Origin of the sequence: Lentzea sp. NPDC003310, from assembly GCF_040610935.1 — a bacterium.
Lineage (GTDB): Bacteria > Actinomycetota > Actinomycetes > Mycobacteriales > Pseudonocardiaceae > Lentzea.
Window position 1 is genome coordinate 170,115 of sequence record NZ_JBEXNC010000019.1, and the last position, 56,248, is coordinate 226,362.

At 70.9% G+C, this 56,248-nt stretch carries 53 protein-coding genes, 1 tRNA gene and 1 other RNA gene (2 of these 55 only partly in view); 33 read left to right on the plus strand and 22 right to left on the minus strand.

Going from position 1 to position 56,248, the window contains the following annotated elements; all coding sequences use genetic code 11:
- The 4 genes from nudC to ABZX02_RS34630 all read left to right on the plus strand — a co-directional run.
- Positions 1-719, plus strand: the 3' portion of a protein-coding gene (gene nudC / locus ABZX02_RS34615) for an NAD(+) diphosphatase (RefSeq protein WP_355304695.1). 238 nt of this gene lie to the left of the window's left edge; the window shows 719 of its 957 coding nt (coding positions 239-957); its start codon lies off the left edge, out of view; its stop codon occupies positions 717-719.
- Between the two features lie 95 nt (positions 720-814).
- Positions 815-1,318, plus strand: coding sequence for a YbaB/EbfC family nucleoid-associated protein (locus ABZX02_RS34620; RefSeq protein ID WP_355304697.1), 504 nt, complete (start codon positions 815-817; stop codon positions 1,316-1,318).
- Positions 1,315-1,623 carry a WXG100 family type VII secretion target gene (locus ABZX02_RS34625; RefSeq protein ID WP_355304699.1) on the plus strand — a complete coding sequence of 103 codons (309 nt, stop codon included), beginning with the start codon at positions 1,315-1,317 and terminating at the stop codon, positions 1,621-1,623. The genes ABZX02_RS34620 and ABZX02_RS34625 overlap by 4 nt, the downstream gene beginning before the upstream one ends.
- 3 nt (positions 1,624-1,626) lie before the next feature.
- Positions 1,627-2,772: a hypothetical protein gene (locus ABZX02_RS34630; RefSeq protein WP_355304701.1), complete on the plus strand. Its 1,146-nt coding sequence runs from the start codon at positions 1,627-1,629 to the stop codon at positions 2,770-2,772.
- On the opposite strand, the gene ABZX02_RS34635 is transcribed toward ABZX02_RS34630, so the two are convergent.
- Entirely contained in the window at positions 2,763-4,364 is a 1,602-nt protein-coding gene (locus ABZX02_RS34635; RefSeq protein WP_355304703.1) for a hypothetical protein, read from the minus strand. The genes ABZX02_RS34630 and ABZX02_RS34635 overlap by 10 nt on opposite strands.
- A 49-nt stretch (positions 4,365-4,413) precedes the next feature.
- On the minus strand, positions 4,414-5,613 hold the full coding sequence (locus ABZX02_RS34640) for an FAD-dependent monooxygenase (protein ID WP_355304705.1): 1,200 nt from the start codon (positions 5,611-5,613) through the stop codon (positions 4,414-4,416).
- Positions 5,614-5,669: 56 nt separating this feature from the next.
- Here ABZX02_RS34640 and ABZX02_RS34645 point away from each other — a divergent pair, with 56 nt between their 5' ends.
- A complete protein-coding gene (locus tag ABZX02_RS34645; protein WP_355304707.1) occupies positions 5,670-6,137 on the plus strand; it encodes a MarR family transcriptional regulator in 468 nt (155 codons plus the stop codon).
- On the opposite strand, the gene ABZX02_RS34650 is transcribed toward ABZX02_RS34645, so the two are convergent.
- Positions 6,126-7,145, minus strand: coding sequence for a DUF2399 domain-containing protein (locus ABZX02_RS34650; protein ID WP_355304709.1), 1,020 nt, complete (start codon positions 7,143-7,145; stop codon positions 6,126-6,128). The genes ABZX02_RS34645 and ABZX02_RS34650 overlap by 12 nt on opposite strands.
- 53 nt (positions 7,146-7,198) lie before the next feature.
- On the opposite strand from ABZX02_RS34650, the gene ABZX02_RS34655 reads away from it, so the two are divergent.
- Both ABZX02_RS34655 and ABZX02_RS34660 read left to right on the plus strand, forming a co-directional pair.
- Complete coding sequence (locus tag ABZX02_RS34655; RefSeq protein ID WP_355304711.1) at positions 7,199-7,810, plus strand: TetR/AcrR family transcriptional regulator; 612 nt, start codon at positions 7,199-7,201, stop codon at positions 7,808-7,810.
- On the plus strand, positions 7,807-8,547 hold the full coding sequence (locus ABZX02_RS34660; RefSeq protein ID WP_355304713.1) for a maleylpyruvate isomerase family mycothiol-dependent enzyme: 741 nt from the start codon (positions 7,807-7,809) through the stop codon (positions 8,545-8,547). The genes ABZX02_RS34655 and ABZX02_RS34660 overlap by 4 nt, the downstream gene beginning before the upstream one ends.
- On the opposite strand, the gene ABZX02_RS34665 is transcribed toward ABZX02_RS34660, so the two are convergent.
- The 3 genes from ABZX02_RS34665 to ABZX02_RS34675 are packed head-to-tail and all read right to left on the minus strand — an operon-like array spanning position 8,544 to position 15,240.
- Positions 8,544-12,581 carry a TIGR02680 family protein gene (locus ABZX02_RS34665; protein ID WP_355304715.1) on the minus strand — a complete coding sequence of 1,346 codons (4,038 nt, stop codon included), beginning with the start codon at positions 12,579-12,581 and terminating at the stop codon, positions 8,544-8,546. The genes ABZX02_RS34660 and ABZX02_RS34665 overlap by 4 nt on opposite strands.
- On the minus strand, positions 12,578-13,771 hold the full coding sequence (locus ABZX02_RS34670) for a TIGR02678 family protein (protein ID WP_355304717.1): 1,194 nt from the start codon (positions 13,769-13,771) through the stop codon (positions 12,578-12,580). Before ABZX02_RS34670 ends, ABZX02_RS34665 begins: the two co-directional genes overlap by 4 nt.
- Complete coding sequence (locus ABZX02_RS34675) at positions 13,768-15,240, minus strand: DUF2397 domain-containing protein (protein ID WP_355304719.1); 1,473 nt, start codon at positions 15,238-15,240, stop codon at positions 13,768-13,770. The genes ABZX02_RS34670 and ABZX02_RS34675 overlap by 4 nt, the downstream gene beginning before the upstream one ends.
- A 72-nt stretch (positions 15,241-15,312) precedes the next feature.
- Between ABZX02_RS34675 and ABZX02_RS34680 the strand changes: the two genes are divergently transcribed.
- Complete coding sequence (locus ABZX02_RS34680) at positions 15,313-16,245, plus strand: cobalamin biosynthesis protein (protein WP_355304721.1); 933 nt, start codon at positions 15,313-15,315, stop codon at positions 16,243-16,245.
- Here ABZX02_RS34680 and ABZX02_RS34685 read toward each other — a convergent pair.
- Genes ABZX02_RS34685 through ABZX02_RS34695 form a run of 3 tightly spaced genes read right to left on the minus strand, consistent with a single transcriptional unit; the run spans position 16,153 to position 18,182 of the window.
- Positions 16,153-16,971, minus strand: coding sequence for an SURF1 family cytochrome oxidase biogenesis protein (locus ABZX02_RS34685; RefSeq protein ID WP_355304723.1), 819 nt, complete (start codon positions 16,969-16,971; stop codon positions 16,153-16,155). The two genes, ABZX02_RS34680 and ABZX02_RS34685, sit on opposite strands and share 93 nt — an antisense overlap.
- Positions 16,972-17,013: 42 nt before the next feature.
- The gene (locus ABZX02_RS34690; RefSeq protein WP_355304725.1) at positions 17,014-17,751 is read right to left on the minus strand and encodes a fructosamine kinase family protein; all 738 of its coding nucleotides are present in this window, start codon (positions 17,749-17,751) and stop codon (positions 17,014-17,016) included.
- On the minus strand, positions 17,730-18,182 hold the full coding sequence (locus tag ABZX02_RS34695) for a low molecular weight protein-tyrosine-phosphatase (RefSeq protein ID WP_355304727.1): 453 nt from the start codon (positions 18,180-18,182) through the stop codon (positions 17,730-17,732). Before ABZX02_RS34695 ends, ABZX02_RS34690 begins: the two co-directional genes overlap by 22 nt.
- 84 nt (positions 18,183-18,266) lie before the next feature.
- Between ABZX02_RS34695 and ABZX02_RS34700 the strand changes: the two genes are divergently transcribed.
- From ABZX02_RS34700 to ABZX02_RS34715, 4 genes are read left to right on the plus strand one after another with little or no spacing between them, the layout of a single operon-like run.
- On the plus strand, positions 18,267-18,473 hold the full coding sequence (locus ABZX02_RS34700) for a hypothetical protein (protein ID WP_090104856.1): 207 nt from the start codon (positions 18,267-18,269) through the stop codon (positions 18,471-18,473).
- Between the two features lie 37 nt (positions 18,474-18,510).
- Positions 18,511-19,506 carry an Rv2231c family pyridoxal phosphate-dependent protein CobC gene (cobC, locus tag ABZX02_RS34705; RefSeq protein ID WP_355304729.1) on the plus strand — a complete coding sequence of 332 codons (996 nt, stop codon included), beginning with the start codon at positions 18,511-18,513 and terminating at the stop codon, positions 19,504-19,506.
- Entirely contained in the window at positions 19,503-20,330 is an 828-nt protein-coding gene (locus tag ABZX02_RS34710; protein ID WP_355304731.1) for a Nif3-like dinuclear metal center hexameric protein, read from the plus strand. The genes cobC and ABZX02_RS34710 overlap by 4 nt, the downstream gene beginning before the upstream one ends.
- Positions 20,327-21,064, plus strand: a complete 738-nt coding sequence (locus tag ABZX02_RS34715; RefSeq protein WP_355304733.1) for a C4-type zinc ribbon domain-containing protein — start codon at positions 20,327-20,329, stop codon at positions 21,062-21,064. Before ABZX02_RS34710 ends, ABZX02_RS34715 begins: the two co-directional genes overlap by 4 nt.
- A 52-nt stretch (positions 21,065-21,116) precedes the next feature.
- Here the strand turns inward: ABZX02_RS34715 and ABZX02_RS34720 are convergent, their stop codons facing one another.
- Entirely contained in the window at positions 21,117-21,650 is a 534-nt protein-coding gene (locus ABZX02_RS34720) for a hypothetical protein (protein WP_355304735.1), read from the minus strand.
- Between the two features lie 101 nt (positions 21,651-21,751).
- On the opposite strand from ABZX02_RS34720, the gene ABZX02_RS34725 reads away from it, so the two are divergent.
- Positions 21,752-22,327 carry a helix-turn-helix domain-containing protein gene (locus ABZX02_RS34725; protein WP_355304737.1) on the plus strand — a complete coding sequence of 192 codons (576 nt, stop codon included), beginning with the start codon at positions 21,752-21,754 and terminating at the stop codon, positions 22,325-22,327.
- Here the strand turns inward: ABZX02_RS34725 and ABZX02_RS34730 are convergent.
- From ABZX02_RS34730 to ABZX02_RS34740, 3 genes are all read right to left on the minus strand, one after another.
- The gene (locus ABZX02_RS34730; protein WP_355304739.1) at positions 22,318-23,148 is read right to left on the minus strand and encodes an aminoglycoside phosphotransferase family protein; all 831 of its coding nucleotides are present in this window, start codon (positions 23,146-23,148) and stop codon (positions 22,318-22,320) included. The two genes, ABZX02_RS34725 and ABZX02_RS34730, sit on opposite strands and share 10 nt — an antisense overlap.
- A 94-nt stretch (positions 23,149-23,242) precedes the next feature.
- Positions 23,243-23,986 carry an MBL fold metallo-hydrolase gene (locus ABZX02_RS34735; RefSeq protein ID WP_355304741.1) on the minus strand — a complete coding sequence of 248 codons (744 nt, stop codon included), beginning with the start codon at positions 23,984-23,986 and terminating at the stop codon, positions 23,243-23,245.
- Between the two features lie 126 nt (positions 23,987-24,112).
- Positions 24,113-24,195, minus strand: a tRNA-Leu gene (locus ABZX02_RS34740).
- Between the two features lie 65 nt (positions 24,196-24,260).
- Between ABZX02_RS34740 and ABZX02_RS34745 the strand changes: the two genes are divergently transcribed.
- Entirely contained in the window at positions 24,261-25,322 is a 1,062-nt protein-coding gene (locus ABZX02_RS34745; RefSeq protein WP_355304804.1) for a bifunctional RNase H/acid phosphatase, read from the plus strand.
- Here ABZX02_RS34745 and ABZX02_RS34750 read toward each other — a convergent pair.
- Positions 25,315-25,839 carry an NAD(P)H-dependent oxidoreductase gene (locus ABZX02_RS34750; RefSeq protein ID WP_355304743.1) on the minus strand — a complete coding sequence of 175 codons (525 nt, stop codon included), beginning with the start codon at positions 25,837-25,839 and terminating at the stop codon, positions 25,315-25,317. The genes ABZX02_RS34745 and ABZX02_RS34750 overlap by 8 nt on opposite strands.
- Positions 25,840-26,014: 175 nt before the next feature.
- On the opposite strand from ABZX02_RS34750, the gene rnpB reads away from it, so the two are divergent.
- The 3 genes from rnpB (at position 26,015) to ABZX02_RS34765 (ending at position 29,272) form a co-directional block, all read left to right on the plus strand.
- Positions 26,015-26,397: RNase P RNA component class A (gene rnpB / locus ABZX02_RS34755), an RNA gene on the plus strand.
- 17 nt (positions 26,398-26,414) lie between these two features.
- Positions 26,415-27,542 carry a threonine synthase gene (locus ABZX02_RS34760; RefSeq protein ID WP_355304745.1) on the plus strand — a complete coding sequence of 376 codons (1,128 nt, stop codon included), beginning with the start codon at positions 26,415-26,417 and terminating at the stop codon, positions 27,540-27,542.
- Between the two features lie 155 nt (positions 27,543-27,697).
- On the plus strand, positions 27,698-29,272 hold the full coding sequence (locus ABZX02_RS34765) for a DUF6345 domain-containing protein (RefSeq protein WP_355304747.1): 1,575 nt from the start codon (positions 27,698-27,700) through the stop codon (positions 29,270-29,272).
- A 46-nt stretch (positions 29,273-29,318) separates the two neighbouring features.
- On the opposite strand, the gene ABZX02_RS34770 is transcribed toward ABZX02_RS34765, so the two are convergent.
- A complete protein-coding gene (locus tag ABZX02_RS34770) occupies positions 29,319-29,582 on the minus strand; it encodes a hypothetical protein (RefSeq protein WP_355304749.1) in 264 nt (87 codons plus the stop codon).
- A 415-nt stretch (positions 29,583-29,997) separates the two neighbouring features.
- Between ABZX02_RS34770 and ABZX02_RS34775 the strand changes: the two genes are divergently transcribed.
- The 12 genes from ABZX02_RS34775 (at position 29,998) to ABZX02_RS34830 (ending at position 41,615) form a co-directional block, all read left to right on the plus strand.
- A complete protein-coding gene (locus tag ABZX02_RS34775; RefSeq protein WP_166055575.1) occupies positions 29,998-30,276 on the plus strand; it encodes a hypothetical protein in 279 nt (92 codons plus the stop codon).
- A gap of 3 nt (positions 30,277-30,279) precedes the next feature.
- A complete protein-coding gene (locus ABZX02_RS34780) occupies positions 30,280-30,756 on the plus strand; it encodes a hypothetical protein (protein ID WP_355304751.1) in 477 nt (158 codons plus the stop codon).
- Between the two features lie 19 nt (positions 30,757-30,775).
- Entirely contained in the window at positions 30,776-33,586 is a 2,811-nt protein-coding gene (locus ABZX02_RS34785; protein WP_355304806.1) for an ATP-binding protein, read from the plus strand.
- Entirely contained in the window at positions 33,583-35,445 is a 1,863-nt protein-coding gene (locus ABZX02_RS34790; protein ID WP_355304753.1) for a hypothetical protein, read from the plus strand. The genes ABZX02_RS34785 and ABZX02_RS34790 overlap by 4 nt, the downstream gene beginning before the upstream one ends.
- A gap of 12 nt (positions 35,446-35,457) precedes the next feature.
- Positions 35,458-36,057, plus strand: coding sequence for a hypothetical protein (locus tag ABZX02_RS34795; protein WP_355304755.1), 600 nt, complete (start codon positions 35,458-35,460; stop codon positions 36,055-36,057).
- Positions 36,058-36,060: 3 nt separating this feature from the next.
- Entirely contained in the window at positions 36,061-37,062 is a 1,002-nt protein-coding gene (locus ABZX02_RS34800; RefSeq protein WP_355304757.1) for a C40 family peptidase, read from the plus strand.
- Positions 37,063-37,080: 18 nt separating this feature from the next.
- Complete coding sequence (locus ABZX02_RS34805; protein WP_355304759.1) at positions 37,081-37,554, plus strand: hypothetical protein; 474 nt, start codon at positions 37,081-37,083, stop codon at positions 37,552-37,554.
- Entirely contained in the window at positions 37,551-37,745 is a 195-nt protein-coding gene (locus tag ABZX02_RS34810; protein ID WP_030481005.1) for a hypothetical protein, read from the plus strand. The genes ABZX02_RS34805 and ABZX02_RS34810 overlap by 4 nt, the downstream gene beginning before the upstream one ends.
- A 23-nt stretch (positions 37,746-37,768) precedes the next feature.
- Complete coding sequence (locus ABZX02_RS34815) at positions 37,769-39,175, plus strand: RNB domain-containing ribonuclease (protein WP_355304761.1); 1,407 nt, start codon at positions 37,769-37,771, stop codon at positions 39,173-39,175.
- A gap of 534 nt (positions 39,176-39,709) precedes the next feature.
- Positions 39,710-40,378, plus strand: a complete 669-nt coding sequence (gene npdG / locus ABZX02_RS34820) for an NADPH-dependent F420 reductase (protein WP_355304763.1) — start codon at positions 39,710-39,712, stop codon at positions 40,376-40,378.
- Complete coding sequence (locus tag ABZX02_RS34825) at positions 40,378-41,139, plus strand: helical backbone metal receptor (protein WP_355304765.1); 762 nt, start codon at positions 40,378-40,380, stop codon at positions 41,137-41,139. The genes npdG and ABZX02_RS34825 overlap by 1 nt, the downstream gene beginning before the upstream one ends.
- A gap of 50 nt (positions 41,140-41,189) precedes the next feature.
- A complete protein-coding gene (locus ABZX02_RS34830; RefSeq protein ID WP_355304767.1) occupies positions 41,190-41,615 on the plus strand; it encodes a ricin-type beta-trefoil lectin domain protein in 426 nt (141 codons plus the stop codon).
- On the opposite strand, the gene pip is transcribed toward ABZX02_RS34830, so the two are convergent.
- The gene (gene pip / locus ABZX02_RS34835; protein WP_355304769.1) at positions 41,612-42,553 is read right to left on the minus strand and encodes a prolyl aminopeptidase; all 942 of its coding nucleotides are present in this window, start codon (positions 42,551-42,553) and stop codon (positions 41,612-41,614) included. The genes ABZX02_RS34830 and pip overlap by 4 nt on opposite strands.
- An 18-nt stretch (positions 42,554-42,571) precedes the next feature.
- Between pip and ABZX02_RS34840 the strand changes: the two genes are divergently transcribed.
- Complete coding sequence (locus tag ABZX02_RS34840; RefSeq protein ID WP_355304770.1) at positions 42,572-43,429, plus strand: glutathione S-transferase C-terminal domain-containing protein; 858 nt, start codon at positions 42,572-42,574, stop codon at positions 43,427-43,429.
- A gap of 10 nt (positions 43,430-43,439) precedes the next feature.
- On the opposite strand, the gene panB is transcribed toward ABZX02_RS34840, so the two are convergent.
- Both panB and ABZX02_RS34850 read right to left on the minus strand, forming a co-directional pair.
- A complete protein-coding gene (gene panB, locus ABZX02_RS34845) occupies positions 43,440-44,294 on the minus strand; it encodes a 3-methyl-2-oxobutanoate hydroxymethyltransferase (protein WP_355304772.1) in 855 nt (284 codons plus the stop codon).
- A 139-nt stretch (positions 44,295-44,433) separates the two neighbouring features.
- On the minus strand, positions 44,434-45,273 hold the full coding sequence (locus ABZX02_RS34850; protein ID WP_355304774.1) for an alpha/beta hydrolase: 840 nt from the start codon (positions 45,271-45,273) through the stop codon (positions 44,434-44,436).
- Between ABZX02_RS34850 and lysX the strand changes: the two genes are divergently transcribed.
- On the plus strand, positions 45,235-48,537 hold the full coding sequence (lysX, locus tag ABZX02_RS34855) for a bifunctional lysylphosphatidylglycerol synthetase/lysine--tRNA ligase LysX (RefSeq protein ID WP_355304776.1): 3,303 nt from the start codon (positions 45,235-45,237) through the stop codon (positions 48,535-48,537). The two genes, ABZX02_RS34850 and lysX, sit on opposite strands and share 39 nt — an antisense overlap.
- Before the next feature lie 2 nt (positions 48,538-48,539).
- Here lysX and ABZX02_RS34860 read toward each other — a convergent pair whose 3' ends face one another.
- The 3 genes from ABZX02_RS34860 to ABZX02_RS34870 all read right to left on the minus strand — a co-directional run bounded on the left by ABZX02_RS34860 (position 48,540) and on the right by ABZX02_RS34870 (position 52,295).
- Positions 48,540-49,187, minus strand: coding sequence for a response regulator transcription factor (locus tag ABZX02_RS34860; RefSeq protein WP_355304778.1), 648 nt, complete (start codon positions 49,185-49,187; stop codon positions 48,540-48,542).
- A gap of 5 nt (positions 49,188-49,192) precedes the next feature.
- Positions 49,193-50,383 (minus strand): sensor domain-containing protein, encoded by a 1,191-nt coding sequence (locus ABZX02_RS34865; protein WP_355304780.1) that lies wholly within the window; start codon positions 50,381-50,383, stop codon positions 49,193-49,195.
- A 199-nt stretch (positions 50,384-50,582) separates the two neighbouring features.
- A complete protein-coding gene (locus ABZX02_RS34870; RefSeq protein WP_355304782.1) occupies positions 50,583-52,295 on the minus strand; it encodes an NAD+ synthase in 1,713 nt (570 codons plus the stop codon).
- Positions 52,296-52,324: 29 nt separating this feature from the next.
- Between ABZX02_RS34870 and ABZX02_RS34875 the strand changes: the two genes are divergently transcribed.
- Both ABZX02_RS34875 and ABZX02_RS34880 read left to right on the plus strand, forming a co-directional pair.
- Positions 52,325-53,887, plus strand: coding sequence for an alpha/beta hydrolase (locus tag ABZX02_RS34875; protein ID WP_355304784.1), 1,563 nt, complete (start codon positions 52,325-52,327; stop codon positions 53,885-53,887).
- Positions 53,887-55,410 carry an alpha/beta hydrolase gene (locus tag ABZX02_RS34880; protein WP_355304786.1) on the plus strand — a complete coding sequence of 508 codons (1,524 nt, stop codon included), beginning with the start codon at positions 53,887-53,889 and terminating at the stop codon, positions 55,408-55,410. Before ABZX02_RS34875 ends, ABZX02_RS34880 begins: the two co-directional genes overlap by 1 nt.
- Here the strand turns inward: ABZX02_RS34880 and ABZX02_RS34885 are convergent.
- Positions 55,365-56,248: the 3' portion of an MFS transporter gene (locus tag ABZX02_RS34885; RefSeq protein ID WP_355304787.1), read on the minus strand. The gene runs 631 nt beyond the window's last position; only the last 884 of its 1,515 coding nucleotides appear in the window; its start codon lies beyond the right edge, outside the window; it ends in the stop codon at positions 55,365-55,367. The two genes, ABZX02_RS34880 and ABZX02_RS34885, sit on opposite strands and share 46 nt — an antisense overlap.

A 56,248-nucleotide genomic window follows, 5' to 3' on the forward strand; every position in this document is an offset into this window, starting at 1 on the left:
GCGTGGCGTGGTTCGCCGTGCTGATGCCCGCCACCGACGAGGGCGAGGTCTCGCCTGCCCGTGCCTGGGGCGCGCCCGAGCTCACGGACGAGCCGCAGTGGCTCGACCTGCGGCAGGCCGGCGCGACCCTGGACGACCTGTCGGCGGGCCTCTTCACGACCGCCGCCGCGCTGTTCCAGTGGCACCGCCTCGGCAAGTACTGCGCCAAGTGCGGCGCGCGGACCGTGCTCGAGAAGTCCGGCTGGACGTCGGTCTGCTCGGGCTGCGGCCGCGAGGAGTACCCGCGCACCGACGCCGCCGTGATCTGCCTCGTGCACGACGGCGCCGACCAGGTGCTCGTCGCGCGCGGCCCGGAGTGGCCGGAGGGCAGGTTCTCCGTGCTGGCCGGGTTCGTCGAGGCCGGCGAGTCGCTGGAGGCCTGCGTGGCGCGCGAGATCTGCGAGGAGGTCGGGGTCACCGTGCGCGACATCCGGTACCTCGGCTCGCAGCCGTGGCCGTTCCCGCGCTCGTTGATGATCGGCTTCGAGGCCGTGGCCGATCCCGCCGACCCGCTGAAGCTCGCCGAGGGTGAGATCGCTGAGGCCAAGTGGGTGTCCCGCGCGGACGTGCGCCAGGCGATCGAGGAGCCGGGCAGCGTGCCGGGGCTCGGGCTCGCCGGGGGAGCGTCGATCGCGTTCCGGATGCTGCAGAGCTGGTCAGGGGCGAAGTACCCGGGGTGATGCCCCGTCCGTTCAGCCGATTCGGCGGCGGGGTCCGGCTGGGCCGATTAGCCTCTCGCGGTGTCACGTGCATCACACCGACGACGAGGGGGCTCATGAGCAACCCGGAGCTCGAGGCGCGCAACGCGGCGTTGCGCGGCCAGGTCGACTCGATGCTGGCGAACCTCGAACGGCAGACCGCGGAGCTGAAGCAGGCGCAGACCGAGGCGATGTCCAAGGTCGGCCGCGCGACCTCGCCGGACGGCCTGGTCGAGGTCACGGTGAACGCCGGTGGCATCGTCACCGGCGTCGCGTTCGCGCCGTCGGCGTTCGACCGCAGCACACCGGAGAAGCTGGGCCAGAGCGTCGTCGCGACGATCCAGAAGGCCGCACTGGCCGCGCGCGAGCAGGCCGACGCCGTGCTCGCGCCGTACCAGGAGGGCATTCCGGACCTGCCGGACCTGTTCCCCGGCATGCCGTCCATCAAGGACCTCATCCCGACGCCGCCGCCCGTCCCGCAGCCGTACGAGCCGCAGCCGCAGCAGCAACCGCCGCCGCGGCGCCAGGACGACGACGAGCCGCCGGAGTCCTTCATGGACCGCCGAGGGGGCCAGTGGTGACGGGCTTCGAGGTAGACCCGACGGCGTTGCGCGCCGCGTCGCCGAAGTTCTCGGCGGCGGGCGACAAGCTGCAGACCGCCTTCGAGGCGCTGCGCGGTGTGCTCGACGCCAACAACGGCTGCTGGGGCGGCGACGACGCGGGCCAGGAGTTCGCGAAGACGTACCTGCCGATCGCCGGTCAGGCGTCGCAGGCGTTCCCGGCTCTCGTCGAGGGCATCCACTCGATCCGCGAGGGCCTCGACGCCTCCGCCGACACGTGGGAGGCCGTCGACCAGGGCGGCGCCCGCTCGTTCGGAGGTGGGTGAGCCGTGGGGATCGAGATCCCGGGTGCCGTCCAGTGGCTGACGCCGATCGTGGTCGGGGCGTCGTGGCCCGAGGGCGACGAGACGAAGCTGCGCGCCATGCGCGACGCGTGGGAGGCCGCCGCGAAGGCCGTGGGCGAGGTGCTGGGCGACGGGAACCGCGCGTCGGCGGCCGCCCTCGGCTGCATGAGCGGGGAGACCGCGGAGAAGTTCGCGGAGTACTGGAAGAAGTACTCCGAGAGCGACGCCTACCTGGTCAACCTGCAGCAGATCTGCACGGACCTCGCGGCCGGCTGCGACAACGCGGCGCTCGGCATCGAGTACACGAAGCTCAGCATCATCGCGGCCCTGATCATCCTGGCGGCGCAGATCGCGGCGATGATCGCGTCGGCGGTGGCGACGTTCGGCACGTCGACCGCGGGCATCCCGATCGCGCAGGCCGCCACCCGCCTCACCGTGCAGATGATCTTCCAGCAGCTGCTCAAGCAGATCATCATCAACCTCGCGATCAACGTCGGTGTCGACGCGGCCATCCAGGGCATCCAGTTCGCCTCGGGCGAGCGGAAGTCCTGGGACGTCGGCAAGACGGTCGACGCGGGCATCGCCGGTGTCGCGGCGGGTGTCGCCGGCGGACTGGTCGGCGCGGGCAGTTCCGCGCTCGGCAACACGACGAGCAACTTCGTGCAGGCTGCCGGACGCGGTGCCGTGGAAGGCGCGGTCGCGGGTGCGGGCGGCAACGTGCTGAACAACCTCGCGCACGGCAAGGTCGGCCTGGAGGACTTCGGGTCGGCGATCCTCTCCGGCGGCACGTCGGGCGCCGTCGGCGGCGCGGTCGGGGGCATGAGCAACCGGCACGAGGGCCTGTCCTCCACCTGGGACACCGGTACGTCACCGGACGGCCAGTACACCGCCGGGTCGAACACCCAGGGCCACACCTTCGTGTCACCCGAGGGCACCACGACGCGCGCCAACATCGACGGGAACCCGTACCAGGGCGGCTGGGGCTCCGACCGGGCGAGCCGGATCCCCGGTGACGGCGGCCCGAACAACGTCAACGACCCGCACGACAGCGACTACCAGGTCACGACGTCGGCGAACCCGCCGCGGATGGTCGGGCGGCTCGACCTGCCCGACCCACCGCCTCAGCCGTAGGGCTGCCAGCCCGGGATCGGGGCGTGGTCCGCGCGGATCTCGCCCCAGTCCCGGCTGCCGGGCGGCAGGACGGTGTGCTCGGCCAGCCGCATCCGGTTCCGCACGCGCCACCAGTCGGCGACCAGCCACGCGGTCAGCGGCACCGCGACCACCGTGCCGACCCACAGGCCGAGGGTGAGGAACATCAGGGCGAAGCTGCCGGTGAACGCCGCCGCGACCAGGCGCCAGCCGATGCCGACGGTGCGGTAGTTGCCACGGTTCGTCCCGGTCGTCCGGCGCGCGGCCCACTGCTGGAGCCGCCGCCACTCGTCGACCGGCATCTCGGCGGGCCGCACCGGTTCGCCCTGCCGCGACCTGATCAGCTCGGCGAGCTCACCCGCCCGCTCCACCGGCAGGATCCACTGCTGCGGCCGCGCCACCAGGCGGAGCATCGGACTCCGGCCGACGGGCAGCCGGACGCCACCGGGCACCGGCCACGACTGGACGTCGGCGGACGTGCCCGGCTGCACGAGCGTGAGATCGCCCAGCCACAACGCGCGGGGGTGGACGCCACCTTCGTGCGACCTGTTCAGCTTGTGCACCAAGCGATCCCGCTGCACGTAGAGCGAACCGCCGTCCCGCAACGGCACCCGCACCTCGACCTCGCGACCGAGACCCGCGCCCAGCCGGAACATCCGGCCGCCCAGGTACCCGAGCACCGGGCAGAGCACCAGCAGGACGGGGATCCAGACCGGTTCGCCCCGGGCGATCAGCCAGAAGACGCTGATCGGCACCGCCAGGAACGCCACCCGCCCCCAGACCCGCGGCACGGTCCGGTTCAGCACCCACACCACGCCCGCGAGACCGGGCGCCACGAGCACGGGCCACGGCACGCCCCGCGTCCCGAGCAGAGCGATCGCAGGCAGCACAACGGTTCCCGCCAACGCCGCCGTCGCGCCGGCCAGCCAGCGCACCGCGAGCGGAGGCCCGCTGAACGACACCTCAGGCCCCGCGACCGGAGTGGTCCGGTCTCCAGTGGACGGTGGGGCCTCGCCCACCTCGGTGCTGTCGGCGACGACGGCCTCGGAACGGGCCTCGGCCAGACCGGGCACCCTGGACCGCACCAGGGCGACGAACTTCGCCGGCTCCTCGACCGGCAGCACCTGCTCGCCCTCGGTCGTCCGCACCACGACGACCTCTCCGGCTGGCACGGGCAGACCGCGCCCGTCGGTCAGCGTGATCCACGGCGCCTCACCGGGCACCGCCTGCCGCGTGCCGATGCCGAGCAGGCCGGTGAAGTCGTAGGAGAGCTTCCGCGGTCCGGTGGAGGCCATCCGCCCGCCCCCGGACGCCGCCGTGATCTCCAGACCGGTGGCGGTGACCTCGACCGCGTCGGTGTACCAGCTGGGCCTCGGGTCGACGCGGAACTCGAACAGCACCTTGCCCGACGCGCGTCTCGACGCCAGGTGCGCCAGGTAGGTCACGACGAGCGGGACGCCGACGAGGACGCCCATGTTCGCGGCGGGCGACCCGGTTCCCACGACGACCACGAACGTGATCGCGGCGGCGGCCGACAACCCCAGCGCGACGAGTGGCCAGTGGTGCGGTTTCATGCGCCTCATCTTGGCGATGTCCTGCGTGCGGTGCAGGCGAACACGCTCATCAGCCGATCCGCGAGAGGTAGCCGTCCGGCCGGATCACCGCCTCCAGGCCGTCGAGCACCACGCTCGTCCCCTTGCCGTCGGCGAGGTCGAGTCCGGGGACGAACGTGCCGGCCAGCGGGTGGTCGCAGCCCGTCTCGTAGCGGATGTCGGTGCCCTGCACCATCGCGGAGACCTTCGTCCTCACGTCGGGCAGGTCGAGCAGGTCCGCGAAGAGCGCGTGCAGTTCGCGAGACTGCGGATCGGGCCGGGTCAGCGCTACCTGGGCCATCGTGTTGCGCAGCACGCGTTCGGCGACCGGGTGGCGTTCGGAGGTGTAGGTGTCGATGAGGTCGGAGTCGCCGGTGGCGAGCTTCCAGCCGAGGTTGAGGGCGTCCTGCAGACCGAGGTTCAGGCCCTGGCCGCCGAATGGGGAGTGGACGTGCGCGGCGTCGCCCGCCAGCAGCACGCCGCCGCGGCGGTACGTGGTGGCCTGGCGGGTGTTGTCGGTCCAGACGGTGGCGGTGTGGACGTTGGTGATCCGCACGTCGTGGCCGCTCACCCGGCGCAGCGCGGCTTCCAGCGACTCCCGGGTCACCTCGCGGTCCGCCGGTGGCCCTGCGAAGTCGATGAGCATGATCCGCCCCCGCAGCGGGCCGGACGCGAACACACCGGACGGGGTGCGGTGCCAGCCGCGCGGCAGGTCGCCGTCGACGTCCGCGATCGCCTGGTAGCCGGTCAGGGTCGGGCCGCTGCCGGGGAAGTCGAACCCGGCGAGCTTGCGGACGGTGCTGCGGCCGCCGTCGCACCCGACGACGAACTCGGAGCCCAGGTCGAGATCGGTGACCTCGACGCCGCGCCGGATCCGCACGCCGAGGTCGAGGGCGCGTGCCTCGAGGATGCGCTCGAGTCCCTGCTGGGTCAGCATCACGAGCGGCAGACCGTCCAACCGGAACAGTCCGGCGAAGTGGCCGGTGGAGCCGCGCACGGGCCACGCGAGGCGGGCGGCCTCCTCGTCGCTCGCGGCGTCGATCGCGGGGCCGAGGCCGCGCATGGCGAGCATCTCGTAGGTGCGGCCGCTGATCATGTGGGCCTTGATGGTGTCCGCCTGGGTCGTGAGGCGTTCCAGCACGGTGGTGCGCACGCCCTGGAGAGCCAGCTCGCACGCCAGCAGGAGACCGACGGGTCCGGCGCCGACGACGGTGACATCTGAAGCTTTCATGCTCAACATTTGAGCGTGAAAACATCTCGTCGTCAAACCTGTTTTAGGATGAGACGGTGACGGAGCCGATCTACTCGTGGCTGTACGTGCAGCAGGGCGTGGACGCCGTGAAGGCGGCACTGGGGCGGCGCATGGAGGCCGAGGCCGGGTGCTCGCTGCTGGAGCACGTGGCGCTCTACCAGTTGCACCACAACGGCGGACGGCTGCAGATGTCCGAGCTCGTGGAGCTGCTCGACGTCAGCCCGTCCGGCGTCACGCGGCTGGTCGAACGGCTGGTCCGGCGCGGGTGGGTGGAGCGCGAACAGCCCGCGGACAACCGGCGGCTGGTCATCGCCGTGCTCACGCCCGAGGGCGAGGAGGCCTGCGTCGGCACGACGGCGCGGGTGTACCGGGCGGCGCTCGCCGAGGAGTTCACCGGGTTGCTGAGCGAACGCGACCTGGCCGACCTGCGCCGCATCGGCCGCAAGCTGATGGAGGGCCACGACCGGTGGGACGTGAAGAGGTTCGCGCCGTCAGAGGAGTGACGGCAGCACGTGCTCCTCGGTGACCATCAAGCCGGTGGTCGCCATCGTGTCCGCGAGGTCGGCGTCCCAGCTCGCGGTCTCCGGCCGGACGTTCAGCGTCGGCAGCTCGACACCGCGCGCGATCAGCGTCGCCACCGCCTCGCGGTAGTCGGCCGCGGACATCCGCCACGCCGTGCCGCCGGTCCACGCGAGCACCTTGTTCGTGACGCGGATGCCCTCGGGTGTGAAGTCGTGGTGGCACCGCACGGTCTTGCCGTCCAGGTGGTGCTTCGCCTGCGGCGTCAGGCCGTTCGGCAGCACCATCAACGGACCGGGCACGCCGGATTCGAGCAGGCGCGGTGACCGCACGACGGTGATCTCCTGCGCTGCCAACGAGTCGTTGAGCGACAGGTAACCCTGGGAGGTGAGGACCGGGTTGCTGTAGGCGTCGGGCAGCACGCCCGCGCGTTCCCAGTCGGTGCCGGCGAGCTGCAACGCCTTGGCGACCACGCGGGTGAGCGGACGGCCGTCGTCGAGGTCGTTGCCCGCCAACGCGAACCGCGTCGTCCACCGGCGCGGCTCGGCCTGGAGCCGGGCCAGGACCGCCGCCGCCTGGTTCGCGATCATCGGCAGCGCCGGCTGCGGGATCTTGCCGTACCGGCGCACGTGCTCGACCCACTCCGCTGCCCACGGCGCGTGCAGCAACCCGTTCTCCCGCAACGCGAACCGCAGCACGGCGTCCGCAGTCGACGCCTCCTCGGACGCCGACATGCCGACGGGCTTGCCGTGCACCGACTCCAGCACCTCGGGCAACGTGCTGCCGTGCGCGCGGAGGTGTTCGTCCAGGCGTGCCAGTGAGATCTGCCGGCGGGCGGGGTGCGCGACGGGCTTGCGCAGCAGCTCGCCGAGCACGGTGGCGGTCGGCGCGTCCTCGACGCGGAAGCTGAACGCCGAGCGGCCGCCGCCCTCCATCGTCTCGCGGGCGAGGCGCCAGAACTCGGCCAGCTCGGGGCGGTCGTACTCGGTCACCCCACCAACCTAAGCCTTGACAGAACGCCGCGAGGAGCGGACTCTCCCTAACTATGAGCGTTCTGCCTAATCGTGATAGGCAAGCCGAACGGCGTGAGGCGACACGGCGCGAGATCGTCGACGCCGCGTGGGAGATCGCGCGCCGCGACGGGCTCGGCGCCGTCACGTTGCGCGAGGTCGCGGCCATGATCGGGATGCGGTCACCGTCGCTGTACTCGCACTTCGACTCGAAGAACGCGATCTACGACGCCATGTTCGGCCAAGGCTGGACCCTCTACCTGGCCGAGATGCGCGACCGGACGCTGCCGGACCGGCCGAGGGAGGCCGTGCTCGCGATCGCCGAGCACTTCTTCGCGTTCTCGCTCGCCGACCCCGCCCGCTACCAGCTGCTCAACCAGCACGCGATCCCCGGCTTCACCCCGTCGGAGGCGTCCTACGCGCCGTCGGTCGAGGTCATGGGCCTGCTGCACGACACCATGCGCGCCCTCGGCGTCACCGACGGCGCCGACGTCGACCTGTTCCTCGCCCTGTGCGGCGGCCTGCTCGACCGCCAGCTCGCCAACGAACCCGGTGGCGACCGCTGGATCCGGCAGCTGCCGCGCGTGATCGACATGTTCGCCGACGACATCGGCCTGCCAGGGCCGTCCCTGAGGAGTTCGAGATGACCGCCGCCATCGCCACCAGGCCCCGCACGTCCGCGCTCGACCGCGACGTCGCCATGAGGCTCGCCGAGACCGAGTACGAGCGCGTCATCGCGTTGCTCGACGGCCTCACGCCGCAGGACTGGGCCAAGCCCACCGACTGCCCCGGCTGGGACGTGCGGGCGATGGCCACGCACATGCTCGGCATGGCGGAGATGTCCGCGTCGATGTTCGAGAACCTGCGCCAGGTCAGGGCCGCCCAGGCCCGCCCCGGCGTGTTCATCGACGAACTGACCGCGCTGCAGGTCGAGGAACGCGCGGACCTCACCCCGGCCGCGATCGTCGCCCGCTTCACCGAGGTGGCGCCGAAGGCGGCCAAGGCACGCCGGCGCATGCTCCGGTTCCTGCTCGGCCGCCGGATGCCCGGTACCCAGCGCGTCAACGGCGCCGACGAGGCCTGGACGATCGGGTTCCTCTCCGACGTGATCATGACCCGCGACCCGTGGATGCACCGGACGGACCTCGCGCACGCCACCGGCGCGCTCCTCGTGCTGACCGCCGAGCACGACGGGGTGCTGGTCGCCGACGTGGTGGCCGAGTGGTTCGCACGGCTCGGCCGGCCGGTGTCGCTGCACCTCACCGGGCCCGCCGGTGGCCGGTGGGGCGACGGCGAGCCGGAGGTGGAGGCCGACGCGGTCGAGTTCTGCCGCGCGCTCTGCGGCCGGGGAACCGCGCCGCTCGGCACCGAGGTGCCCTTCTAGGGGTCGATCCGGTCCAGCGCCGCGCCGTCCCACGTGGTCTGCGTGCACGCGACGCCCCGGCCGTTCTTCGGCCGCAGCACGTCGAAGATGTGCATGCGCGGGATCTTGTCCGACACGCCCCAGCCGGACGGCCAGGTGATCACCCAGTCCATGTCGAGGTCGACCAGCAGCCCCAGCATGCGCGCGATCGTCGGGTCGTCGAGGCGTTCGAAGGCCTCGTCGAGCAGCACCAGGCGCAGCGGGTCGAACTCGTCGCTCACCGCGTCGTAGAAGCTCGCCGCCGCCGCGAACAGCGTCACGTACGAGATCAGGCGGGTCTCGCCGGACGACAGCTGGCGCAGCCGCCGTTCACGTGGACCTCCGTCGGGACCGGTGTCGGCGACGGTGACCGTGAACTGGTGCCACGTGCGGTAGTCGAGGGCGCGCGACAGGATCTCGGCGTAACCGCCGGAGTGCGCGTCGCGCTCGTTCTCGATCCGCTCGGTGAAGACGCGGCGCAGCGTGGCGTCCTGCTCGGGCGTGCGTTCGCCGAACGGCAGGCGGACGAGCGCAAGCGCTTGCCGGGTCGCGTCGTCGAGCGCGCTGGACGACTTCCAGGCCAGCTTGACGTGCACGCCCTGGCTGGAGCGGGCCTGGCCGAGCACCTCGTTCATGCGCTTGGTCAGGTCCTCGGCGACGGTGATCTGGCCGCGCAGCCACTCGGCCAGGTCGCGGATCAGGTAGTCGGCGAAGATGCCCTGGTACTGCTCGTCGAGGAACCCGCGCTGCTCGGCCAGCTTCGTCGTCACCTGCCGGGCGGCGACGGCGACGGGCTTCGCGCCCTCCTCGCCGGTCACGGTGACGGTGAGCAGGCCCGCGTGCTGCTCGGCGGCGATGTCGTGGCTGCCCGCGAGCGAGGTCTGCAACGCCTGCAGCTTCGCGATGACCGTGGCCTCCGTGCCGCCGCGGCGGTCACCGGCCTCCGCGACCAGCGCCCGGACCGAGTTCTCGTCGGCGGCGCCGTCGTGGTCCGGGAACGCCGCCACGACCAGGCCCGGTGCCCGGACGGTCGCCGCGAAGTTCGCCGTCGCGCGGTCCAGCGCCTCCTCGGACTCGGTGACCTGCGTGGAGTTGGTCTCCAGCAACGCTTCCAGCTTCGCGGCCTGCTCGCGCGCGGTCGTGATGCTCTCCCGCACGCCCTTCAGGTCCTCGCGCATCTTCTTGCGCGACTTCTCGAGCGACGTGAGCTGCTCGCTGATCTCCCTGGCCTCGCCGCCGACCGCGTCGGTGAGCTCGGCGAGCGTGCCGGCCTGGGCCGCGTGGTCGACGCACCGGCTGTCGGCGTCGGCCTCGGCGGTCTGCCGGTCGGCGACGGCCTCGTGGTAGCGGTGCGACGCGTCGGTGAGGTCGGAGATCGTGCCCTGACAACGCCTCTTGACCGCGTCGCCGAGCAGGTCCGCGGTCCGCTGGGCCTCACCCGCCGCGGCACGGGCCTGGCGGAGCGCCTCGGTGTCGGACGGCAGCCCGGCGTCCCCGGCCTGGCGGGTCAGCTCCGACCGCGCCGCCTCCAGCCGGGAACCGGCGTCCTCCAACGCTTCCCGCAGCTCGAACGTGCGCTGCTGCGACCGCGCCGCCGACTCCTCGGCGGCCTGCAGGCGGCTGTGCTTCGCGATCAGCTCGCCGTCGCCGGGGAACGCCGCGAGGTGCGCCTCCCACGTGGCGACGTGCTCGTGGGCGCGGGCCAGCTCGTCCTCGGCGGTGCCGAGCAGCCCGCGCAGCTCGGCCAGCTCCTCCTCCAGCGCGGCGATGCGACGGCCACGGGCGGCCTCCCGCGCGCCGGCGCCGATGAACTCGGCCTCGGGCTTGGTCCAGCGACCGGTGAGCACGCCCGTGCGCCAGTCGCCGGTCGTGGTCATGTCGTCCAGCGACACGGCCCTGAGCAGGTCGGCGACGAACTTCTCCGGCACCGGCGACCCCTCGACCGCGGGCACCAGGTAGTCGGCGAGCGAGCGGCCGTCGACCGCGGGCCTCGGCACGGCCAGCACGTCGTTCAGGTCGGAGTCGGTGGCGGTCACCCAGGCGTCGAGCAGACCGCTCGCCTGCAGCGCGGCCTCCAGCCCGGCGCGTTCGTCGTCGGTCAGCGCCGGGGCGAAGTCGACCAGGCGGTAGAACGGCGCGCCCTGGGCGGCGTCGCGGTGCGCGGACACGTACTGGCCCGGCACCGGCACCCGCTCGTCACCCGACCGCAGCCCGACGAGCTCCTCGTCCAGCGTGTCGAGCCGGGCGCGCAGGTCGGCGCGCTGCTGGGAGAACGCGTGCGCGGCGTCGCGGGCGGTCTGCACGAGCGGTCCCGCCCACTCCCGGGCGGTGCTGCCCAACTTCTTCGCGGCGGCCGGGTCGGCGGTCCGGGGCAGCTTCAGGGCCTCGGCCGGACGTTCGTCGAGGAGCGGGCCGCTCGACGTCCACACGTCGACCTGCTCCAGCCAGGCCTGCACGACCTCGGCCAGCTCCTGCGCCTCCTGGTTGCGCAGCGAGGTCGCCTCGGTCGCGCCGAGCTGGGCGTCGCGGGCCTTCTGCCGCAACGACTCCACCTCGCGCTGCTGCGCGTCCAGCGCCAGGGCCTGCTCGTGCAGGGCCATCGCGAGCGCACCCCGCTGGCGCGCCAGGGAGGCGATGCCCGCGGTCTGGTCGGTCACCGACGTCAGCGCGGTCAGCACGTCCTCGGTCGCGGCGGCCGGCGGCACACGGCGTTCGATCGGGAGCGGCCCGGCCTCGGGATCGGGCTTGGCGCGCACCGAGTCCGTGGTCACCGTGGCCTCGGCGGCGGGCACCTGCGGCACGTCCGGAGCTAGGTCCGCGTCCATCCCGGCGAGGCGCAGGTTCTCCCGCAGCGGCTCGCTCAGCGCGTCGGCCGCCTGGAGGTCCTCCGCGAGTCGCTTCAGCAGCCGCAGCACGGCGTCGACCGCCGCGTCCTCCTGGGCGCGCTGCCGGTGGGCCGTCTCCAGCGCGGCGACGGCGGAGGACCGCTTCTCCGCCACCAGGTTCTCGCGCGTCTTGAGGTCCTGGAGATCGCGGAACGCGGGCAGTTCCTTCAGTGCCGCAATGGTTTCCTCGGCCTGCTGCTCACCGGTCTCCATGTCGGTGAGCGCCTGCTCGGACGCCGCGCGCTCCATCCGCGTCAGGTCGAGCTCCTGCGCGAGCTTCGCCTGCTCGCGCCGCAGCTTCGTCACCGCGCGCTCGGCCGACTCCAGCCGGTCCGACGCGCCGCGCAGCCCGCCGAACGCGTAGTCGCGGTAGGTCTTGAGGAACGTGCCGAGCGCACTGTCCGCAGAGGACAGTCGCACGATGTTCTCGCGGATCGACTCCAGGTCGTCGAACGACGTCGCGAGCTGCTCGACCATCGCCTGGTCCAGCGGCGGCAGCGCGTCGCTCAGGATCTGTTCGAGCTGGCCTTCCAGCACCTTCAGGCCGACGTCCGGGTTGCGCAGCGTCCGCTGCAGGTGCAGCAGGTCGCCGTACCGCGCGGCGGGCACGCCGTAGACCGTCTCGGCGATCTTCGCGCGGAACGCCGGCTCCTCGAACATGCAGTCCGCGCCGATCAGGTCCCGCAGCTGCGCCGGGCCGTGCGGCACTCGTTCGGCGCCCGCGAGCTGCAGCTCCGTGCCGACACGCATCGGCGTGACGAACCGCCACGAGTCCGTGATCGCCTGCGAGGTCTTGGACGCCTTCACGCCCAGCCCGCACGTCAGGTACTCGTTGCCGCTGTGGTCGGCGGCCTCGCGGATCAGCTCGACCCACGTGTAGCCGATGCGGTTCGGGCCGCCGTCGTAGTCGTCCAGCATGAGGCGCCGCAGGCTGACCGTGTCGAAGCCCTTGGAGCCGACCTGGCGCAGGTCGCCGTCGAGGCACAGCGGCAGCAGCAGCTCCAGCGTGCGGGACTTGCCGGACCCGTTGGTGCCCTGGAAGATCGCGCGGCCACCGGAGAAGTCGAACGTCTGCTCGGTGTACTGCCAGATGTTGACCACGCCGCCGCGGTGCAGCCGCCACCTGCTCATGAAACGTTCTCCTCGTCGAACAGGGACCAGCTCGGTACCTCTTGCACCACAACGGGTTCCGGTTGTTGCTCTCGTTCGGGATCGCCGTCGGGCGACGGCAGCCAGCGGTGCGCGGCCGCGCTGATGGACCAGCCTTCGTCGTGCGGAACGGCGAGTCCCATGCGGCGCAACAGTTCCGTCACCTCGGCCACCAGCCGGTCCAGGTCGTCGGTGAACTGCTTCGACCACGCGGCCGGGTAGTCCTCGACCAGGCCGGCGCAGACCTCGCGCAGCCGTTCGGTGGTGACGACGTGCCGTGCGGGCGCGTCCTCGTCCTCGCTGTCGAGCAGGTCGGGCAACGCCAGCAGGGTGATGCGCGCGACCGTGGAGACGCCGGGGAACGACAGGTCGGTCAGGAACTCCTCGGGGTCGGCGGCGAGCACACCCTCGACCCGGCACTCGGTGTGCAGGCCGAACGCCTGCTCCAGCAACGCGGTCTCCTTGCGCTGGTTGCGACGCAGCCAGTCGGCCTGCTCGTCCGGCAGGTCCGCGTAGAGCACCAGCGGCGTCTCGACCAACCGCCGCCGCACCGCGTGCTCGACGCCGCGCGGACCGGGGCGCGCGGCCAGTTCGACCAGGTGGGCGGGGCTCTGCGCCTCGCCGACCGGGCCGGTCACGAGCTGGCCCAGCAGGTCGGTGTCGATCGTGATCAGCGCTTCCTGCGGCAGCACGTCCTGCGCGACCGAGCCCTCGGTCTCGTGCAGCACGCCCAGCGACACCAGGTGCCGCAGAGCCGCCGTGAGCGCACGCCGCTCGCCGATGTCGTCCGGTGCGTCGATGCCCGCTTCCACGGCGGCGGACCGGATGTCCGCGACGAGCCTGCTGAGCAACGTCTGGCGGCCGATGCCGGTCAGCACGGCGAGCGTCAGCGCCAGGTACGCGTAGCCGCGCGGGGACATGCTGAGCACGCCGCGCGTGTCGTCGTGGCCGGGGCCGGACTTGTAGAGGCGCGCGAACCGGCGTTCGACGACCAGCCGGTAGCCGAGCAGACCCGCGAACAGGTCCTGCAAGGTCGCGCGGTGCCGGTAGACGAGGCTGAGCAGCTCGCCGTCCGGGCCGTCGGTGCGCAGCAAGGGCCTGCGCAGCAACGTGCGCGCGCACCGCACGACGTTCGCGGCGTCGATCTCGGAGAGGTTGTCCAGGTGGTTCATCGCTTCAGGGCCACCGTCGCGTCGTGCAGCGTGAGAGTGCCGGCGGCCGACCTGATCTGCGTCGTGGTGCCGTGGGCGATCTCGAGTTTGAGGCCGCGCACGGGATCGCTGGCCGCACCGCTGTCGTTGGGGGAGTCGCGCTGGGCCATCGCGAGCGTCAGCAGCTCGCAGAAGACCTCCAACGCGCCGTGCGTGAGCGTCGTGTTCTCGAGGTTGCCGGCGGCCTGGGTGAGCTCGGCGACGTGCCGCGCGCGGATCTCGTCGGCCTCGCGGGCCTCGGCGAGCAGCGACTGCTCGGTCATCGGGTCGTCGAGGATGCGGGACGGCCGGCCTCGTCCGCCGCGGTCGCCCCTGGTCCGTACCGACACGGTGACGTCGCAGACCGGGCCGTCGCGCCACGGCGTGCGCTCGTTGTCCGAGTCGTGCTCGGGCGCGGGGGAGAGGTGGCGGGCGCTGTAGAGGCCGAACGCCGACGCGTAGATCTCGTGCGCCTGCTCGCGCGTGGAGTTGTCGAACCAGCTCGCGAGCTTGAGCAGCTCGGCGCGGCGTCCCGGCAGCAGCCCGCCGCCCGACGTCGCGCGCTTCACGCTGGCCAGCAGGCTGCCGATGGCGCGGGCTGTGGCCTCGCGCAGCGCCGTGACCTGCGACGGGCGGCCCGGACGGTCGACGAACCAGTCCGTGAGCTCCTGCCAGTCCTCGGGCGTGCGGCCGCGGGCGCGTTCGACGTTCTGGCCGAGGTCGGTGCCGAGGAGCCGCACGAGCTCGGAGCGGGCCTTGGTGAGCCCGGCCAGCGCCGCCGCGATCGGGGGCGTGAACTTCAGGACGTCCTCGACGACTCGCTGGATGTACTCGACCAGCAGGTTCCGGAAGCCCGCGATCTCCTCGGGCGCGAGGTGGTTCCGGGTGACGACCTGACCGAGGTAGGCGTAGAAGTCGCGGACCGTCGCGGCCAGTTCGGCGTGCTGCAGGAACAGCGTCGTGACGCGTTCGGCCAGCAGCTCCTTGGTCTTGTCGCCCTCGTTGAGCAGGGCTACGGAGAGGCTGCCGCCCAGTTCGTTGAGGCCGCGCTCGATGGCGGGCAGCAGCTCGCGGGACACCTCGCGGGCACCCTCGGGGACGCGCAGCAGCTCGTCGACGTCGCGCTGGACGCGGACGGCGAGCTTGGAGACCTGGTAGCGGACGCTGCCGTGCTGGAACTCGGCGATGCTGGCCGCGACGACCTCGCGCCGGCCCTGGACCAGGTTGCCCCACTCGACCAGCTGCTTGAGGCGGTTGATGACGTTCTCGATGCGGGACTCGCCCTGCTCGACGCGGCCCTCGCGCTCCTGCCCGGCCAGCGCTCCGGCGACCTCGCCCGCGCTCAGGTCGGCGAGCAGCGTGGAGGTGAACAGCCGCATGATCGCCAGGTACGTGCGCTGGTGATCGCGCGCGTCCAGATAGGCGTACAACTTCAGCCGCTTGTGCTCCACGACCGGCCACCCTAATGCGCGCGCCCGTCCGATGCGGCGCTACGGTGCGTTCGACGAGCTGGGGAGGATGCCGTGGGCGCGGGTCGCGCGTTGGGGTTGTTGCTGGGCGTGGCGGCGGACGCGGTGTTCGGCGATCCACGCCGATTTCACCCGGTAGCGGCATTCGGATCGTCCGCCGCGGCACTGGAGAAGCGCCTGTACGCCAACTCCGAGGCGGCCGGTGCGGCGTACACGGCCGTGCTCGTCGGTGGGACCGTGGCCGCCGGTGTCGCCGTGGAACGCCTCACGCGCAAGCACTGGCTCCTGCAGACGCTGGCCACCGGCGTGGCGACCTGGACGGTGCTCGGCGGCAACTCCCTCGCCACCGAGGGCACGTCGATGGGCCGCGAACTGGCCGACGGGGACCTCGAAGCGGCCCGCACCCGGCTACCTCACCTGTGCGGCCGCGACGCCGCCCGCCTGGACACCACGGGCCTCGCCCGCGCGACCGTCGAGTCCGTCGCCGAGAACACCTCGGACGCCGTCGTCGCCCCGCTGTTCTGGGGCGCCGTGGCCGGCGTGCCGGGCCTGCTGGGCTACCGCGCCGCCAACACCCTGGACGCGATGGTCGGCCACAAGTCGCCGCGCTACCTCAAGTTCGGCTGGGCCTCGGCCCGCCTCGACGACGTGCTGAACCTGGTGCCCTCACGGCTGGCCGCGCTGCTGACCGTCGGCGGCGCCCCGGTCGTCGGAGGCTCGGCCTCACAGGCCCTGGAGACCTGGCGCCGCGACGCCGCCGCCCACCCGTCCCCGAACGCGGGCCAGGTGGAAGCGGCGTTCGCGGGCGCGCTGGAGATCCGCCTGGGCGGCCGCACCGTGTACTCGCACGGCGTCGAGGAACGCCCGGTGCTCGGCCACGGCCGCAACCCGGACTCAGGTCACGTGACGCGTGCCGTGGAGCTGTCCCGAGTCGTCGGCTTCGGCGCGGGGTTCGTCAGCGCCGTCATCGCCCTCTTCCGCAAGTAGCTCGGCGATCGACTTCTTCTTTTTCCTGCCCTCGTAGAGCACGCCACCCGGCCGCGCCTCGCGGATGGTGAAGTACAGCCAGCCGCCGACCGCCATCACGCCGAACGCGATCCACTGCAGCGCGTAGGAGAAGAACGGCCCGGACTCGAGCCGGGGCAGCGGCAACGTGTCGAGCGCCCCCGGCTGGTTCTCGATCAGCTGGTAGTAGCCGGGCTCGATGCCCGCGCCGACCGCGTCGTTGTTGATCGAGTAGATCTGCCGGCGCCCGTCCTGCTCGAACGCGGGCTGGTTGTTCGACTCGTTCGGCCGGGCGAGCCCGATGAGCGTGACCTCGCCGGACGGCGGCGCGGGGAAGTCCGGCGGCTTGATGCCGTTGACCGGCCGCACGTACCCGCGGTCGACGAGGACCTTGTGGCCCGTCGTGGTCTCGAACGGCGTGATGACCTCGAACGCCGCCTCGCCCTGGACCGTCCTGAGCCGCGCGAGGGCTTCCAGCTCCGGCAGGTAGCGGCCCTTGAGCTCGACCTTCTGCCACTCGTCGTGCTTCGCCCCGAACGGGGCGGGATCGCTCTTCAGCGACTTGGTGATGGCGGAGTTCTGCGCCTGGCGCTCGTCGTTGCGGCCGAACTGCCACGGGGACAGGAAGTAGACGCAGGCGCCCGCGAACACCCAGACGGCCAGGGTCAGCGCCAGCCAGCCCGGCTTGAGGAGGAACTTGAACCGCACGTCCTCACGGTAGTTGCGTGACCTGCACCTCGCGGCACTGGGTCAGGACGAACCACGCAAAGCGGACTTTGCGGCGGCTGCGGCCTGTGCCCGGTACCCGCCTCCGAACAGCACCGCATGCACGAGCAACGGGAACAACTGGTGCAACGCCACCCGCGCCTCCCACCCGTCCGCCAACGGCGCGACCTCCCGGTACGCACCCAACACGTGGTCGAGGAACGGACACCCGAAGAGCCGCAGCATCGCGAGGTCGCTCTCCCGGTGCCCGCCGTGCGCCGCGGGGTCGATGAGCCACACCTGCCCGTCAGCGCCCCACAGCACGTTGCCGCTCCACAGGTCGCCATGCAGCCGTGCGGGCGGTTCGGCAGGACCGGCCAACGACTCGATGCGCGCGCACACCTCCGTGACGTCGATACCGGCTTGCCGCGCGTACGGCTCGATGCGCTGTGACGCGAACCACGACGGCCACTCCGGCGCCGGTTCGTTGATCATCGAGGCCATCCCGATCGTGGCCTCGCGCGGACCGCCGGGCGGAGGAGAACCGAACGCGGGCGCGCCGGTGAGGTGCAGAGCCGCGAGACGGCGGCCGAAGGTCACGGCCGCCTGAAGATCCGGCTCGCCGTGCGGGATCTCGTCGATCACCAGCGTGCCCTCGGAGGCGCTGTGCACGACCGGGACCGGCGGCCCGCCCTCGACGCGCAGCCACCTCAGGCCGGCCGCCTCGGCCGCGGTCGCGCGGGCCGGCTGGCGCTTCGTCCTCAGAGCCGCTCGCGGACCCACGACACCAGCCCCGGCATCGCCGCCTCGACCATCACCAGCACCTCCGTGAACCCGGCGTCGTCGCCGTAGTACGGGTCCGGCACGTCCGCGCCGTCGGCGTCCGGGTCGAACGAACGGAGCAGCCGCACGCGGTCCGGATCGACCATTCGGCGCAGTGCGCGGGCGTGGCCCGAGTCGAGGGCGACCAGCAGATCGGCGTCCAGGTGCGCCTCGCCGACCTGCGCGGCCACGTGGTCGACCGGATATCCGTTGTCCGCCAACGTCTTCAACGCGCGCGGGTCGGCCGGGTCGCCGACGTGCCATCCTCCCGTTCCGGCACTGGACACCTCGACCTGGTGCGACAATCCTTCCCGGGACAGCCATTCCCGGAAGACGAGCGCTGCCACGGGGGACCGGCAGATGTTGCCGGTGCAGACGAACGAGACGTGCATGGAACGCAGCCTAAGTGGTGCCGCCGCACGGTAACGCTCAAGCACTGTCGCAAGATGTACGGACAAACGACATGGAGGCCGCCCATGCAGACCGGTACCGACGTGCCCCCGCAACGGGAGATCATCGGGTGCACCGACGCCCTCGGGCGCCGTCGTGCGTTCGAGGTGTACCTCAACGAGAAGGGTCGCGTCTGCTTCCGCACCCCGCCCGGTGAGTCCGCGCAGCTCGACACGTTCCAGCTGGACGAGCTGATCAGCCACCTCACCGAGCTCCGCCGCTACATGCAGTGACGCGGACGTCTGAGCCCGTCGCCTAGTATTCCGGGCGATGACCAGCCCAGATCTGCGCCACCACGGTGACGTCGACGCCGCACCAGGCCTCGCCGACTTCGCCGTCAACGTGCGGGTGCCGCACCCGCCCGGTTGGCTGCGCGACCGGTTGGCCGCGGCGCTCGGCGAACTGGGGCGCTACCCCTCGAAGCTCGCCGAAGATCGCGCTCGTGAGGCAGTCGCACGCCGCCACGGGCGCTCACCGGACGAGGTCCTGCTGCTCAACGGTGCCGCCGAGGGCTTCGCGCTGCTGCCGAAGCTCGCGCCGCGCCGTGCCGCGATCGTCCACCCCGGGTTCACCGAACCCGAGGTGGCGTTCCGCGATGCCGGGATCCCCGTGGAGCACGTCCTGCTCGACGGCGACTTCCGCCTCCGCGACGTGCGTTCCGACGCCGACCTGGTCGTGATCGGCAACCCGACCAACCCGACGTCCGTGCTGCACGAGGCCGCCGCGCTCAAGGCATTGCCGGGCAGGCTGGTCGTCGACGAGGCGTTCATGGACGCCGTGCCCGGCGAGCCCGAGTCGCTCGCGCACGACCCCGACGTGCTCGTGCTGCGCAGCCTGACCAAGACGTGGGGTCTCGCGGGCCTGCGCGCCGGCTACCTCCTGGGCGACCCGGAGACGCTCGCGCGGCTCGCGCACGGCCGTCCGCACTGGCCGGTGGGCAGCCTCACGCTGGAGGCGATCACCGCGTGCTGCGAGCCCGAGGCGCTGGAGCAGTCGGCCCGGTTCGCGCGGGAGGCGCAGGAGTACGCCGCGCATGCGTTGGAGCAGCTCCAAGACCTGGTCGTCGTTGCCCCGAAGGGGCCCTTCCTGCTGATCAGGGCACCCCGGGGAGCGCGGCAGGCGTTGCGGGACAAGGGGATCGCGGTGCGCCGCTGCGACACGTTCCCCGGTCTCGACGACACGTACCTGCGCGTGGCGATCCGGCCGCCCGAGGAGTTCGCGGTGTTCGTGGACGCGTTGCGCGTCGTGATGGAGGAACTGGCGTGAAGCTCGCCGACGTGATCGCGGTCCTGGAGACCGCGTATCCGCCGAAGACCGCCGAGAAGTGGGACGCGGTCGGCCTGGTCTGCGGTGACCCGGCCGAGGAGGTCGGCAGGGTCCTGGTGTGCGTCGACCCCACGTCGTCCACTGTGGACGAGGCGGTCGAACGGGGCGCGCAGCTCGTCCTCGCGCACCACCCGCTGCTCCTCAGGGGCGTCAACGGCGTCCCGGCCGACGACCCCAAGGGCGCGTTGGTGCACAAGCTGATCCGCAACGGCGCCGCGCTGTACTGCGCGCACACCAACGCCGACGCCGCGTTGCCCGGCGTCTCGGACGCGCTGGCGAAGGCCATCGGCCTCACCGTCACCGGTCCGCTCGACGCCGAACCACCGGACTCCGACACCGGCATCGGCCGCATCGGTGAGCTCTCCGAGGCCGAACCGCTGCGCGTCTTCGCCCAGCGCGTGGCCGACGCCCTGCCCGCCACCGTGCAGGGCGTGCGGGCGGCCGGCGACCCGGAACGCCTGGTCAAGCGCGTCGCGGTGTGCGGAGGCGCGGGCGACAGCTTTCTCGGCGCGGTGACGCGCGCGGGCGTCGACGCCTACGTCACGGCCGACCTGCGGCACCACCCGGCGAGCGAGCACGTCGAGTCCGGCGGGCCTGCTCTGGTCGACGTCGCGCACTGGGCCAGCGAGTGGCCGTGGTGCGAGCAGGCGGCGGAGATCCTGCGCGCCGCCTTCGGCGGTAGGGTCGACGTACTCGTCTCCACTCGCCGGACCGACCCGTGGACCGTAGGCGCGACGAGCTCAGCAGCAGGAGGACTTGCGTGAAAGCCGATCCCGCAGTGCAGCGCAGGCTGCTCGACCTGGCCGAGGTCGACGCCGAACTGGCGCGTGTCACCCACCGGCGCCGCACCCTGCCGGAGATCGCGGAGATCACCGAGGTCGAACAGCAGGTCCGCACCAAGCAGGACGCGCTGGTGGCCGTCGAGACGACGCTGACCGACCTCGACCGCGACGTGAAGCGCCAGGAGACCGAGATCGACCAGGTCCGCGCCCGCGGCGAGCGCGACCGCAAGCTGATGCAGTCCGGCTCGGTCGGCGCCAAGCAGCTCACCGACCTCGAGCACGAGCTCGCCACCATCCAGCGCCGTCAGGGCATCCTCGAGGACGACCTGCTGGAGCTGATGGAACGCCGCGAGGCCGTCGACGCCGACGTCTCGTTCGCGCGCGTCGAGCTCGACAAGGCCGGCCAGACGCTGGAGGACGCCACGCGCCGCCGTGACGCCGCCCTCGCCGACCTGGAAGCCGTCGAGAACCGCCGCACCGCCGACCGCGCGGTGATGGCCAAGGGCTTCCCGGACGACCTGCTGAAGCTCTACGACCGCCAGCGCGAGCAGCGCGGCATCGGCGCGGCACCGTTCCAGTCACGCAGCTGCGGCGCGTGCCGGATCGAGCTCGACCGCAGCGCCCTCGCGAAGCTCAAGGAGGCGGCGGCCGACGAGGTCGTGCGCTGCGAGGAGTGCGGCACGATCCTGGTCCGCATCGCGCAGCCGAACGCTTAGCCTCACGACGTGCGAAAAGGGGGTCGCCCACCAGGGCGGCCCCCTTTTCGCGTCACACGGCGCGGCGCAACCGCAGCGCCGAGACGAGGAAGAACACCCCGCCGATCGCCGCGTACCCCGCGAGGTTGCGCAGGTTCGCGTCCGCCCCACCGGCCTGCAGGAAGAACGACGTGCCGGCGAGCGTCGAGATCCCGCCGCTGAGGATCATCGGCCACTGCCCGCCGTAGCTCCGTCGGACCAGCGCGACCACGAGCTGCGCCACGCCCGACACCACGGCCCAGACACCCCACACCCGCAGCACCGCGGGGATCCCGGACGTCACCGCGAACGCCAGCCCGGCCGCCGCGAGCGTGCTGACCGCGATGTTCGCGTACAGCGCCACCTTGCCGGTCTTGGCCGTGCGGCTGTCCACGACGATCGCGGCCACGTCGAACAGCGGGTAGAGCACCAGCAACGTGCCGCTGACGGCCCCGATCTCCGTCGCGGTCAGGAACAGCAGCACCGCCCACACGACCGCGAACCCGAAGCGGACCAGGTAGAGCGTGCGGAGGGCGGGGGCGAGGGTGGCGGGTGCGTCGATGCTCACGGCTAGTCCTTAGAGAGGGAGAACGTTCTTTCTACTTCGAGGCTGGCAGCGTCGACCCGACCTTGTCAAGACCGAACGTTCTCTCTGCTACCTTCGAAGGCGTGACCCGCACCGCGTCCGACGCCCGTAACCGCCTGCTGGAGACGGCCAGCCGGCTGTTCTACGGCGAAGGCCTGCACTCCGTGGGCGTCGACCGCATCCTCGCCGAGGCGAAGGTCACGCGCGCCACCATGTACCGCCACTTCGCCGGCAAGGAGGACCTGGTCCTCGAGTACCTGGCGGTGGCGGACCGCGCGACTCGCGAGAACGTCGAAGCGGGCGTGGCCGCCGCGAAGACCGAGGCCGACGCCGTGCGCGCGGTGGCGGCGGTGATCGCCGCGCACATCCAGGCGGCGGGCTTCCGGGGTTGCGCCTTCCTGAACGCCGTCGCGGAGTACGCCGACCCGCTCCACCCCGTCCACCAGGCCGTGCAGGCGCACCGCCAGTGGTTCCTCGACACGGTCACGGACCTGCTCGCGCGCGTCGGCGACACCCCCGCCGACCACGACGGCCGGCACTTCGTGATGCTGCGCGACGGCGCGTACGCGGCCGGGTGCCTAGCCGATCCCGGCCCGATCGCCGAAACCTTCCAGGCGGCCGTCGAGGGCATCGTCAGGGCGCGCACCCCTCAGCGCTGACTGGCCTCCAACCACGGCACGACCGCGGCCACGAACCCGTCCGGACTGGTCATGGGCCGGCCGTTCATGGTGGCGACGAGGTGCTCGACCCCGAACAGCGCGTCCCAGGTCCGCGCCCTCCGGTAGGTCTCCGCCGAGACCGCTTTCCGGACGTTCTCCCACCCGTGCCAGGCCATCAGCGCGGCGTCGATCGCCGGATCGCCGGGCATGGCGTTGTCCCAGTCGAGGACGCCGAGCAGCTTCCCGTCCTCCGTCCAGTGCACGTTCGACCCGCTGAGATCCCCGTGCACCAACGAGTCGGGCACGGGTTCCAGCTCCAGCGCGGCCTCGAGCCGTTCCCCTGCCTCGGCCTGCCAGCGTTCGGGCAGGCGCGGGAGGATCTCGTCGGCGATGATCGCCGACCACCGTGGCCCTTTCCCGCGACCGTCCAGCGCTTCCATCAGGTCGTCGGTCAGCGGGACTTCGCCGATGGCCTTCAGCACCTCGGCGATCTGCGCCGGGTCGCCTTCACCCTTCGGCAGCGCCGTGCCGCCGATCCACGACACGGCCACCGCCTTCCGGCCACCGAACTCGGTGACCGGGGTCAGCGGCTGCGGGACCTGGAACGGCAGGTCGATCTTCGCGAGCCGACGCAGCACCTCGATGCGGCGGGGCATCGAGGCAGCGCCCAGGGGACGTCTGCTGACGCGGACGGCCGCGACGCCCGGCACGAGCAGGACGTGGTGGGTGTTGCCTTCGGCGGCCAGGACCGCGGTGTCCAGGTCGGTGCCGGGGAGGAGGGCGTCGGCGATCTCCAGCAGGTCCGGTTCGGCCTCGATCATGGGAACACCCTGTCACAGCGGGACCCCGGTTCCCGGAACACGCCGGAGGACGTCAGATGATGATGTCGAACATGTTCCAGCCGAGGCCAAGTCCTTAATGGACACCGAGCGGAACGACCAGCTCTTCCTCGGCCGTCAACACCTCACCGCCGAACGCGCGCCGCGCAGCGACCACCGCGGCCGCACGGTCGTTGCCGGGCCAGAAGTGGCTGAGCATCAGCCGACGCGCCCCGGCCCGGCCAGCCCAGTACCCCGCCTCACCGGACGTGAGCAGGTTCCGCTGCGGCCGCCGCTCCTCACCGTCGCGGTCGGTGGCATCGACGATGTACAGGTCGGCGTCCCGCCCGAGTTCGGCGAGCGCCGAGTCAGGACCGGTGTCACTGGTGTAGGCCAGGACCGTCCGCCCGGCCTGCAACCGGACACCCGCGTTGGGCACGTAGTGCGGCAGCAGCACGCCGGTGAGCTCGAACGGCCCGACCTGGTGGGTGCCAGGCAGTTCGTGGACGTCGAAGACGGCGCGCAGGTCGACCTCCGGCTCCAGCCCGCCCAACCTGGTCAGCACCCCCGGCGGGCAGTACAGGGGCAGTCTGCGGCCGGTCCCGCCGTAGAGCAGCATCCGGAACAGCCCGTGCAGGTCGACGCAGTGGTCGGGGTGCTCGTGGGTGATCACAACGGCGTCGACGACGGCGTCCGGGCAGTGGGCCAGCAGGCGGGGGAGGGTGGCGTAGCCGAGGTCGAGCACCAGCCGGAAGCCGTCCCACTCCACCAGGAAACCGCTGCACGCCCGGCCCGGTTCCGGGTACGCGCCACAGCCGCCGAGCACCGTCATCTGCCGCATGGCCCCAGCTTGCCCCGGCGGCGCGGGCGCCGTGTGATCTTGGACGGGGTGCCAGCCTGCGAGGTCGGTACAAGCAAAAACCCCCACGCGGCTGATGTCTCCATCAACCCCGTGGGGGTTCATCTGTGTCCGAGGGGGGACTTGAACCCCCACGCCCTTACGGGCACTAGCACCTCAAGCTAGCGCGTCTGCCATTCCGCCACCCAGACTGATGTGAACAGAATACAGGCCTCCGGAGGGCCCCTGAACGCGGGGTTACGATCGCCCCGTGAAGGTGATCGTCGAGGCGGACGGCGGCTCTCGGGGCAACCCCGGTCCGGCCGGGTACGGCGCCGTCGTGCGCGACAAGCTCACCGGCGATACGCTGGCCGAGCGCAAGGGTTTCATCGGCGTCGCGACCAACAACGTGGCCGAGTACCAGGGGCTCATCGCGGGGCTCCGGGCTGCGGCCGAGCTGCGCGCCGAGGTCGTCGACGTGCGGATGGACTCGAAGCTCGTCGTCGAGCAGATGTCCGGGCGCTGGAAGATCAAGCACCCCTCGATGCAGCCGCTCGCCCGCGAGGCCCGGGAGGTCGCGGAGAGCTTCGCGAAGATCACCTACGAGTGGATCCCGCGTGAGCGCAACAAGCAGGCTGACCGGCTTGCCAACGAAGCGATGGACCAGGAGAACGAAGCCGAGAAGGCCGAGGGGGACAAGCAGCCGCACTGGAGCGGGGCTGTGGGCGATCCCACACGGATCATCCTGCTCCGGCACGGGCAGACGAAGCTCAGCGTCGACCGGCGGTACTCGGGGCGTGGTGACCACCCGCTGACCGAGCTCGGGCTGGAGCAGGCGGAGAAGGCCGCGGCACGGCTCTCCAAAGTGGACGGCATCTCGGCCGTCATCTCCTCACCGCTGCAGAGGGCGCAGCAGACCGCCGGCAAGCTCGCGGACAAGCTCGGGCTCGAGGTCGTCACGCACCAGGGGCTGATCGAGACCGACTTCGGCATGTGGGAGGGGCTGACGTTCGCCGAGGCGAGCGCTCAGGACCCCGAGGTGCACCGCAGGTGGCTCGGTGACACGTCGGTGAAGCCGCCGGGCGGGGAGAGCTTCGACGAGGTGCACGCTCGGGTGCGAAGGGCGCGCACGGACATCATCGCCCGGTACGGGGGCAAGGCGTTGGTGCTGGTCAGCCACGTCACGCCGATCAAGACGATGCTCCGGCAGGCGTTGGACGTCGGGCCGCAGTTCCTGTTCCGGATGCACCTCGACCTCACCGGCGTCTCGATCGCCGAGTTCTACCCGGACGGGCACGCGTCGGTGAAGCTGGTCAACGACACGTCGCACCTCAGCTGACCTTGCGCAGCAGCCTCGGCGTCAGGGCCGTGGTGAAGCGGTCGGTCGCCGCTGCCAGGGCGGCGGCCGTGGCCGGGGTCGAGACGTTCTGGTCCAGCACGAACTCGCCGCGCACCACCTGGTCCGCGCCCTTGGCGGCGAGCAGCGGGTGCAACGCGTAGTCCATCGCGACCAGGAAGCCCTGGCTGCCGCCCGTCGCTAGAGGCAAGACGGCTCGGCCGCGCAGAGCCTTTTTCGGCAGCAGGTCGAGCAACGCCTTGACGAGGCCGCTGTACGCCGCGCGGTAGACCGGCGAGGCGACGACCACGCCGTCCGCGGACAGCACGCTGCTCACGGCCTCGGCGATCTCCGGGTCGCGCAGGTCCTCGGTCAGCAGCGACAACGTGGGCAGCGACCGCACGTCGAGCAGCGTGACGCGGTGGCCGGCGGCCCGCAGCTGCTCCTCCACGAGCGACACGACGACACCGGTCGGCGCGGAGTGGGACGGCGCGCCGGAGATGATCAGCAGATCGGACATGACGGGGCACTCCCTGAGGTGGCGGGCAAGAGCGGCGCACTCAGCGGAGGCAACACAGGCTTGCTGCCACGCGGCCGTAGTCGACGTGGCGACGTCGTGTCATGCCTGGAGTCAACCAACGTCCGCACCGGTGGACAACCACGTCCAGACGCTGGGATATCCTGGTGGACGCGGATGAGTCGGCAGGGCGGCCGCGGCGCGCGAGCGTCGAGGAAAGTCCGGACTCCACAGGGCAGGGTGGTTGTTAACGGCAACCAGGGGCGACCCTCGGGACAGTGCCACAGAAAGCAGACCGCCTCGGCGAAAGTCGCGGTAAGGGTGAAACGGTGGTGTAAGAGACCACCAGCGCCCCAGGTGACTGGGGCGGCTAGGTAAACCCCACCCGGAGCAAGGCCAAGAGGGTGCCGCGAGGCACCTGCGCGAGCGTTCGAGGGCTGCCCGCCCGATGCTCGCGGGTAGGCCGCTAGAGCCTGTCGGTGACGGCAGGCCCAGATGGATGGCCGCCGACTGGGACCTCGGTCCCACGAACAGGATCCGGCTTACATGCCGGCTCATCCGCCTGTATGCATGGAGCCATGCTCTCGCACCTGGAATGCGCCCGTTGCGGCCGCGAACACGACGCCGACGCCGTCCAGAACCTCTGCCACGAGTGCGCGTCGCCGCTGCTCGCCCGCTACGACCTCGCGAGGGTCGGCAGGCCGACGGCGGAGAACTCGCTGTGGCGCTACCGCGACGTCCTGCCGGTGCGCGCCGTCGACCCGGCGTTCAGCCTCGGCGAGGGCATGACGCCGCTGGTCCCGTTGCCCGCGCTGAGCCGGGCGCTGGACGTGACCGTGCTCATGAAGGACGAGTCGCTCGTCCCGACCGGCTCGTTCAAGGCCCGTGGCGCGGCCGTCGGCGTGGCGCGGGCGAAGGAGCTCGGCATCGAGGGCATCAAGATGCCGACCAACGGCAACGCGGGCGCTGCGTGGGCCCTGTACGCGGCCCGCGCCGGCATCCGCAGCGTCATCGCGATGCCCGAGGACGCCCCGCTGATCACCCGCGAGGAGGTCGAGGCGAGCGGCGCCGAGCTGCGGATCGTGCCCGGCACCATCGCCGACGCCGGCAAGGCGATCGCGGACGTCGACCTGTTCGACGCCTCGACCCTGCGCGAGCCGTACCGCATCGAGGGCAAGAAGACGATGGGGTACGAGATCGTCGAACAGCTCGGCTGGCGCGTCCCGGACGTGATCGTCTACCCGACCGGCGGAGGGGTCGGGCTCATCGGGATCCACAAGGCGCTGCAGGAGATGCGCGAGCTCGGCTGGATCTCCGGCGAGAAGCTGCCGCGGCTCGTGGCCGTGCAGTCCACCGGGTGCGCGCCGATCGTCAGGGCGTTCGAGGAGGGCAGGGCGGAGTCGGTCTTCTGGGACGGCGCGTACACCGACGCGTTCGGCATCAACGTGCCGAAACCGTTGGGGGACTTCATCATCCTGCGCGCGATCAGGGAGACGAACGGCATCGCGGTCGCGGTGACCGACGAGCAGATCGCGGCCGACCGCGCGGAGACCGCCCGCCTCGAAGGCACTTTCCTGTGCCCGGAGGGGGCCGCGACCGTCAGCGCCGTCCGGGTGCTGCGCGACAGCGGCTGGCTTTCGGCGAACGACGAAGTGGTCGTGCTGAACACCGGTGCGGGCATCAAGTACCCAGCTGTCCGCCTCTAGATCCTGCGCTACCCCAAGGGTGTTACAGAATTTCGGCCGTTCGAGTGGTGCGCCGCGCACAAGTGGCCACTGTCGGTATCACGGCGAAACACCCCAGATCCTCCTCACAGACGGCCGGCCCCTGCAGCCGGCCGTCCCCAAGGGAGGGAAGAGACATGCAACGCAAGCTGACGGTGGTGCTGGCCCTGTCCAGCCTCGTCACCGCGGGAGCAGTCGGTGTCGCGACCGCCGACGCCACCGAGTTACCCGTCTACGGGGTGAAGAGCTCCGGTCTCGACCAGGAGCAGGCGCAGAGGCTGCAACGGGCGTTCGGCCTCGAGAACGTCGAGAGATCCGAGTCCGGCGTGGTGTCCTTCACGGACGAGCGGAGGTTCCAGCACCTGCCGACCGTCGACAAAGGACAGGGCAAGCCGGACGAGGACGGCAACGCCACCACCCAGACCGCCCTCGACACCGAGGCGCTGAAGCGCATCAAGACCATCCCCACCGACGAGGCCGCCAAGCGCGCGCAGGAAGGACTCCGCGCCGCCGGCGTCCTGCCCGCCAACGCGACGCCCACCGCGCAGTTCACGACGTTCGAACTCGCGGATCCCAACGGGCGCAACGCACTCACGGCCAACCTCGACACGAGCGTGTCGTACACGTTCCAGCTCGACGGCATCCCGCTGGAGGGCGAGGGCGCGAACATCCGCCTCTCGTTCGACGCGCAGGGCGTCACGGCCGTCAGCCACGCCGCCCGCACCTACGACAAGGCCGGCACGGTCAAGGTCAACGACCTCGCGTACGGCGCCAAGCTCTGCCAGAAGTACCTCGGCGCGGAGGTGAAGCCGGAGGTCGGCTACGTCTACGTGGCGGCGCCGCTCGAGGAGAAGGTCGAGCAGGTCGAGCCGTCGTTCCGCTGCACCGGCCGCAACGCCGACGGCGGAGCCCCGCAGGCCATCACCCTGCCGGCCGCGGTCGGCGCCGAACTGCCCCAGCCCGGCCCCGGTCAGGAACCGCGCCCTGACGCCGGGTCCCAGTTCAAGGCCCAGGCCGCCGGCACGCAGGTCGGCAGCGAGGGCACCGGCGTGTGCTCGGGCCTGCCGAACACCGTCGCGAACATCGGCACGTTCAACTCCGAGGCGAGCACCCACGGCATCCCGCGCGCGTTCAGCTGGCTCGACCACAACGCGTGGGAGAGCGACTTCAAGGACCCGGCGTTCGCGGGCGGCCAGGACACCTACTGGGCCGACGACGTCGACCTCACCTACTGGCAGGGTCACGGCAGCGGCACCGGCTTCTACTTCAGCGGCTGCTCGAACCACAACGACACCAAGCTCGCCAACACCGAGGCGCGCTGGGGCAACAACGACGTCGAGTGGATGAGCCTCTTCACCTGCCTGATCCTCGAGGACACGACCGGCGGCCAGAACTGGGCGCAGCGCTGGGGTCAGGCCTTCCGCGGCCTGCACCAGATCAACAGCTTCACCACGGTCAGCTACAACTCGGCCAACCACGGCGGCAAGTTCGCCCACTACATGTGGCGCAGCGGCCCGATGAAGGTCCGCAGCGCGTGGGCGCAGGCCAGCATCGACACCCAGCCGGCGTCGGTCCGGTGGGCGACCATGGGCGTCTACCTGCCCTCGAGCGGTGGCCTGGGCAACTTCGACGACTACTTCTGGGGCAAGGGCTCGGTCGGGCCCGACTACGCCTCGACCGGGTGGTTCTGGAGGATCTCCGGAGCCAGCTAGCAGCGTGACGCAGGACGAAGCCCGGCGGCCGTGAGGTCGCCGGGCTTCACCGGTTCGCGGGGCGCCCGGACGGCATCCGCAGCACCGGCCGGAACGGCTCCCCGCCGTTGTACAGCTCCTCCAGCTCGGTCACGTACGCCAGCACCGCCGGGTTCACGATGTCCGCGAGCGACCGCACCCCCGCCTGCGGCTCGTACGACGCGAGGTAGGTGGCCGCCGCACGGGCGCGCTCGAGCACCGAGCGGTCGAAGTTGATCGTCCGCTGGACCCGGCGCCGGGATTGCGCGCTCTGCCCGGTAGGCTCGTCCACGCCTGGAGCACTAGGGGAGGCTGTGATTCCGTCCACACTTCCGTCCGGCACGAGGTCAGGTTCGAGCATGAACGAATCTCCTCGGAGTCGTGGCTCCGGAGCGCGCCCTCGCCGGGGCGCCGAACCGGCCGATCAGGGCGTTCACATGGGTGTACACGTGCGCGTGTTTGAGACGCACGCACTGTGGGTGACCAGGGCGTTCGCAGTCGGGTGAACCTTGGCGGTGACGGAGAGAATCTCGATCCAGGTGTTCCCCACTGACCTCTCCTCAGTGATGATGTGTCGGCCAGATTAGACGTAATTCCTCCCAGGGGGAACGGCCAGATGATCTACAGCCCGCCACAAGTGCCCCACACCTCGTGAAGAACTCGTGTTCTACTCGTAGCGCAAGCCCCAGCGCACTCTGGAGTAAGAAATGACCGCCATGGACCTGGTGACACTCGCTCAGCAGCAGCCGACGGTGCCGGGCACAAGCAACGTCCGTGACTGGATCCTGGGCAACATCGTTCCTCTGCTGCTGCTGACCGTCGCCCTCCTGCTGCTCTGGCTCGGCGGCGGCAAGGGTGACAACGCCGGCGTCATGCGCCGCCTCGGTGGCGTGATCGTCGCACTGGCCATCATCGGCCTCGCGGTCACGACCGACGCGGGCTCGAACATCGGCAAGTGGCTCGCCGGTCTGTTCGTCGGAGGCTGACACGTGCGGGTTCGCACTGACGACGAGGTCTACCGGGTCGACGCCGTCTGGCTCGGCCCGCCCAAAGCGACTTTCCCCTGGCGCGCGCGATACGTCGCGTGGGGCGTCGGGATCGTCGTGTTCCTCGTCGTACTCACGATCGAGCGGCAGATGGGCATCGGGTTCGGGTTCTTCTCGACCGCGTGGGCCCTCGTCGCCACGATCATCCTCACGCGCTTCATCACCCAGCGGATCAGTCACGAACGGCCCCTCACGGCCGTCGGCACGATGTGGGTCCGCGAGCTCACCGCACCTCGAGAGCGCACGGCAAGCACCGGTGGAGCGGCCAGCGCCGCCCGGATCCGGGTCAGCTCGCAGCGGCCTCGTCCCAAGTTGAGCAAGAAACAACAACTCCGGGCGAGACAGCAGGCCCAGCCCCGCCGGACGCCAGACAGCCGTAAGAAGGAGGTTCGCGGTGTTCGGAAGCCGGCGAGACCGTGACCGTCGCTCCGCTCAGCACATCGCCCAGCACGCCGCTGCCGACCCGCGCGACCGCGACAGGGCCGCGTACTCGAAGCGTGGCCGCCGCCTGCCCGGCGAGACGGCCGTGCCGAGCTACACCCCGTCGATCGCCGCCCGCAGCATCGACGGTCACCTGCTGCGCACCGGCCAGGAGGTCTACGCCTGGTACCGGCTCGCGCCGCAGCGCTGGTCGTTCCGCAGCGACTCGCAGCGCCAGGACCTGATCGCCGCCATCGCGGGCCAGTACGCCGAGCTGCAGGGCCGCTGGATGCACCTGCGCGTCACCACGCGGCCGTACCCCATCCGCATGTGGGCCGAGGCGCACGTGCACAACGCCGTCAAGCGCCTCCCGGACACCCCGGGCACTCTGTCGTTCGACGACTACATGGTCGGCGAGCAGCAGCAGCTGATGGGCCGCTCGATGGCGGAGAAAGAGGTCTACCTGGGCGTTCAGGTGCAGACCCGCAACATGATGGACCGCGCCGTCGAACGCGCGGCCCCCGTGCTGCGCAAGGTCTTCCCGGACGCCGTCGACGCCGAGCTCGTGGCCCTGGACTCCGAGGTCGAGCACCTCGACCAGGTCATCGGCTCCGCCGGTCTCGAAGGCCGTCCCGCGACGGCCGAGGAGATGTCCTGGCTGATGCACCGGTCGTGCTCGCTGGGCCTGCCCGCGCCGCGCAACCTGCCGGCCGTGCCCGGCGCCGCGTGGGAACCGGAGGACCTGGCGTCCTTCACCGACGCCGCGGACTTCCACCAGGAGCCCTACTCGCCGACCGTCACGGTCCGGGGCCGCACCGGCTCGAACGCGGGCATCCGGCGGCACGTCGCCGTGCTCACCGTCGGGCTGATGCACGGCCTGCAGATCCCCGAGGTCGACGACCCGTGGGTGCAGCGCGCCGACCGCCTGCCCGCGAGCGTCGAGTGGTCCGCCCGCATCTACGTGCGCAAGCCCGAAGAGGTCTCGGGTGAGCTGTCGCGGCAGATGAGCAAGGTCCGCTCGCAGGTCCGCCACTACACCGACGAGCACGAGCTCGAACCGCCGCAGTCCCTGGCCCGCCAGGCCGGCCGCGTGCTGGAGATCGACGACGAGATGACCTCGGGCTTCACCGCGCTGGGCACCCGGGTGCGCAGCTGGTGGCGCCTCGCGGTCAGCGGCCCGACCGAGCGCGAGGCGCTCAGGCTCGCCCAGTCGCTGCTGGAGCTGTACAAGCCGAAGGTCGCGATCGAGCACCCCGAGGCCCAGTACGCGATCGCCCGCGAGTTCATACCCGGCGAACCGCTGTCCAACGGCGCGTACCTGCGCCGCGGCAGCGTGCTGTGGGCCGCGTCCGCCGTCCCCACGGCCACGGCCGAGGTCGGCGACCGCCGCGGCATCCTGCTCGGCGAGACCGTCACGGCCACCCGCCGCCCGGTCGCGTGGGACCCGTGGATGGCGCAGGAGCTCCGCGACGCCTCGGGTCTGACGGCGATGGTCGCGGGCCTGGGTGCCGGTAAGTCGTTCCTCGGCGGCGGCATGGTCTACAAGACGCTGCGCGCGGGCGCCCACTGGACGTTGCTCGACCCGTCCGGACCGCTGTCGGCGCTGTGTGAACTGCCGGAGCTGCGCCCGTACGCCCGGCCGATCAACCTGCTCAACGCCCAGCCCGGCATCCTCAACCCGTACCGGGTGGTCGCCGAGCCGATGATCGAGCACTTCCTCGACGAGGACGACCCCGAACGGGCCTGGCGCCGGGAGAAGGCCCTCGCGGCCGCCACCCGCCGCCGCCTCGTGCTGGACGTGCTCACCGGCCTGCTGCCGTTCGAGGTCGCGCGTCTCCCGCAGACGCGCATCGTGCTGCTGCGCGCGGTCCGCACGGTCGGTGGCCGCTTCGACGCCCACCCCGGTCTCGTCTTCGAGGCGCTGCGCCGCGACGCGTCCGAGCACCACGAGCACGCCGTCGTCGTCGCGGACTTCCTCGACGAGATGCGCGAGCGCATGTCGCTGCTCATCCCCGAGGAGAACCACGACCCGTACAACGAGGTGCGCGACGACCGCCTCACCGTCCTCACGATGGCAGGCCTGAACCTGCCGAAGGACGGCGTCGGCCGCGAGCACTGGACGGACGCGGAGTCGCTCGGCGTCGAGATGCTGAACCTCGCCGCCTGGCTCACCCAGCGCTCGATCTACGAGAAGCCGAAGGACCAGCGCAAGGGCGTCTGGATCGACGAGGCGTTCTTCCTCTCCGAGGTCCCGACCGGTCGCGTGCTGATGAACCGCTTCGCGCGCGACTCGCGCAAGTGGAACGTCCGCGTGCTGCTGTCCTCGCAGATCCCGGCGGACTTCCTCCGGATCCAGGGCTTCGTCGCCCTGCTCGACTCGGTCTTCGTCGGCCGTCTCGACGACGACCAGGCGCAGGCGGACGCGCTGCGGCTGCTCAAGGTGCCGGTCGGCGCCGGGTACGAGCAGGTCGTCGCGTCGCTCGGCCGCCGCCCCGGTGGCGACCGCAACGCGACCGAACGCGACCGCGCGCCCCGTCAGTTCATCTTCGGGGACGGCGCCGGTGGCGTGGAGCGGATCCGCATCGACTTCAGCGGACCGCACCTCGAGCACCTGCGCAACGCCCTCGACACGACGCCGGACGCCAAGCGCGACACCGGTGCCGAGCTCGTGCCGGCGGACCAGAACGCGGCCCCGCAGCCGCCCGCCTACGTGCCCGACGAGATCGACGACGAACTGGCGGCGGACATGGAACTCGGACTGACGGAGGAAGAGGCCCATCTTGTGGGCCACGGTGACGGGTCCAACCGCCGCCGGGACGGCGGCGCATGACCGCGCTGACGATCGTGCTCGCGATCGCCGCCTTGCTCTGGGCAAGGCGGCGGTTCGCGCTGCGCGCGTCAGCACGCACCAAGGCGGTCGGCGTGGTCGCCGCGATCCTCGCGCTGCAGGTCGTGATCGGCGCCCCGGCGTACGCCCAGGCCTGTGGTGAGGCACCGAACCCGGAACGCCCCGGCGCGGGCATGGTCGGCGCGCTCGACCCGCCCGTCGGCAACGGCCTGCCCGGCTCGCCGTACCTCGAGTACGGCTACGCGGGCATGGTGTGGCACCAGTACCAGGCCAAGTGCGGTGTCCTGCCGGACGCCAACGCCACGCTCGACACGTGGGCGGGCAACCAGCTCTTCAGCATCGGCAAGAACATCGTCGGCGCCACGAACGCGCTGCACTACACGGTGATGGGCCGCGGCCTGCTGGTCCCGCTGGACGACGCCGTGAAGAACGGTGTGCAGAAGGTCTACGACAACGTCTACCTGCGCTGGTTCGGGCTGGTGGCGTTGCTCCTCGCGATCCTGATGTTCCGGCAGATCTGGACCGGCGACTTCGCCACGATCTCCAAACGCGGGCTCTGGGCGCTGGCCGCCATGTGGCTGGCCACGTCCACCCTCGCGCTACCCCAGTTCTACAACCTCCTCGACAACACGCTGGTCTCCAAGACCTCGGAGATCCAAGCCGGGTTCATCGAGGCGCCGGAAGAACAAGGCACGCTCCACGTACTACCGACGAAGCTGCACGACGCCGTCGTCTACCAGAGCTGGCTGAGAGGCGCGTTCGGCACGCCCGAGGCCCCGCAGGCCGCCGAGTACGGCCCGCGCATCCTCAAGGCGCAGTCCTGGACGACGGCGGAGATCGCCGAGGGCAAGGACGGCGACCAGGCCGCCCTGGACGCGAAGAAGGCCGAGTGGAAGGCCCTGGAGGCCCAGCTCGGCACCGCCAAGGGCTACTTCGACGGCACCGATGGCAGTCGCACGGGCGCGGGTTTCCTCGCGCTGCTGCAGTCGATCGCGTTCTCGCTGTTCCAGCTGTTCGCGAAGGCCGCAGTGCTGCTGGCCCAACTGCTGCTGCGCATCCTGACGCTCGCCGGCCCGCTCATCGGTCTCGTCGCGCTGCTGCACCACGACCTGCTGCGCAAGGTGGCCCGCGCGGCCGCCGTGACGGTGTTCAACGTGCTGGTGCTCGCGGTCCTCGCGGGTGTCCACGCGCTGCTGTTGCAGGCGATCTTCAACGCGACCGGGCTCTCGCTGCTCACCCGCACGTTGCTCGGCCTGATGCTGACGCTCGTGTGCTTCGTGATCGGCAAACCGCTGCGCCGCATGTGGCAGATGGTCGAGATGTCCGTCGGCTCGGCGAGCAACGTCCTGCCGATGAGCGGTGGCGTCTGGTCGAAGATGGTGAACCGCAAGAAGCAGGCGGGCCCGACGCCGCAGGACGAGTTCTGGGAGTCGGTGCGCGAGAACGACGCCAACGGCGACGAGGTGCCGCAGCGCGGCCGCGGCCGGGTGCGCCCGGAGGCGTCCAACCCGGTCATGGCGACGGCGCAGCGGCTCGACCGCGACTCCCAGCCGAGCCAGATCGTCGGCGGTGGCGACTCCTCGTCGGTGCGCGCGGGCGCGTTGCCCGCGGGATCGGGTCCGGCGGCACTGCCGGCCGCCCGCTCGCGCGTCGTGGACAGCCCGACGGTCACCGACCGGCAGTGGGACAGGGTCGACGACGCGGTGCTCGTGCCGTCGCGCGCCACCCCGTCGTCCATCCCGGTGCAGGAGCCCCGCAGGGCCGAGACGGAAGTGGTGGCGGGACGTCCGGTGCACGTGATCTACCGGCCTTCGCGCGGGTTCGAAGTCAGGGACAACTGAAGGGAGGCGTAGGTGCCGATCCGTACCAACCGCGGCCGTGCCGCGGTCTACCGCAGGCTCTGGGGCTGGCCGCTGCGTTCCCCGCGGCACCTGGCCGCCTCGATCATCATCTTCGTGGTGGTCGTGGTCGCGCTCGGCGTGATCATCCCCAAGGTCCTCGACCGCAGGGCCGCCGACCCGAACACGGCGGCCGGGCAGCCCTCGACGTCCTCGCAGGGCACCCAGGTGGGCCAGCTGCCGGCCAGCAGCACGTCGCTGCCGACCAAGGTGCCGGCGCCGTCCAACTCGGCGAAGGCGGCCCCGCCCGCCGCCGACGCGCAGCTGATCGCCGAGCTGTGGGCGGAGACGTGGGTCAAGCCGCCGCCCGACAACGACGTGAACAAGTGGCTCAAGCAGCTCGAGCAGTACACGACCCCCGAGTTCCTCGCGCAGATGGCGACGATCGACCCGCGCAACGTGCCGGACAAGCTCACCGACAAGGTGAAGGCGGTGAAGTCGACGACGTCGTCGATCGACTTCGAGGTCCCCACGGACCTCGGCAAGGTCCGCATCACGCTGGTCAAGGCGCCGGACGGCAAGTGGCGCGTGAACAGCTACACGAAGGTGGACTGAGCCATGCGCGTCATGCTGCTGATCGGGGCGCTGGCGATGATCGTCGTGATCGCGGTGGCGACGTCGGGCGTGTCGCAGGTGGTCAGCAACTCCACGAACCCCGCCGCGGGCGCGAACCTCATGCGGATGAGCTGCAACGCGGCCATCGGCCCGTGGGACGCGGGCAACGGCGACAAGGGCCGGCACGACGCGTCGCGCCTCAACGACGAGCAGCGCAACATCGTCGGGCGGATCATCTCCATCGGCCAGGAGCGCAAGCTGCCGCCGCTCGCGTGGCAGATCGCGATCCAGGCGGGCATGACCGAGTCGGGCCTGCGCCCGTTGAACTACGGCGACCGCGACTCGCTGGGCATCTTCCAGATGCGGCCGTCGATGGGCTGGGGCACCCCGGCCGAGGTGACCGACCCGACGTACGCGATCAACAAGTTCTACGACGTGCTGCTGAAGGTGCCGGACTGGGAGAACAAGCGCCCCGGTGACTCGGCGCAGGCGGTGGAGCGGTCGGCGTACCCGGACCGGTACCACAACTGGGAGGCCATGGCGGCGTTCCTGCTCGGCGAGCTGGGCTCGATCACGGACCCGGCGGGCTGCGGCTCGGGCGCGGGGGAGTTCCTGCTGGCGTCGAACGCGGCGGGCATCGCGATCCAGTTCACCAAGGAACAGCTGGGCGAGCCGTACCTGTGGGGCGGCAACGGCCCGGACGCGTGGGACTGCTCCGGCATCCTGGTCAAGGCGTTCGGCGCGGCCGGGGTGCAGATCCCCCGCGTGGCGAACGACCAGTACGAGAAGGGCGGCGCCCACCTCCCGGTGCGCGAGGCCCAGGCAGGCGACCTGATCTTCTGGGCGACCGACACGTCGAACCCGCGCACGGTGCACCACGTGGCCATGTACCTCGGCGGTGACGAGTACATCCACGCACCTCAAACGGGTGATGTCGTGAAGATCAGCAAGATCAACTGGGATTATTACGAGTTGATGCCGCTGGCCGTCCGGCCGGGCGTGTAGATCGCGGGGAGGCGCTGCATGTTCAACCACGACCCCATCCCGAGGCCTTCCGGACCGCCCGCGTCGAGCACTCCGGTGCGTGACTACATGGCGGCCGGTGCTCCGGGAGTCTCCGGCGACTACGTGGTGATCCCACGTGCGCTGGCCGAGGCGATGCCGTTGCCGTTCCAGCAGCACCTGGTGCACCTGCTGGCGGACTTCCACCGCACGTACGGCCACCTGAAGTGGCCGGTCTACCGCGTGGTGCCGTCACGCTACGAGAAGCTGGCCGACCTCGACGAGGAACAGCTCGCGGAGGTCGGCGCGATCATGGAGATCGACTCCGACGGTTCGCTCGTCTACCGGGACCGCTCCGGACGTAAGATCGAGAACGCCGAAGACCGCACGGTGCTGGTCTCGTGTTTGGACCCGATCCCGTCGGAGTACGCCAACGCCAACCAGTCCACGCCGCCGCGGGGATTCCCGGCGCCATTGGGAGGCGAACGCGTATGAGTGACAGCAGCGGTTGGTACTTCTGCCTGACCCACCAGACGGTGGAGCAGGGCAAGGGCTGCAAGGGCCCGGACCGCATGGGCCCGTACCCGGACGAGGCCACCGCGGCCCGCGCCCTGGAGATCGCCAGGGAACGGACCAAGGCGGCCGACGAGTCCGACAAGAAGTGGCGCGGCGACGACGAGGACTGACGGCGGGTCCTTAGTCTGTGCGGGTGGCTTCCCTGGTGATCCGCACGGGCCGTGCCGACCTGTCCTTCGACGGTATCCGCACCGAGTTCGACCTGCCGCCGGCGTTCCCGCCGGACGTGCTGGCCGAGGCTGAGGAGGCGGTCTCCCGGGACCCGGGAGACCGCCCCGACCTCACCTCGATCCCGCTGGTGACGATCGACCCACCGGGCGCGAAAGACCTGGACCAGGCCCTCTGCGTGGAACGCACCGCAGACGGCTTCACCGTCCACTACGCCATCGCCGACCTGGGCCTCTTCGTCACCCCGGGCGGCGCCCTCGACACCGAGGTCCGCGACCGCGGCCAGACCCTCTACCTCCCGGACGGCAAGGTCCCCCTGCACCCCACGGTCCTGTCCGAGGGAGCAGCCTCCCTGCTCCCGAACGTGACGCGCCCGGCGGTCCTGTGGACCTTCACGTGCGACACCGACGCCATCCCGACCGAAGTGCAGGTCCGCAGGGCCCTGGTCCGCTCCACAGCGCAGTTCGACTACGAGAGCGTCCAGCACTCGTTCGACCAGGGCACCCCACACCCGTCCGTGGCAGCCCTGGCCGAGTTCGGCCCCCTCCGCCGCGCCTACGCCCGCAAGAGGGGCGCCATCGAACTCCAACTCCCCGAACAGGAGATCGAGCAGCACGGCGAGGGCTGGAAACTGGTGACCCGCCCTCGAACCGACGTCGACGCCTGGAACGCCGAGATCTCCCTCATGACGGGCATGGCGGCCGCCGAGATCATGCTGGAGGCGAAGGTCGGCATCCTCCGCACCCTCCCCACCCCGGACGACGACGCGGTCAACTCCCTCCGCAAGTCGGCAGCGGCCCTGAACGTCCCGTGGCCCCCGAACACCTCACCCGGCGCCTTCCTGGCAGACCTCGACCCCACCACCCCGGAAGCCCTGGCCCTGTTCACCGACGCCACCCGCCTGCTCCGAGGAGCGGGCTACTCGGCCTTCACCGGCTCAACCCCCGACCTCGTGACGCACGCAGGCGTAGCCGCCCCGTACACCCACGTCACGGCCCCACTACGCCGCCTCGTGGACCGCTTCGCCACCGAGGTCTGCCTGGCCGTCAAGGCGAACGAGGAACTCCCGCCCTGGCTGTCCGAGGCCCTCCCACAACTGCCGTCGCTGATGGGCTCGTCCGACTCGCTGGCGGCCAAAGTGGACCGCGCGGCCACAGACCAGGTCGAAGCCTGGGTCCTGGCAGACCACGTGGGCACGGAGTTCGACGCCGTCGTGCTCCGCGCAGGCGACACCGAGGGCGACATCTTCGTGTCCGAGCCGCCGGTGCTGGCGAAGTGCACGGGCAAGAACCTCCCGGAAGGCGAGAAGATCCGAGTCCGCCTGGCAGAGGCAGACCCGGTGAAACGCAAGGTCCGCTTCGACAAGGCGTGAACCAAAGAGACACCGCCTCACGCGATGGCGAAGCCGAGGCGTGTAAGCACTGGACCTCGGTCAAGCGGGCATGGCGCGATGGCGAAGCCGAGGCGTGTGACTGATGGGCCTCAGTGCAAGCGGTGGTGACGCGACCACGACGGCGATTGGGGCTTGACTTTGGGTGCGAGGCCTTAAACTTGACCCTCGGCCGGGCTGTTCAGACCCGGCTTTTCTGGGCCGAGGAAGGCCTCGCAAGGGCCCCGAAGTCAAGCCCCAATCGCGATCGTCGCGAAGCGGCGATGTCCGGCACCGGCTCGGTACGAGCAAAGGTGACCACGCTGGAAGGCGACGGGACGCGCGGCCAAAGGCGACCACCCTCGCAAGGCAACGGGTCGCACGGCAGCCGCCCACCCCGCTGGAACAGGCGCCAGCCCACGCAACCCGACCCGCACGGCCGCAGGCCGCCCGCCCAACGCACCCCAACCACCCCCCACACCCGGACAAAGGTCACTCACCCAACCCCCACCCCACCCCGCGTGTGAAGATGCACAGGTGACTGACATTCGCGATCTCACAGTCGGCGTCCTGGGCGGCACCGGAGCCCAGGGCAAGGGCCTCGCCATCCGCTGGGCGAACGCAGGCGTCAAGGTGGTCATCGGCTCCCGCAGCGCGGACCGGGCCGAACAAGCCGCCAAGGAGATCACCGAGATCGCCGGCGGCGACGTCCGGGGCGCGGACAACGCCGACACCGCCGCCGACTCGGACATCGTCCTGATCGCGGTCCCCTGGGACGGCCACGGCGACCTCCTGACGAGCCTGCGCGACCAGCTCGCCGGCAAGATCGTCATCGACTGCGTGAACCCGCTCGGCTTCGACAAGCAGGGCCCGTTCGCCCTCCCCGTCGCCGAGGGCAGTGCCGCGCAGCAGGCCGAGCTCCTCCTGCCCGAGTCCCGCGTGACCGCCGCGTTCCACCACGTCTCCGCCGTCCTGCTGGCCGACCTGGCGAACGTGTCCGAAGTGGACATGGACGTCCTCGTGCTGGGCGACGACCGCGAGGCCACCGACACCGTGCGCGCGCTGGCCGAGCTGGTCCCGGGCTTCCGGGGCGTGTACGGCGGCCGGCTGCGCAACGCCCACCAGGTCGAGGCCTTCACCGCGAACCTCATCGCGGTCAACCGCCGCTACAAGACCCACGCCGGCCTGAAGATCACGGGCGTCTGATGCTGCCCGTCGACGACCTCGGTGAGCCGGTCGCGCTGGACCAGCCGCGCAGGGTGGTCAGTCTGGTGCCGTCGATCACCGAGGCCGTCGCGGTCTCCAAGCCCGAAGCGCTGCACGGCGCGACGGACTACTGCACCCACCCCGCGGACCTCGACGTCCCGAGGGTGGGCGGCTCGAAGTACCCGGACATCGACAAGGTGCTCGCCCTCTCCCCGGACCTGGTGATCGCGAACTCCGAGGAGAACCGCCCGGAGGACGTGGACCGGTTGCGCGCCAACGGCGTCAACGTCTGGGTGACCGAGGCGCCGAAGACGGTTCCGATGGCCCTCGCCTCCCTCAAACGCCTCTTCGCCACCGCCTGGGACCTCGAACCGGACTGGCTCACCAAGGCCGAAACCCTCTGGGCCACAACGGAACCGGTGCGGCTCACCGCCCTGGTCCCGGTCTGGCGCAGGCCGTGGGTCGTGGTCGGCCGGGACACGTTCGCGACGGACGTGCTGCGGCGCCTGGGCATCGAGAACGTCTACGCGACCCACGAGGAGCGCTACCCGCGGCCGAGTCTCGACGAGCTGAACGAGAAGCGCCCGGACCTGGTGATCCTGCCGGACGAGCCGTACGTGTTCACCCACGAGGACGGCCCGGAGAGCTTCCCCGGCCTGCCGTACGTGCTCGTCAACGGCCGGCACCTCACCTGGTACGGGCCTTCGCTCGTGGAAGCAAAGCCTTCTCTCGCCAGGGCACTCGCCTACGGCCAGGGTTGACAACCACGGGTTGATTCGCGGAACCCGGCGCGCTGCCAGGATTCGTGCCCATGGGGAAACTAGCCGCGATCATCGCGGGCACCGCTGCCACCGTCACGCTGACCGCCGTCCCGGCGAGCGCCGAGCCGGTGGTCGTCTACCAGCTCGCGGGCACCACCCGCTGCCTGGCCGACACCGGCAGCAACGTCGTTCTCAAGCCGTGCAACGAGATCGCCGACGACCAGCGCTGGATCGTGCCGATCAGCGGTGGTGTCGACTGGCCGCACAACATCGCCACCGACAAGTGCCTCGGCGCGACCACGTCCGGTGACGTGCTCGGCCAGAGCTGCACGTCGAGCTCGGGGCAGCGGTGGCGCCGGGTGCCGGCGGGGAGCTCGTTCCAGCTCCGCAACGCGGGCAACGGCAAGTGCCTCACCGCCCAGGTGACGCTCGCCGCCTGCACGACGGCGAGCGCCAAGTGGAACGGCCTGCGCTAGTCGCGGAACCGGTCCGTCGCCGCCAGCAACGCGGCCAGGACGCCGGGCTCGTCGTACGCGTGCCCGGCGTCCGGCACGATCACCAGCTCCGACTCGGGCCACGCCTTGTGCAGGTCCCACGCCGACACGGCCGGCGTCGCGACGTCGTACCGCCCCTGCACGATCACGCCCGGGATGTCCTTCAACCGTCCGGCGTCCCGGATCAGCTGCCCCTCCTCGAACCACCCCCGGTTCAGGAAGTAGTGGTTCTCGATCCGCGCGAACGCCAGCGCGTACTCCGGCACCGCGAACTCCGCCACCAGTTCCGGCCGCGGCAGCAACGTCACCGTCGCGCCCTCCCAGGTGCTCCACGCGACGGCGGCCGGTCCGTGCACCGACGGGTCGTCCGAGGCCAGCAGCTTCGCGTACAGCTCGACCGGGTCGCCCGAGAGCCCGGCCAGCGGCTCCACGAATTTCTCCCACAGGTCCGGGAACAGGTTCGCCGCGCCGCCGCGGTAGTACCAGTCCACTTCGGACGAACGCAGCGTGAAGATCCCGCGCAGCACCAGTTCCGACACGCGCGACGGGTGCGTCTCGGCGTACGCCAGGGCCAGCGTCGAGCCCCACGACCCGCCGAACACCTGCCACCGCTCGATCCCCAGCGAGGTCCGCAGCAGCTCCATGTCGGCCACGAGGTGCCAGGTCGTGTTCAGGGACAGGTCACCGGTCGTGGACGCGTGCGGCAGCGACCGCCCGCACCCGCGCTGGTCGAACAGGACGATCCGGTAGGCGGACGGGTCGAACAACCGCCGGTGCGCGGGGGAGCAGCCGCCGCCGGGACCGCCGTGCAGGAACACGACCGGCTTGCCGGCAGGGTTGCCGCACTCCTCCCAGTACACGAGGTTGCCGTCACCGGTGTCCAGATGGCCTGACGCGTGGGGCGCGATCTCCGGGTACATGGGCTTATGGTCGACCACATGGCGCAGTTCGCGAAGGAGACCTCCACCACGGGGGCGTTCGTCCGGCAACCGAACCGCTTCACCGCGCGGCCCGAACCCGAGCCGGGCCGCTACCGGCTCGTGGTCAGCCTCGCCTGTCCCTGGGCGCACCGCGCGATCATCGTGCGCAAGCTGCTGAACCTCGAGGACGACATCTCGCTGGCCGTGGTCGACCCGATCCGCGACGAGAAGGGCTGGCGCTTCCCCGAGACCGACCCCGTCCTCGGCATCGACTACCTCAAGCAGGCCTACGACAACGCGGACGAGGGCTACGAGGGCCGCGTCACCGTTCCGGCGCTGGTCGACACGACCACGAAGCAGGTCGTCACCAACGACTACCCGCAGCTCACCCTGGACTTCAGCCTGAAGTGGCGCCCGGAGAGCACCCTCTACCCGCAGCACCTGCGCGACGAGATCGACGCCTGGATCGAGCCGATCTTCCACAACGTCAACAACGGCGTCTACAAGGCCGGTTTCGCCACGTCACAGGAGGCGTACGAGGAGGCGTACACGAACCTCTTCGCCGAACTGGACCGCATCGAGGCCCACCTCGCCACGCACACCCACCTGGTGAACGACCAGCTCACCGAGGCCGACATCAGGCTCTGGACCACGCTGGTCCGGTTCGACGCGGTCTACCACGGCCACTTCAAGTGCAACCGGAACAAGCTGAGTGAGATGCCGAACCTGTGGGAGTACGCGAAACGGCTCTACGCGCAGTTCGGCGACACGGTCGACTGGGACCACATCAAGCGCCACTACTACGTGACGCACCACGACATCAACCCGACCGGGATCGTGCCGGCGGGCCCAGACCCGGAGGTCTGGACCCGCTAGACGACAGGACTCAGTGGAAGGTGTGCTCGGGACCGGGGAACTGCTGCCCGCGCACCTCGTTGGCGAACTCCTGCGCGGCGCCGAGCATGATGGTGCCGATGTCCGCGTAGCGCTTCACGAACCGGGGCGCCTTGCCGCGGTTCAGGCCCATCATGTCCTGCCACACCAGCACCTGGGCGTCGGTGTCCGGACCGGCGCCGATGCCCACGGTCGGGATGACCAGGTCGTGCGTGATCTGCTTCGCGACCTCGGCGGTCACCATCTCCAGCACGACCGCGAACGCGCCCGCCTCCTGCACGGCCAGCGCGTCCTGGACCACGACGTCGTGGTTGTCGTGACGACCCTGCACGCGGTAGCCGCCGAGCTGGTGCTCGGACTGCGGGGTGAAGCCGATGTGCGCCATGACCGGGATGCCCGCGGCCGTGATCGCGCGGATGTGCGGTGCGAAGTAGGCGCCGCCCTCCAGCTTCACCGCGTGGGCCTGGCCCTCCTTCATGAACCGGACGGCCGTCGCCACGGCCTGCTCGACCGACACCTGGTAGGAGCCGAACGGCAGGTCAGCGACCACGAGAGAGCGCTTGACGGAACGCGACACGGCGCGCACGAGCGGTACGAGCTCGTCCACGGTGACCGGCAGCGAGGTGTCGTTGCCGTAGACGGTGTTGGACGCCGAGTCGCCGACCAGCAGGACGGGGATGCCCGCTTCGTCGAAGATCTGGGCGGTGAAGGTGTCGTACGAGGTGAGCATGGGCCACGCCTCGCCGCGTTCCTTCATCTCCCGCAGGTGGTGAACGCGAACGCGCTTGGCCGGGGGCTTCTGGCCCGCTCCGGAGCCGTACGGCGCGGAAACTTCGGCAGTGGTCATCGTCGACCGGTCCTTTCCTCGAGGCCCACCTGAGTGGGTCCCCGGGCGCTTTGGTGCACGGTTGCCGAACACCAGAGTGGCACCGTTGGCGACAAACGGAACACCGATGCGGTCACCGTCACACGGCCGTCGCACCGAATCACTCGTCGGGCACGCCCTTGAGCGATTCACGAACTGCCATGACCACGGCGTCGGGCCGGTCCATCTGAATCATGTGCCGGCTACCGGGCACCGGCACGTTGCGTCCCCACGGCACGAGGGCTGCCAACGACGCGTGCTCGGGCCACACCTTCCGTCCGGCCGTGAGCACCAACCAGGGCACACGGGGCAACGGCCGCCGCTTCCGCAGCCGTTCGAGCGTCGCCACCTGACCGGGGTACGACGCGAGCTCCCACAGCACCGCGCGCCCGACGCCGGGCCGCCGGTAGACGAGCTCGACCAGGTCGGACGGGGCCGGGTCGGTCACGCCGAGCGTCGAGACGGCCGTGAGCAGGTTGCGGAAGGAGTGCCCGAACCGCTGGGTGATCCGGGCGCCGAGCCAGCGGCTGCCGATCGCCCGCACGCCCTGCGCCACCACCGCCGAGACGTCGAACGGGGCTCCCGCGCCCGGCGTCTCGGTGTCCGGGTCCAGCAGGACCACGCCGGCGACCCGGTGCGGGCGCAGCCGCGCATAGGCCTCGACGTGCATGGACGCCATCGAGTGCCCGACCAGGACCGCCCGCGGCACCCCGCGCAGCACCGCGTCGAGCACCGCCACCTCGCGGGCGAGCGACGGACCGCGCCGGGCCGGGCCGCTCAGACCGAGTCCCGGCCGGTCGAACACGATCACCCGAGCGTGGGGCGCGAGCAGCCGCACGGTCCGGTCCCAGTCGAACCACGCCCCGCCCAGGCCCGAGCTGAGCACGACGACGGGTGCGTCGACACGCCCGGAGGTCGCGACATGCACCCGCCCGGCCGAAGACGGAATCATGGCGGTCATCAGCTGACCTCGGGAGTGGTAGTGGCACCGGCGTGGAAGTGGAAGACCGCGGGCGCGATCGCGACGATCGTGCAGCTCGCCGGGGTGTTGTCGCTGCTCAGAGTCATCCTGCCGGAGGACAGCTGGTTCACCGACCTCGCCGACGGCATCGGGTACTTCTTCGGCCTGCCGATCGACGGCAACCTGTTCATCGCCATGGTGTTCTTCGTGCTCGGCGCCGCCCTGCGCAGGCACAAGCGAGCAGCGCTGTGGACGCTGCTGCTGTTCCAGTTCACGGGCCTGCTGCTGGTCGGCTTCATCATGGTCATCTTGGCCCTGGCGCCTGAAGAAATCCTGGATCCCGGCGAAGAACCGCATTGGGTGTTTCTGGGCGTGGGCGTCACGACGTCCGTTCTGTTCGTGGCGCTCCTCTTCGCCGTGCGCGAGGCGTTCCCCGCACGGCTCGCACGGGGTGCGTGGCTGCGGGCGCTCGTGTCGTTCGTGCTGGGCATGATCGCGCTGATCGCCGTCGGCTGGGGCCTCACCGAGTTCTTCCCGGGACAGCTGGTCGCGCAGACCGACAAGCTCGCGTGGGCCGCGAACCAGGCCACGGGCGAGGTCGTCCGGCTGGGCCGGCTCGACATCCCCGAGGGCCCGCAGTGGCTGAGCGTCGTGCTCGGCCTGCTCGGCGCGCTGGTCGCGGTCCGGGCGATGTACCTGTTCTTCCGCGGTGTCCGCAGCCAGAGCATGATCACGCCCGACCAGGAGCTCGACGTGCGCCGGCTGCTCGCGGCCGACGGCGAGCCCGACTCGCTGGGCTACTTCGCGACCCGCCGAGACAAGAGCGTGGTCTTCGCGGCGTCCGGCAAGGCCGCGCTGACGTACCGGGTGATCGGCGGCGTCACGCTCGCCTCGGCCGACCCGGTCGGTGACGAGGAGCACTGGCCCGAGGCCGTGCTCGCGTGGCTGGCCGAGGCGCGCACGTACGGGTGGATGCCCGGCGTGCTCGGCGCGTCCGAACGCGGGGCGCAGGTCTACGCCGACGCCGGGCTCAAGGCGCTGGAGATCGGCGACGAGGCGATCCTCGACGTCCGCCGGTTCGTCCTCGCGGGACCGGAGCGCAAAGGGTTGCGCCAAGCGGTCTCGCGCGTCGAACGGGCCGGGTACACCACGCGCGTCCGCCGGCACAGCGAGATCGCACCGGACGAGATGGCGTCCATCCTGGACCTCGCGGAGGCGTGGCGCGGCGCCGAGACCGAACGCGGGTTCTCGATGGCGTTGGGGCGTCTGGGAGATCCGAGTGACGGCCGGTGCGTGATGGTCGAGGCGTACGACGCCTCAGGTGCGTTGCGCGGCTTGTTGTCGTTCGTGCCGTGGGGCCGCCGAGGGGTATCTCTGGACCTGATGCGCCGTGACCGTGCGGCGGAGAACGGCCTCAACGAGTACATGGTCGCCCAGCTCGCGGCTGCCGCCGGACATCTCGGCGTGCAGCGGATCTCGTTGAACTTCGCGATGTTCCGGGCGGTGTTCGAGGAGGGCGAGAAGATCGGCGCCGGCCCGGTGCTGCGGGCGTGGCGGAGCGTGCTGTCGCTCGCCTCGCGGTTCTTCCAGCTGGAGTCGCTGTACCGGTCGAACGCCAAGTACCTGCCGGAGTGGGAGCCGCGCTTCCTCTGCTACCAGCGCTCCCGGTCGTTGCCGCGGGTCAGCATCGCCGCCGGTGTCGCCGAGGGGTTCGTGCCGTCGCTGCGGTCGCTGCGCAAGCGGGCGTTGCAGAAGACGGACGTCAGCGACGAGTTCGCGGCGAAGGTCGCCGAGATCGACTCTCTGCGCGTCGAGCCGAAGACCGTGCGGCGGCCGGAGCAGGTCCGGGTGCGGATCGCGAAGGTCGAACGGCTGGTGGCCGCGGGCGTCGACCCGTACCCGGTCGGCTTCTCCCGCACGGATCTCCTCGCGGGCGCCCGCGAGCGGTTCGGCGAGGAGGTGTCGGTCACCGGACGGGTCGTGGCGTTGCGGGAGATGGGCAGGCTCTGCTTCGCGCGGCTGCGGGACTTCAGCGGCGAGATCCAGCTGATGCTGGCCGTCGACGAGCTGGGGGAGGCGCTGGCGACCTGGAAGTCGGACGTCGACCTCGGCGACCACGTCGGCGTGACCGGGCGCGTGGTCAAGTCCGACCACGGCGAGATCTCCGTGCTGGCGACGTCGTGGACGATGACCGCGAAGTGCCTGCACCCGTTGCCGGACAAGCGGAAGGGCTTCACCGATCCGGAGGCGCGGGTCCGCCAGCGCTACCTCGACCTGGTGGTGAACTCCGACTCCGCGCACCTGCTGAAGCTGCGCAGCGACGTCATCCGCAGCGTGCGGGAGTTCCTGCACGCGCAGGAGTACCTCGAAGTCGAGACGCCGATGCTTCAGGCCGTGCACGGCGGCGCGAACGCACGGCCGTTCGTCACGCACATCAACGCCTACGACATGCGGATGTACCTGCGGATCGCGCCGGAGCTGTACCTCAAGCGCCTCTGCGTCGCGGGCGTGGACCGGGTGTTCGAGCTGAACCGCAACTTCCGCAACGAGGGTGCGGACGCGACGCACAACCCCGAGTTCACGATGCTGGAGGCCTATCAGTCCTATGCGGACTACAGGGTCATGTTGGACCTCGTGCGCGAGTTGATCCAGCACGCGGCGAGGGAGGCCTTCGGTTCCGAGGTTGCGCATAGGCCGGACGGCGTGTTCGACCTGTCGGGGGAGTGGCCGGTGATCCCGGTCTACACGGCGGTCTCCTCGGCGTTGGGCACCTCGATCACCCCGGACACGTCGGTCGCGGACCTGCGCTCACTGCTGTCGGCACGGGGCGTGGAGATCAACGAGGACTGGGACCACGGCCAGCTCGTGCAGGAGGCGTACGACTCGTTCGTCGAGGCTTCGACCGTGGGTCCGACGTTCTACATCGACTTCCCGACCTCGGTGTCGCCGCTGACCCGGCAGCACCGCGTCGACCCGCGCCTGGCCGAGCGGTGGGACCTGGTGGCGTTCGGCGCGGAGATCGGCACGGCGTACTCGGAGCTCACCGACCCGCTGGAGCAGCGGCGCCGGCTGGAGGCGCAGTCGCTGAAGGCCGCGTCCGGTGACGTCGAGGCGATGGAGCTCGACGAGGACTTCCTGCGGGCGCTGGAGCACGGCATGCCGCCGACCGGTGGCCTCGGCATGGGCGTGGACCGGTTGCTGATGATGCTGACCGGCACGTCGATCCGGCAGACCGTGCTCTTCCCGTTCGTCCGTCCCCAGTGACCTCAGCGTTCGAGGTAGGCGAGCACCGCCTGCACGCGGCGGTCTCCCGAGCCGTCCTCGCTGTTGAGGCCGAGCTTCAGGAAGACGTTGCCGATGTGCTTGTGCACGGCTCCCGCGCTGATGACGAGCTTCTCGCCGATGGCCGCGTTGGACAGTCCTTCGGCCATCAGCCCGAGGACCTCGCGTTCGCGCGGTGAGAGCACGCCGAGCGCGTCGTCCGCCTTGCGCCGCACCAGCAGCTGCGACACGACCTCGGGGTCGAGGGCCGTGCCGCCTCTCGCGACGCGGTGCAGCGAGTCGAGGAAGTCCGCGACCTTGCCGACGCGTTCCTTGAGGAGGTAGCCGACGCCGCCGTTCGTGCCGGCCAGCAGTTCGTGCGCGTAGCTCTGCTCGACCCACGCGCTGAGGACCAGCACGGCGAGCTTCGGGTGCCTGCGTCGGGCCTCCACGGCTGCTTTGAGGCCCTCGTCCGTGAACGTCGGTGGCATCCGCACGTCCACAACGGCGATGTCCGGCTCGTGTTCGGCCACGGCATCGAGGAAGTCCACCGGGTTGTCGGTGGCGGCGGCGACTTCGAGACCTTCGTTGCGCAACAACAACGTCAGCCCCTCGCGCAGCAGCGCGTCGTCTTCGGCGATCACGATGCGCACGGGGTTCACCTCCCCACCGGCAGCGTGACGGTGAGCACCGTGGGCCCGCCCTCGGGACTGCTCACGTCCGCACTGCCGTCCAACGCCGCCACCCTGCCGCGAATGCCGTCCAACCCCGTCCCCTGCTTCTCGTCCGCGCCGCCCTTGCCGTCGTCGTGCACGATGACGGTGAGCCGCTCGTTGATCATGTTGAGGCTGACCCACGCCCGCTCCGCACCGCTGTGCTTGGCCACGTTCGTGAGCGCCTCGGCCACCGCGAAGTACGCCGCCGCCTCCACCGCCGCGGGCAACCGCCCGAGGTGGTCGGCCGTGAGCACGCACGGCACCGGGCAGCGCGCCGCCAGCGCCTGGATCGCCCCGTCCAGTCCCAGATCATCCAGCACGGGCGGGTGGATGCTGCGCACGACGTTGCGGAGCTCCTCCAACGCGTCGCCCGCCGCGTCTTGTGCGCGCAACAACGCCTGCAGCGCGTTGTCCGGGTTCTGCTTCAGCGTTCGTTCCGCGATGCCGAGCATCATGACCACGCCGACCAGCTTGTTCTGCGTGCCGTCGTGCAGGTTCCGCTCGATGCGCCGCAACTCGGCCCCGTGCGCCTGCAACGCCGCCGCCCGCGTGGCCACGACCTCGGCGAGCCGCTTCTCCAACGACTCCTTCGGCTGCGCCAGGATCCTCGCCGCCAGCCTCGCGTCGAACGCGGCCAGCCGCGGGAACTGGGTGGCGACCCACGCCAGCACGGCCGCGAGCGGCACGCTGAGCAGCGCCATCGGCCACGAGTCGACGTGGATGCCGAACGAGTTGTCGAACCCGCCGGGCACCACCCACCAGAGCAGCAGCACGAACGGCTGCTGCACCAACGCCCCCGCCACCCCGATCGCGATCGACCCGAGGAACGACCCGATCAGCGCGTTCGTGATCAGCCAGAGCCCTTCCCGCCGGCTCTGCGGGTCGCTCAGCACGCCCTGCGCGCGGTGCAGCCACGGCCCGTCGAGCGGCGGCGGCGACGGCATCTCGACGCCCGTGAAGCGCGCGATCCGGCGCCGGTCGAAGTCCACGATGCGCCGGATCCACGGCGCGGTGACGGGCAGCAACGGCAGGATGACCACGGACAGCAGCAGGACGCCGAGAGCGAGCCACGCCGCGATGGACGTCAACAAGCCCGTCGCGAGGTAGACCAGCGCCGCCCAGATCCGTTTCATGGTGAGAAACGTAGCCGGACGGGGTGCGGGCGCGCGGTGGAGCAGGCTCCACTCCTGCGGACCGGACCCGTCACCCGAGACCGCAGCCTCGTGCCTGCGGCCGGACCCGCCATCCGAGACCACCACCCCGTGCCTGCGACCGGACCCGCCACCAGGGACCACCGCCCCGTTACTACGACCGGCCCGGCACCGAGAGGTGCTAGCCCTCGCGCCACCCGTTCGTGATCGGCAGCCGCCGGTCCCGCCCGAACGCCTTGTTCGAGATCTTCGTGCCCGGCGGGTACTGCCGGCGCTTGTACTCGGCCTTGTCGACCATCCGCAGCACCCGGTCCACCAGCTCCGGCGCGTGCCCGGCGGCCAGCAGCGCGTCGTAGCCCTTGTCGTCGTGGACGTATTCGTCCAGCAGGGCGTCGAGCACCTCGTAGTCCGGCAGCGAGTCGGTGTCGACCTGGCCGGGCCGCAGCTCGGCCGACGGCGGCTTGACGATCGAGTTCTCCGGGATCGGCGGGGTCTCGCCGCGCTTCTCCGCCTCGGCGTTGCGCCACTTCGCGAGGTCCCAGACCAGGGTCTTCAGCACGTCCTTGATCGGGGCGTAGCCGCCGACCGCGTCGCCGTAGATGGTCGAGTAGCCCACCGCGAGCTCGGACTTGTTGCCCGTCGCGAGCACCAGGTGGCCGTGCTGGTTCGACAACGCCATCAGCAGCATGCCGCGGCACCGCGCCTGGATGTTCTCCTCGGCGAGGCCCGTGAGCTTCAGCTGCGAGACGTACACGTCGACCATCGCGCCGATGGGCTCGGTGGTGAAGTGCAGACCCGTGCGCACGGCCATGTCCGAGGCGTCCGAACGCGAGTGCTCGGACGAGTACGAGGACGGCATCGAGACGCCGTAGACCTTGTCGGCACCGAGAGCGTCCACGGCCAGTGCGGCCACCACGGCGGAGTCGATGCCACCGGACAGACCGAGCACCACGGACTGGAAGCCGTTCTTGTGCACATAGTCGCGCAGGCCCGTCACGAGCGCGTGCCACACCTCTGCCTCATCGGACAGCGGCTCGAACACGCGAGGGGAGGGCAACGGCTCGTACGCCGGCACCGCGTCCGAGAGGAACACACGGCGCACGTAGAAGTCGCCGATCTGGCCCTGCTCGTACTCGCGGCCGCCCGGCAGGTCGAAGTCGACGAACATCATGTGCTCGACGAACTGCGGCGCGCGGCCGACGAGGCGGCCCTCGGCCGACACGACCAGCGAGTCGCCGTCGAACACCAGCTCGTCCTGGCCGCCGACCAGGTTGCAGTAGGCGAGGGGCGCGCCGGCCTCGGCGGCGCGGCGGGCGCCCAGCGGCAGCCGCAGGTCGTCCTTGTTGCGCTCGTACGGCGAGGCGTTGGGCGAGACCACGACGTCGACGCCGGCGTCACCGAGAGCGGTGATCGGGCCGCCGTCCTGCCACAGGTCCTCGCAGATCACCAGGCCGACCTCGACGCCGTTGATCCGCACGATGTCGAGCGACGACCCCGGCTTGAAGTACCGGCGCTCGTCGAACACGCCGTAGTTGGGCAGGTGGTGCTTGCTCTGCCGCGCGACGACCCGGCCGCCGTGCAGCACGGCGGCGGCGTTGCGCGGGCCGACGGAGTCGTGCTCCAGGTACCCGACGACGGCGGCGACCTCGCCGAGCCCCGCGGCCTCCAGCGACCCGGCGAGGGTCTCCAGCGCCTGGGACGACGCCCGCGCGAACGACGTGCGGATCGCGAGGTCCTCGACCGGGTAGCCGGTCAGCACCATCTCGGGGAACACGACCAGGTGCGCGCCGCCCTCACGGGCCTTGCGCGTCCACTCCACGACCAGCGAAGCGTTGCCCTCGAGATCGCCGACAGTGGCGTTGACCTGGGCGAGCGCGATCCGAAGCTGCGGCATGCCCTCATCATCTCCCATACCATCGGACTGTGGTCCGTCTCTTGAGCGTGTTGCTCGTCATTCCGCTGCTCGCGTCCTGCACGACGATCATCGAGGGGGCGGCCAAACCCGGCGTGACCTTCGAGAAGGTCGGTCCGGCAGGCGTCGTCCCCGCCGGTCTGGAGGAGTTCTACGGCCAGCAGCTCGCCTGGGAGAGCTGCGAGTCGTACGCCACGACCGGGTCGAGCCGCGACGCGTACGGCAAGAAGCGCGACGTCGAGTGCACGCGCCTGAGGGTTCCCCTCGACTACAGCAAGCCAACCGGCGACACGATCACTATCGGCGTCCTCCGGTTCAAGGCCACCGGGCAGAAGATCGGCTCGCTGCTGACCAACCCCGGCGGCCCCGGCGCGTCCGGCATGGCGTCGGCCGCGGGCATGGTCTCGACCTACCGCAAGACCGAGCTCGCGGAGAGGTTCGACCTCATCGGGTTCGACCCGCGGGGCATCGGCGCGAGCGAACCGGCGGTCCAGTGCCTCACCGGACCGGAGCGCGACGCCGAGCGTCTGGACCTCGACACGGACACCAGCCCGGCCGGAATCGCCCAAACGGAGCAAGAGAACAAGGCATATGCCGAGAAGTGTGCCGCCGGTACAAAATTCGGTGCGGCAATGCTCGCCAATTTGGGCACGCGGGACGTAGTTAAGGACATGGATGTCCTCCGCTCTGCGCTCGGCGACGCGAAGCTGAGCTACGTCGGGTACTCGTACGGCACCCGCATAGGCACCGAGTACGCCGAGACCTTCCCCCAGAACGTGCGCGCGCTCGTCCTCGACGGAGCCGTCGACCCGACCCAGGACCAGCTCGCGTCGCTGGTCGCGCAGGCGGCCGGGTTCCAGAAGGCGTTCGACGAGTTCGTGAAGTGGTGCCGCGAGAAGAAGGACTGCCCCCTCGACGGCGACGCCAACGCGAGCTTCCGGCAGCTCACGACCCCGCTGATCCAGAAGCCGGTCGACGTGGGCGACCGCAAGCTGTCCTACAACGACGCGATCACCGCGGCGATCCAGGCGATGTACTCGGAGCAGCTGTGGCCGATCCTGCTCAGGGGCCTCCAGGAGCTCAAGAGCGGCAAGGGCTCCACGCTGCTGACGCTCGCCGACGCGTACTTCGACCGCGACGACCAGGGCCAGTACTCGACCATCACGGACGCGTTCAACGCCGTGCACTGCGTGGACGACGCACGGCTGACGGACAAGAACGCGCTGTTGGAGACGCAGAAGAAGTACAAGGAGGCGGCGCCGTTCCTCGACGACGGCAACCCGGCCGGCGCGGCGCTCGACTCGTGCGCCTTCTGGCCCGCCCCGGTCACCGCCCGCACCGGCCCGCCCAAGGCCGACGGCATCCCGCCGCTGCTGATCATCTCCACGACCGGTGACCCGGCCACGCCGTACGAGGCGGGCGTGAACCTCGCCAAGGCGCTCAACTCGCGGCTGCTCACGTTCGAGGGCGTGCAGCACACGGTCTTCCTCCAGGGCGACCAGTGCGTGGACGCCGCCGGCGTGAAGTACCTGATCGACCAGACGTTGCCCGCCGACGGAACCCGGTGCGCCTAATGACGAAGAGGCGATCCCGAGTCACCGCGGCCTTGTTCGCCTTGATCGTCGTGTTCGGCACGTCCACGTCCTACGCGCGCATCGACGGCAATCCCGTCGCCGGCCGCAAGGGCATCGAACGCTTCTACACGCAGGTGTTGTCGTGGGGCGCGTGCCAGCCTTACGCGACCGATGCGAAGAGCAAGGGACTGTACGAGCGCGAGGGCATCCAGTGCGCGCGTCTGGCGGTTCCGCTCGACTACGAGAAGCCGGACGCCGGGACGATCACCGTCGGACTGCTGCGCCGGCCCGCCACCGAGAAGGACCGCCGCGTCGGTTCCCTCGTGGTGAACCCCGGTGGCCCGGGAGGATCCGGCATGTCGCACGTCGCGAACATGCAGGCGGGCAACCCGGTCGGCAAGCGGTTCGACGTCGTGGGCTTCGACCCGCGCGGCGTCGGGGCGAGCCAGCCCCGCGTCCAGTGCCTGACCGACGCGGAACGCGACGCGCAACGGCTGCGGCCCAAGGGCGAGAGCGCGAACCAGACCGAGCAGGAGAACAAGTTCTTCGTCGACCGCTGCGCCGAACGCAGTGGCATCGACCTCCTGCGCAACGTCGGCACGCGGGACGTCGTGCGTGACGTCGACGTGCTGCGCGCGGCGTTGGGGGAGAAGAAGCTGAGCTACCTCGGCTACTCCTACGGCACGCGCATCGGCACGTTGTACGCCGAGATGTTCCCTCGCAACGTGCGCGCGATGGTGCTCGACGGTGCTGTGGAGGTCAACGCGGACAAGGTGGCCGCGTCGGCACGTCAGGCGCAGGGCTTCGAGGAGTCGTTCCAGCGCTTCGCGGGCTGGTGCGCCCAGCGCGACTGTCCCATCGGGAGGGACACCGCGACGGCGGAGTCCAAGTTCCGCCAGATGATCGAGCCGCTGAAGAAGACCCCGCTGCAGGTCGGCGACCGCAAGCTGTCCCACTCGGACGCGAACACCGCCATCATCCAGGCGATGTACACGGACCGGTTGTGGGAGACCGCGCTCAAAGGCCTGCAGGAGCTGCGGCAGAACAAGGGCACCACCCTGCTGCAGCTCGCCGACCAGTACCTCGGCCGCGCCCAGGACGGCTCGTACAGCCGCATCCAGGACGCGTTCGTGGCCATCCGGTGCGTCGACGAGCCGCCCATCAAGGACCGCGCCACCCTGGAGTCCAACCGTCGGAGGCTGTTGGAACTGTTGGGCAACGACACGGTCCCCACCGACGAGACAGCGCTCGGCCCGTGCGCGTTCTGGCCCGCCCCGCACACGTCCGAACCGCACCCGCCGAACGTGCAGGGACTGCCGCAGGTGCTGGTCATCTCGACGACCGGTGACCCGGCGACGCCCTACCAGTCCGGCGTGGACCTCGCACAGGCCCTGGGCGCGCGCTTGCTGACGTACAACGGAAACCAGCACACGGCGTTCCTCGCGGGCATCGGCTGCGTGGACGGCGTGGGCACGAACTACCTGGTGGACCTGAGGCTGCCGGAGACGGACTCCGTCTGCTGAGCCCTCCCGGGCAGGAAGACCGATCCCAGCGCTCCGAGCGCGCAGATCACCGCCGTGATCAGGAAGATCTCGTGGTACTCGGTGAGCAGCGCCTCGGTGAGCCCGCGCTGGTACTCGGCCATCTGCCGCTGGAACTCGTCGGGTTCGACGCCGAACGGCAGCGGTGTGTTCAGGTCTGCCGTGAGCTCGCGGAACCGGTGGAGTCCCCACGCGGACAACGCCGCCACGCCGACGAGCATGCCCGTCATGCGCGCGACGACGACGAACGCCGACGCGACGCCGTGACGCACTGACGGGACGACACGCAGCACCGCACCGGACAACGGCGCGATGACCAGCCCCAGCCCGAAACCGGCGATGGCCAGGTCACGCGTGAGAACGAGCCCGCTCACGTCAGCGGGCCACTGCGCGATGAACACGTACGACACCGATGCCAGCGCAAGGCCGCCGAACGACACCCAGCGGTCGCCGAGCCGGGACGCGAGGAACCCACCCAGGACGGCACCGACCGGCAGTGCGATCAGGAACCGCGTCAGCAACGTGGCCGCGGAGGCCGAGTCCCGCCGCAACACGGTCTGCGCGAACAACTCGACGTCGACCAGCGTCACCATCAACGCGGCACCGGCGGCCAGCGACACCCCGAGCACCGCCCAGAACGGCCGCCACTGCACGCCTTCGGGATCGATGAGCCGCACGGCCGCACGGCGTTCCCACAAGAAGAAGGCACCGAGCACGACGAAAGCGGCCGCCAGCGTCGGCCAGCCCCACGACGGCAGCACGGACTCGGCGGGCGTCGGGTTGTAGAGCGCCACGACCAGCAACGACAGCGCGGCGGCGA

Bases quoted from the DNA above. Each gene is read 5' to 3' on its own strand.
- ABZX02_RS34635 (WP_355304703.1), bottom strand. From the start codon at position 4,364: ATGAAACCGCACCACTGGCCACTCGTCGCGCTGGGGTTGTCGGCCGCC.
- ABZX02_RS34695 (WP_355304727.1), bottom strand. From the start codon at position 18,182: ATGCACGTCTCGTTCGTCTGCACCGGCAACATCTGCCGGTCCCCCGTG.
- lysX (WP_355304776.1), top strand. From the start codon at position 45,235: ATGCACCCGCCCGGCCGAAGACGGAATCATGGCGGTCATCAGCTGACC.
- ABZX02_RS34805 (WP_355304759.1), top strand. From the start codon at position 37,081: ATGTTCAACCACGACCCCATCCCGAGGCCTTCCGGACCGCCCGCGTCG.
- ABZX02_RS34700 (WP_090104856.1), top strand. From the start codon at position 18,267: ATGCAGACCGGTACCGACGTGCCCCCGCAACGGGAGATCATCGGGTGC.
- ABZX02_RS34735 (WP_355304741.1), bottom strand. From the start codon at position 23,986: ATGCGGCAGATGACGGTGCTCGGCGGCTGTGGCGCGTACCCGGAACCG.
- ABZX02_RS34880 (WP_355304786.1), top strand. From the start codon at position 53,887: ATGACGAAGAGGCGATCCCGAGTCACCGCGGCCTTGTTCGCCTTGATC.
- ABZX02_RS34655 (WP_355304711.1), top strand. From the start codon at position 7,199: ATGAGCGTTCTGCCTAATCGTGATAGGCAAGCCGAACGGCGTGAGGCG.
- ABZX02_RS34620 (WP_355304697.1), top strand. From the start codon at position 815: ATGAGCAACCCGGAGCTCGAGGCGCGCAACGCGGCGTTGCGCGGCCAG.
- ABZX02_RS34800 (WP_355304757.1), top strand. From the start codon at position 36,061: ATGCGCGTCATGCTGCTGATCGGGGCGCTGGCGATGATCGTCGTGATC.
- panB (WP_355304772.1), bottom strand. From the start codon at position 44,294: ATGACCACTGCCGAAGTTTCCGCGCCGTACGGCTCCGGAGCGGGCCAG.
- ABZX02_RS34665 (WP_355304715.1), bottom strand. From the start codon at position 12,581: ATGAGCAGGTGGCGGCTGCACCGCGGCGGCGTGGTCAACATCTGGCAG.
- ABZX02_RS34810 (WP_030481005.1), top strand. From the start codon at position 37,551: ATGAGTGACAGCAGCGGTTGGTACTTCTGCCTGACCCACCAGACGGTG.
- ABZX02_RS34850 (WP_355304774.1), bottom strand. From the start codon at position 45,273: ATGACCGCCATGATTCCGTCTTCGGCCGGGCGGGTGCATGTCGCGACC.
- ABZX02_RS34760 (WP_355304745.1), top strand. From the start codon at position 26,415: ATGCTCTCGCACCTGGAATGCGCCCGTTGCGGCCGCGAACACGACGCC.
- ABZX02_RS34660 (WP_355304713.1), top strand. From the start codon at position 7,807: ATGACCGCCGCCATCGCCACCAGGCCCCGCACGTCCGCGCTCGACCGC.
- ABZX02_RS34640 (WP_355304705.1), bottom strand. From the start codon at position 5,613: ATGAAAGCTTCAGATGTCACCGTCGTCGGCGCCGGACCCGTCGGTCTC.
- ABZX02_RS34730 (WP_355304739.1), bottom strand. From the start codon at position 23,148: ATGATCGAGGCCGAACCGGACCTGCTGGAGATCGCCGACGCCCTCCTC.
- ABZX02_RS34825 (WP_355304765.1), top strand. From the start codon at position 40,378: ATGCTGCCCGTCGACGACCTCGGTGAGCCGGTCGCGCTGGACCAGCCG.
- ABZX02_RS34670 (WP_355304717.1), bottom strand. From the start codon at position 13,771: ATGAACCACCTGGACAACCTCTCCGAGATCGACGCCGCGAACGTCGTG.
- ABZX02_RS34870 (WP_355304782.1), bottom strand. From the start codon at position 52,295: ATGCCGCAGCTTCGGATCGCGCTCGCCCAGGTCAACGCCACTGTCGGC.
- ABZX02_RS34765 (WP_355304747.1), top strand. From the start codon at position 27,698: ATGCAACGCAAGCTGACGGTGGTGCTGGCCCTGTCCAGCCTCGTCACC.
- ABZX02_RS34790 (WP_355304753.1), top strand. From the start codon at position 33,583: ATGACCGCGCTGACGATCGTGCTCGCGATCGCCGCCTTGCTCTGGGCA.
- cobC (WP_355304729.1), top strand. From the start codon at position 18,511: ATGACCAGCCCAGATCTGCGCCACCACGGTGACGTCGACGCCGCACCA.
- ABZX02_RS34775 (WP_166055575.1), top strand. From the start codon at position 29,998: ATGACCGCCATGGACCTGGTGACACTCGCTCAGCAGCAGCCGACGGTG.
- ABZX02_RS34830 (WP_355304767.1), top strand. From the start codon at position 41,190: ATGGGGAAACTAGCCGCGATCATCGCGGGCACCGCTGCCACCGTCACG.
- ABZX02_RS34750 (WP_355304743.1), bottom strand. From the start codon at position 25,839: ATGTCCGATCTGCTGATCATCTCCGGCGCGCCGTCCCACTCCGCGCCG.
- ABZX02_RS34840 (WP_355304770.1), top strand. From the start codon at position 42,572: ATGGCGCAGTTCGCGAAGGAGACCTCCACCACGGGGGCGTTCGTCCGG.
- ABZX02_RS34865 (WP_355304780.1), bottom strand. From the start codon at position 50,383: ATGAAACGGATCTGGGCGGCGCTGGTCTACCTCGCGACGGGCTTGTTG.
- pip (WP_355304769.1), bottom strand. From the start codon at position 42,553: ATGTACCCGGAGATCGCGCCCCACGCGTCAGGCCATCTGGACACCGGT.